55 protein-coding genes (2 of these 55 running past the window's edge) are annotated in these 56,115 nt (G+C 62.8%); 36 read left to right on the top strand and 19 right to left on the bottom strand.

Annotated elements, in window-relative coordinates; translation table 11 throughout:
• The 4 genes from SU48_RS13655 to mqnE all read right to left on the bottom strand — a co-directional run.
• A protein-coding gene (locus SU48_RS13655) for a menaquinone biosynthetic enzyme MqnA/MqnD family protein (RefSeq protein ID WP_064016070.1) crosses the window boundary here: on the bottom strand, positions 1 to 721 show its 5' portion. 152 nt of this gene lie to the left of the window's left edge; the window shows 721 of its 873 coding nt (coding positions 1-721); its start codon is at positions 719 to 721; its stop codon lies off the left edge, out of view.
• Between the two features lie 124 nt (positions 722 to 845).
• Positions 846 to 1,202: a nuclear transport factor 2 family protein gene (locus SU48_RS13650; protein WP_064015718.1), complete on the bottom strand. Its 357-nt coding sequence runs from the start codon at positions 1,200 to 1,202 to the stop codon at positions 846 to 848.
• Complete coding sequence (locus SU48_RS13645; RefSeq protein WP_157451179.1) at positions 1,189 to 1,362, bottom strand: hypothetical protein; 174 nt, start codon at positions 1,360 to 1,362, stop codon at positions 1,189 to 1,191. The genes SU48_RS13650 and SU48_RS13645 overlap by 14 nt, the downstream gene beginning before the upstream one ends.
• A 52-nt stretch (positions 1,363 to 1,414) precedes the next feature.
• Entirely contained in the window at positions 1,415 to 2,551 is a 1,137-nt protein-coding gene (gene mqnE / locus SU48_RS13640) for an aminofutalosine synthase MqnE (protein ID WP_064015716.1), read from the bottom strand.
• 196 nt (positions 2,552 to 2,747) lie between these two features.
• Between mqnE and SU48_RS13635 the strand changes: the two genes are divergently transcribed.
• Together SU48_RS13635 and SU48_RS13630 are read left to right on the top strand one after the other, a co-directional pair.
• Complete coding sequence (locus tag SU48_RS13635) at positions 2,748 to 3,122, top strand: endonuclease domain-containing protein (RefSeq protein ID WP_064015715.1); 375 nt, start codon at positions 2,748 to 2,750, stop codon at positions 3,120 to 3,122.
• A gap of 149 nt (positions 3,123 to 3,271) precedes the next feature.
• Positions 3,272 to 5,683 carry a glycoside hydrolase family 31 protein gene (locus tag SU48_RS13630; RefSeq protein WP_064015714.1) on the top strand — a complete coding sequence of 804 codons (2,412 nt, stop codon included), beginning with the start codon at positions 3,272 to 3,274 and terminating at the stop codon, positions 5,681 to 5,683.
• A 246-nt stretch (positions 5,684 to 5,929) separates the two neighbouring features.
• Here the strand turns inward: SU48_RS13630 and SU48_RS13625 are convergent, their stop codons facing one another.
• Both SU48_RS13625 and SU48_RS13620 read right to left on the bottom strand, forming a co-directional pair.
• Positions 5,930 to 6,919 carry a ParA family protein gene (locus SU48_RS13625; RefSeq protein ID WP_064015713.1) on the bottom strand — a complete coding sequence of 330 codons (990 nt, stop codon included), beginning with the start codon at positions 6,917 to 6,919 and terminating at the stop codon, positions 5,930 to 5,932.
• Between the two features lie 10 nt (positions 6,920 to 6,929).
• Positions 6,930 to 7,385 (bottom strand): redoxin domain-containing protein, encoded by a 456-nt coding sequence (locus SU48_RS13620; RefSeq protein ID WP_064015712.1) that lies wholly within the window; start codon positions 7,383 to 7,385, stop codon positions 6,930 to 6,932.
• Between the two features lie 215 nt (positions 7,386 to 7,600).
• Between SU48_RS13620 and SU48_RS13615 the strand changes: the two genes are divergently transcribed.
• A complete protein-coding gene (locus SU48_RS13615; protein ID WP_064015711.1) occupies positions 7,601 to 8,704 on the top strand; it encodes an acyl-ACP desaturase in 1,104 nt (367 codons plus the stop codon).
• Between the two features lie 124 nt (positions 8,705 to 8,828).
• Positions 8,829 to 10,025, top strand: coding sequence for a chromate efflux transporter (chrA, locus tag SU48_RS13610; RefSeq protein WP_064015710.1), 1,197 nt, complete (start codon positions 8,829 to 8,831; stop codon positions 10,023 to 10,025).
• 105 nt (positions 10,026 to 10,130) lie between these two features.
• Here chrA and SU48_RS13605 read toward each other — a convergent pair whose 3' ends face one another.
• Positions 10,131 to 11,009, bottom strand: a complete 879-nt coding sequence (locus SU48_RS13605; RefSeq protein ID WP_064016069.1) for an acyltransferase — start codon at positions 11,007 to 11,009, stop codon at positions 10,131 to 10,133.
• A 166-nt stretch (positions 11,010 to 11,175) separates the two neighbouring features.
• Between SU48_RS13605 and SU48_RS13600 the strand changes: the two genes are divergently transcribed.
• From SU48_RS13600 to SU48_RS13590, 3 genes are all read left to right on the top strand, one after another.
• Positions 11,176 to 11,772 carry a glycerol-3-phosphate acyltransferase gene (locus SU48_RS13600; protein WP_064015709.1) on the top strand — a complete coding sequence of 199 codons (597 nt, stop codon included), beginning with the start codon at positions 11,176 to 11,178 and terminating at the stop codon, positions 11,770 to 11,772.
• The gene (locus tag SU48_RS13595; protein WP_231881641.1) at positions 11,769 to 13,907 is read left to right on the top strand and encodes a tetratricopeptide repeat protein; all 2,139 of its coding nucleotides are present in this window, start codon (positions 11,769 to 11,771) and stop codon (positions 13,905 to 13,907) included. Before SU48_RS13600 ends, SU48_RS13595 begins: the two co-directional genes overlap by 4 nt.
• 187 nt (positions 13,908 to 14,094) lie before the next feature.
• Positions 14,095 to 15,879 (top strand): copper amine oxidase, encoded by a 1,785-nt coding sequence (locus tag SU48_RS13590; RefSeq protein WP_082869784.1) that lies wholly within the window; start codon positions 14,095 to 14,097, stop codon positions 15,877 to 15,879.
• 115 nt (positions 15,880 to 15,994) lie between these two features.
• Here the strand turns inward: SU48_RS13590 and SU48_RS13585 are convergent, their stop codons facing one another.
• From SU48_RS13585 to SU48_RS13575, 3 genes are all read right to left on the bottom strand, one after another.
• Positions 15,995 to 16,852, bottom strand: a complete 858-nt coding sequence (locus SU48_RS13585; RefSeq protein WP_231881640.1) for a 4-(cytidine 5'-diphospho)-2-C-methyl-D-erythritol kinase — start codon at positions 16,850 to 16,852, stop codon at positions 15,995 to 15,997.
• 464 nt (positions 16,853 to 17,316) lie between these two features.
• Positions 17,317 to 18,057, bottom strand: a complete 741-nt coding sequence (locus tag SU48_RS13580; protein WP_064015707.1) for an RNase H family protein — start codon at positions 18,055 to 18,057, stop codon at positions 17,317 to 17,319.
• 130 nt (positions 18,058 to 18,187) lie between these two features.
• Entirely contained in the window at positions 18,188 to 18,394 is a 207-nt protein-coding gene (locus SU48_RS13575) for a helix-turn-helix domain-containing protein (protein WP_064015706.1), read from the bottom strand.
• A gap of 50 nt (positions 18,395 to 18,444) precedes the next feature.
• On the opposite strand from SU48_RS13575, the gene pyrE reads away from it, so the two are divergent.
• The 6 genes from pyrE (at position 18,445) to SU48_RS13545 (ending at position 25,425) form a co-directional block, all read left to right on the top strand.
• A complete protein-coding gene (gene pyrE / locus SU48_RS13570) occupies positions 18,445 to 19,017 on the top strand; it encodes an orotate phosphoribosyltransferase (RefSeq protein ID WP_064015705.1) in 573 nt (190 codons plus the stop codon).
• Between the two features lie 629 nt (positions 19,018 to 19,646).
• Complete coding sequence (locus SU48_RS13565) at positions 19,647 to 20,693, top strand: LacI family DNA-binding transcriptional regulator (RefSeq protein WP_064015704.1); 1,047 nt, start codon at positions 19,647 to 19,649, stop codon at positions 20,691 to 20,693.
• Positions 20,694 to 20,751: 58 nt separating this feature from the next.
• Complete coding sequence (locus tag SU48_RS13560; protein ID WP_064015703.1) at positions 20,752 to 21,765, top strand: sugar ABC transporter substrate-binding protein; 1,014 nt, start codon at positions 20,752 to 20,754, stop codon at positions 21,763 to 21,765.
• 181 nt (positions 21,766 to 21,946) lie between these two features.
• On the top strand, positions 21,947 to 22,927 hold the full coding sequence (locus tag SU48_RS13555; protein WP_082869783.1) for an ABC transporter permease: 981 nt from the start codon (positions 21,947 to 21,949) through the stop codon (positions 22,925 to 22,927).
• Between the two features lie 4 nt (positions 22,928 to 22,931).
• Positions 22,932 to 23,756, top strand: coding sequence for an ATP-binding cassette domain-containing protein (locus SU48_RS13550; RefSeq protein ID WP_064015702.1), 825 nt, complete (start codon positions 22,932 to 22,934; stop codon positions 23,754 to 23,756).
• A gap of 196 nt (positions 23,757 to 23,952) precedes the next feature.
• Positions 23,953 to 25,425 carry a xylulokinase gene (locus tag SU48_RS13545; RefSeq protein ID WP_082869782.1) on the top strand — a complete coding sequence of 491 codons (1,473 nt, stop codon included), beginning with the start codon at positions 23,953 to 23,955 and terminating at the stop codon, positions 25,423 to 25,425.
• A gap of 110 nt (positions 25,426 to 25,535) precedes the next feature.
• Here the strand turns inward: SU48_RS13545 and SU48_RS13540 are convergent, their stop codons facing one another.
• Both SU48_RS13540 and SU48_RS13535 read right to left on the bottom strand, forming a co-directional pair.
• Positions 25,536 to 26,576 (bottom strand): ComEC/Rec2 family competence protein, encoded by a 1,041-nt coding sequence (locus SU48_RS13540; protein WP_064015701.1) that lies wholly within the window; start codon positions 26,574 to 26,576, stop codon positions 25,536 to 25,538.
• Between the two features lie 10 nt (positions 26,577 to 26,586).
• Complete coding sequence (locus SU48_RS13535; RefSeq protein WP_231881639.1) at positions 26,587 to 26,964, bottom strand: DUF3006 domain-containing protein; 378 nt, start codon at positions 26,962 to 26,964, stop codon at positions 26,587 to 26,589.
• A 111-nt stretch (positions 26,965 to 27,075) separates the two neighbouring features.
• On the opposite strand from SU48_RS13535, the gene SU48_RS13530 reads away from it, so the two are divergent.
• From SU48_RS13530 to SU48_RS13515, 4 genes are all read left to right on the top strand, one after another.
• On the top strand, positions 27,076 to 28,896 hold the full coding sequence (locus SU48_RS13530; RefSeq protein ID WP_231881638.1) for an ABC transporter ATP-binding protein: 1,821 nt from the start codon (positions 27,076 to 27,078) through the stop codon (positions 28,894 to 28,896).
• 103 nt (positions 28,897 to 28,999) lie between these two features.
• Positions 29,000 to 30,856: an ABC transporter ATP-binding protein gene (locus SU48_RS13525; protein WP_064015699.1), complete on the top strand. Its 1,857-nt coding sequence runs from the start codon at positions 29,000 to 29,002 to the stop codon at positions 30,854 to 30,856.
• Positions 30,857 to 30,987: 131 nt separating this feature from the next.
• Positions 30,988 to 31,701, top strand: a complete 714-nt coding sequence (locus SU48_RS14240; protein ID WP_197474654.1) for a hypothetical protein — start codon at positions 30,988 to 30,990, stop codon at positions 31,699 to 31,701.
• Entirely contained in the window at positions 31,689 to 32,420 is a 732-nt protein-coding gene (locus SU48_RS13515) for an NfeD family protein (protein WP_157451177.1), read from the top strand. The genes SU48_RS14240 and SU48_RS13515 overlap by 13 nt, the downstream gene beginning before the upstream one ends.
• 22 nt (positions 32,421 to 32,442) lie before the next feature.
• On the opposite strand, the gene SU48_RS13510 is transcribed toward SU48_RS13515, so the two are convergent.
• Complete coding sequence (locus SU48_RS13510) at positions 32,443 to 33,642, bottom strand: MFS transporter (RefSeq protein WP_231881637.1); 1,200 nt, start codon at positions 33,640 to 33,642, stop codon at positions 32,443 to 32,445.
• 351 nt (positions 33,643 to 33,993) lie between these two features.
• Positions 33,994 to 34,572, bottom strand: coding sequence for an NADPH-dependent FMN reductase (locus SU48_RS13505; RefSeq protein WP_064015695.1), 579 nt, complete (start codon positions 34,570 to 34,572; stop codon positions 33,994 to 33,996).
• A 132-nt stretch (positions 34,573 to 34,704) separates the two neighbouring features.
• On the opposite strand from SU48_RS13505, the gene SU48_RS13500 reads away from it, so the two are divergent.
• From SU48_RS13500 to SU48_RS13490, 3 genes are all read left to right on the top strand, one after another.
• Complete coding sequence (locus SU48_RS13500; protein ID WP_064015694.1) at positions 34,705 to 35,610, top strand: MBL fold metallo-hydrolase; 906 nt, start codon at positions 34,705 to 34,707, stop codon at positions 35,608 to 35,610.
• A 61-nt stretch (positions 35,611 to 35,671) separates the two neighbouring features.
• Positions 35,672 to 36,283 carry a Dps family protein gene (locus SU48_RS13495; RefSeq protein ID WP_064015693.1) on the top strand — a complete coding sequence of 204 codons (612 nt, stop codon included), beginning with the start codon at positions 35,672 to 35,674 and terminating at the stop codon, positions 36,281 to 36,283.
• Between the two features lie 138 nt (positions 36,284 to 36,421).
• Complete coding sequence (locus SU48_RS13490; RefSeq protein ID WP_064015692.1) at positions 36,422 to 36,916, top strand: DUF4385 domain-containing protein; 495 nt, start codon at positions 36,422 to 36,424, stop codon at positions 36,914 to 36,916.
• Between the two features lie 148 nt (positions 36,917 to 37,064).
• Here the strand turns inward: SU48_RS13490 and mobA are convergent, their stop codons facing one another.
• Together mobA and SU48_RS13480 are read right to left on the bottom strand one after the other, a co-directional pair.
• Complete coding sequence (mobA, locus tag SU48_RS13485) at positions 37,065 to 37,655, bottom strand: molybdenum cofactor guanylyltransferase (protein ID WP_064015691.1); 591 nt, start codon at positions 37,653 to 37,655, stop codon at positions 37,065 to 37,067.
• Positions 37,648 to 39,150 carry an aldehyde dehydrogenase family protein gene (locus SU48_RS13480; protein WP_082869781.1) on the bottom strand — a complete coding sequence of 501 codons (1,503 nt, stop codon included), beginning with the start codon at positions 39,148 to 39,150 and terminating at the stop codon, positions 37,648 to 37,650. The genes mobA and SU48_RS13480 overlap by 8 nt, the downstream gene beginning before the upstream one ends.
• Positions 39,151 to 39,310: 160 nt before the next feature.
• Here SU48_RS13480 and SU48_RS13475 point away from each other — a divergent pair, with 160 nt between their 5' ends.
• The 4 genes from SU48_RS13475 to SU48_RS13460 all read left to right on the top strand — a co-directional run bounded on the left by SU48_RS13475 (position 39,311) and on the right by SU48_RS13460 (position 42,410).
• Positions 39,311 to 39,748 carry a methylglyoxal synthase gene (locus SU48_RS13475; protein ID WP_064015690.1) on the top strand — a complete coding sequence of 146 codons (438 nt, stop codon included), beginning with the start codon at positions 39,311 to 39,313 and terminating at the stop codon, positions 39,746 to 39,748.
• Positions 39,749 to 39,837: 89 nt separating this feature from the next.
• Positions 39,838 to 40,905 (top strand): PP2C family protein-serine/threonine phosphatase, encoded by a 1,068-nt coding sequence (locus SU48_RS13470; protein ID WP_064015689.1) that lies wholly within the window; start codon positions 39,838 to 39,840, stop codon positions 40,903 to 40,905.
• A gap of 132 nt (positions 40,906 to 41,037) precedes the next feature.
• Positions 41,038 to 41,415 (top strand): RidA family protein, encoded by a 378-nt coding sequence (locus SU48_RS13465; RefSeq protein ID WP_064015688.1) that lies wholly within the window; start codon positions 41,038 to 41,040, stop codon positions 41,413 to 41,415.
• 209 nt (positions 41,416 to 41,624) lie between these two features.
• Entirely contained in the window at positions 41,625 to 42,410 is a 786-nt protein-coding gene (locus SU48_RS13460; RefSeq protein ID WP_064015687.1) for a PSP1 domain-containing protein, read from the top strand.
• Between the two features lie 13 nt (positions 42,411 to 42,423).
• Here SU48_RS13460 and SU48_RS13455 read toward each other — a convergent pair whose 3' ends face one another.
• On the bottom strand, positions 42,424 to 43,356 hold the full coding sequence (locus SU48_RS13455; RefSeq protein WP_231881636.1) for an RluA family pseudouridine synthase: 933 nt from the start codon (positions 43,354 to 43,356) through the stop codon (positions 42,424 to 42,426).
• A 45-nt stretch (positions 43,357 to 43,401) separates the two neighbouring features.
• Here SU48_RS13455 and SU48_RS13450 point away from each other — a divergent pair, with 45 nt between their 5' ends.
• Both SU48_RS13450 and trmB read left to right on the top strand, forming a co-directional pair.
• Positions 43,402 to 44,169 (top strand): FAD-dependent oxidoreductase, encoded by a 768-nt coding sequence (locus SU48_RS13450; RefSeq protein WP_064015686.1) that lies wholly within the window; start codon positions 43,402 to 43,404, stop codon positions 44,167 to 44,169.
• A complete protein-coding gene (gene trmB / locus SU48_RS13445; RefSeq protein WP_064015685.1) occupies positions 44,166 to 45,173 on the top strand; it encodes a tRNA (guanine(46)-N(7))-methyltransferase TrmB in 1,008 nt (335 codons plus the stop codon). The genes SU48_RS13450 and trmB overlap by 4 nt, the downstream gene beginning before the upstream one ends.
• A gap of 148 nt (positions 45,174 to 45,321) precedes the next feature.
• Here the strand turns inward: trmB and SU48_RS13440 are convergent, their stop codons facing one another.
• On the bottom strand, positions 45,322 to 45,804 hold the full coding sequence (locus tag SU48_RS13440; RefSeq protein WP_064015684.1) for a hypothetical protein: 483 nt from the start codon (positions 45,802 to 45,804) through the stop codon (positions 45,322 to 45,324).
• Positions 45,805 to 45,976: 172 nt separating this feature from the next.
• Between SU48_RS13440 and SU48_RS13435 the strand changes: the two genes are divergently transcribed.
• From SU48_RS13435 to SU48_RS13415, 6 genes are all read left to right on the top strand, one after another.
• Positions 45,977 to 46,621 carry a response regulator transcription factor gene (locus tag SU48_RS13435; protein WP_026298978.1) on the top strand — a complete coding sequence of 215 codons (645 nt, stop codon included), beginning with the start codon at positions 45,977 to 45,979 and terminating at the stop codon, positions 46,619 to 46,621.
• A 26-nt stretch (positions 46,622 to 46,647) separates the two neighbouring features.
• Positions 46,648 to 46,914: a hypothetical protein gene (locus SU48_RS14005; RefSeq protein WP_082869779.1), complete on the top strand. Its 267-nt coding sequence runs from the start codon at positions 46,648 to 46,650 to the stop codon at positions 46,912 to 46,914.
• A gap of 18 nt (positions 46,915 to 46,932) precedes the next feature.
• Complete coding sequence (locus SU48_RS13430; RefSeq protein WP_064015683.1) at positions 46,933 to 47,760, top strand: serine hydrolase; 828 nt, start codon at positions 46,933 to 46,935, stop codon at positions 47,758 to 47,760.
• A 295-nt stretch (positions 47,761 to 48,055) separates the two neighbouring features.
• Positions 48,056 to 48,910 (top strand): c-type cytochrome, encoded by an 855-nt coding sequence (locus SU48_RS13425; protein ID WP_064015682.1) that lies wholly within the window; start codon positions 48,056 to 48,058, stop codon positions 48,908 to 48,910.
• A 59-nt stretch (positions 48,911 to 48,969) separates the two neighbouring features.
• Positions 48,970 to 49,632, top strand: a complete 663-nt coding sequence (locus tag SU48_RS13420; RefSeq protein WP_064015681.1) for a ubiquinol-cytochrome c reductase iron-sulfur subunit — start codon at positions 48,970 to 48,972, stop codon at positions 49,630 to 49,632.
• Positions 49,633 to 49,637: 5 nt separating this feature from the next.
• The gene (locus SU48_RS13415; protein ID WP_064016061.1) at positions 49,638 to 50,951 is read left to right on the top strand and encodes a cytochrome b; all 1,314 of its coding nucleotides are present in this window, start codon (positions 49,638 to 49,640) and stop codon (positions 50,949 to 50,951) included.
• A 146-nt stretch (positions 50,952 to 51,097) separates the two neighbouring features.
• Here the strand turns inward: SU48_RS13415 and SU48_RS13410 are convergent, their stop codons facing one another.
• The gene (locus SU48_RS13410) at positions 51,098 to 51,346 is read right to left on the bottom strand and encodes a hypothetical protein (RefSeq protein WP_064015680.1); all 249 of its coding nucleotides are present in this window, start codon (positions 51,344 to 51,346) and stop codon (positions 51,098 to 51,100) included.
• Positions 51,347 to 51,519: 173 nt separating this feature from the next.
• Between SU48_RS13410 and SU48_RS13405 the strand changes: the two genes are divergently transcribed.
• The 4 genes from SU48_RS13405 to SU48_RS13390 form a co-directional block, all read left to right on the top strand.
• Positions 51,520 to 51,957: a HesB/IscA family protein gene (locus SU48_RS13405; protein WP_064015679.1), complete on the top strand. Its 438-nt coding sequence runs from the start codon at positions 51,520 to 51,522 to the stop codon at positions 51,955 to 51,957.
• Positions 51,958 to 52,271: 314 nt separating this feature from the next.
• Positions 52,272 to 54,032, top strand: coding sequence for a peptide ABC transporter substrate-binding protein (locus SU48_RS13400; RefSeq protein WP_064015678.1), 1,761 nt, complete (start codon positions 52,272 to 52,274; stop codon positions 54,030 to 54,032).
• Between the two features lie 164 nt (positions 54,033 to 54,196).
• On the top strand, positions 54,197 to 55,195 hold the full coding sequence (locus SU48_RS13395) for an ABC transporter permease (protein ID WP_064015677.1): 999 nt from the start codon (positions 54,197 to 54,199) through the stop codon (positions 55,193 to 55,195).
• A gap of 21 nt (positions 55,196 to 55,216) precedes the next feature.
• Positions 55,217 to 56,115, top strand: the 5' portion of a protein-coding gene (locus SU48_RS13390; RefSeq protein ID WP_064015676.1) for an ABC transporter permease. Its footprint extends 25 nt past the window's final position; 899 of the gene's 924 nt are visible here — the first part of the coding sequence; its start codon is at positions 55,217 to 55,219; its stop codon lies off the right edge, out of view.

Here is a 56,115-nt window from a genome sequence, read left to right as displayed (position 1 = left end):
CCCGTTCGGGCAACCCCAGTTGTTGGGCGTGTCGGCGGGCCACTTCTGCCAAGTGTCCCAGCCCCTCGCGCCGCGCCTCGCGCATGGCCTGCACCAAGTCGGGTGGGGGCGGATAGCCTTTGCGGTAGGCCCACACCGCAAACACGAACGGGTGTCCGGTGATGGCAAACCATTCTTCGGCCAAATCGGTGACGTGGACGGCTTGCCCGCCCGCCCGTCCGGTGTGCGGCAGGGCGGTCATGGTGGTTTCGGGCGTCAGGGGGCCAACCGCCGCGTACCACTCGCGCAGGGCGCTGTCGCCAATTCTCAGCACGCCGTCGAAGCCCGCCGCCAGCAGCGTTTCGGGTGTGCCCTCGGCCCCCTCCAACACAGGCTTTAGCCCACGCTCCTTCAGCACCACTTCCAGCAGGGCCACACTGGTCGCACTCTGGCTGGTCAGGGCAATTCGCTTTAGGGCATGCAGCGGCGCGGTATGAAACAAATTTACCGAATACACCGGCCCCAGCACGCTTACCGAAAAATCGGGCAGGGCTTCGAGCTTGTCGGCGTTGCGGATAAATTCCACTACGCTGATATTTGCCACGTCCACACGCCCGTCCAGCAGCGCGGCGTTCATCTCGGTGGGCACGCCCGTAATGGCGCTCACGCCGGGCGGCAACTGCAACGAATCCAGAATCGGCGCAACGTTGGTGAAGTGAATCCAGCCCGCTCGGTAGGTCATCTTGGCCCCCACGCAGGTCTAAGGGTCGAAAAGTCCAAGGGTCTAAGGTGCTGGGCCGTTGGGTTTTCTAGTCCCTCAGACCCTTTGACCCTTAGACCACGAGCGAAGCGAGTCCAGCGAGTTTTCACGGCACCACCTGCACACTCACCGCTTGCCATTCTCCACCCCTCTTGGCGTATACGCGCAGGAAACTCTGCACCCGCTCGCCGCCTGCGTACAGCGTGCCCCGCGTAATCGCCGCGTCGCCGTACACCCGCGAGGCGTGGCGCTCGAAGACCAAGGCCGCCGCCGGATTGTTTACCATCTCGCGCAACAGGTCGGCCCGGAACACCACTTGCCCATCTGGGAAAAAGGCCATCCAGTCGTCGGCCAGCACGCGCGCCATGCGCTCCGGGTCGCGGTGATGGTAGGCCGCGTTCCAGAGATCGTCCAGATGCAACACGGCGTCTAGGGCTGATGAAGGTTGTTCAAGCGGCGGCATAGGGACGGTCTCGCTTCCAAATCAAGTCGGCCAGAATCAGGCCAAGACAAGTGAGCAGCCACACCCAGCGCAGGGCCGCCAAGCCCGCCAGCCAGCTTTCAGGGAGGCCGACGGCCACGAGTTGCCCCAGCACAAAGTCCGTGAGTACAGGCAGCAGCAAGAGTCCCCAGCCCCAGTACCCCAACTGGCCCGGACGGTATAGGCGCGGTCTATTAATCGGCGGCCTCTGGGTTCTGTCCCACTTTCGGAAAGACTTCCAGCTCGTTGTAGTAGGCGTCGCGCAGTACCGGAGTGCGGCCCGCGTGCTGAATCATGCGTACCATTCCGGCCTGACTGAGCGCCATCGGGCTGGTTGCGCCCGCAGCGTGGGCAATGTGTTCTTCCTGAATCGTGCCGTCGATGTCCGACACGCCCCAGTCGAGGCTGACCTGCGTCAACTCAGACCCGATCATGACCCAGTAGCCCTTGATGTGTGGGAAATTGTCGAGGTAGATGCGGGCGACGGCCAGATTTCGCAAGTCGTCCAAGCCCGTGGTGAAGTCGGTTTTGCCCAAATTCTGCGCCAACGTGTTGCCCAACGGCTGGAAGGCCAGCGGAATGAAGGCGTGGAAGCCGCCCGTTTCTGTCTGCAATTCGCGCAGGCGGTGCATGTGATCCAGCCGTTCTTCCAGCGTCTCGATGTGGCCGTAGAGCATGGTCGCGTTGGTTCGCATGCCCAAGGTGTGGGCCTCGCGGTGAATTTGCAGCCACTTGTCGGCCTTCACCTTGTTTTTGGCGACTTGCAGGCGCACGCGGTCTGCGAAGATTTCCGCCCCGCCCCCCGGCATGGCGGCCAGTCCTGCGGCCTGCAATTCGCGCAGCACGTCCAGCGTGGGCCGCTTGCCAATTTTGCTGAGGTGCTCGATTTCTGCCGCCGTGAACGCCTTCACCTGCAACTCTGGAAACGACTCGCGCAGTTGGCGCACCATCGCCGGGTAGTATTCCCACTTGTGGTTGGGGTGGTGGCCGCTGCTCATGTGCAGTTCGGTGATGCCGGGCAGGTAACGCCGCCGCACCTGCTCCACCACCTGTTCGGGCGAGTAGTCCCACGCCCGTTCCTCGGTTTTGTGCGCGGCAAAGGCGCAAAAGGTGCAGCCCACGTAGCAGATGTTGGTAAATTCCAGCCGCATGGAATGCACGAAATAGGTTTTGTCGCCGTGCATCTGCTCACGCCGGGTGTTGGCGAGACGCATCAGGGCGTTCAGGTCGCGGGTGTGGTAAAGCCGCAGGCCTTCATCAAACGACAGCCGCTCGCCCGCGTCCACCTTTTCCACAATGGGCGCGAGGTGCTGGTCACGAAGCCACTTCATGGACTCAGGGTATCGCGGGGCGGGGTGGTGAAGTGTCCCATTGTGGAAAAGGTGGAAGGCGAACCCCCCAGTCTGCTTCGCAGCCAGCCCCCCTCAAGGGGAGCGCAACTGCTTTTAGTCCCCACCTCTAAGGGGGTGCGTTGCGTCAGCAACGGGGGGGTGCGCCTTCCACCTCCACTCCCTCTACACTTCTGCTATGCGAGTCATCTACTCCGCAGCACTTATACAGCGGGCGCGAGAAGGCCGCCAACAGCCCACGCCTGCTGAACGCCGCTTATGGCTGAATTTCTTGCGCGGGCATCCTGCACGGTTTCGGCGGCAAGTCCCGGTGATGGGTTACATCTTGGATTTCTACTCACCCTCTGCCCGGCTGTGTTTAGAGTTGGACGGCCAAACGCATGATGGTGCGGCAGCACAAGCCTATGACGCCGAGCGCACCCGGCAGCTTGAGGCGGCAGGAATCCGGGTGGTGCGGTTTACAAACGCAGACGTGCTTGGGAACTTGGAGGGGGTATGTGTGAAGATCGAGTTGGCGTTGCAAGGTGAAGTTGTTTCTCTGACCCGAATGTGAACCCCCCAGTCTGCTTCGCAGCCAGCCCCCCTTGAGGGGAGCGCAAAAGATGTTGAGTCCTCCCCTCTAAGGGGGGGCGTTGCGCCAGCAACGGGAGGGTTTGCCTTCCAACCCTGCCACCCCACCCACGCGCTACCCTACCTCCTAGCATGAGACTCGATCATTTTGCCGCCGAAGGTTCAACCGTTCGCGTCTGGGGAGACACCGATGTCGTGCTGATCAGCGTGCCTCTGCCCGGTGTGCTGCGGCTGCGCTTGGCCCCTGAAGCGCGGGCGGGCACCTACACCTTTCCCAAGCTGCCGCCCAAGCCCTCGTTTGCCCTCCGGCCCGACGCGGCAGCCCCCGAAGCCGTGCAGGTGCGGGAAGCAGGCGCGGAACTGGTCATTCAGGGCGGCGGCCTGACCTGCCTGCTGAACCGCGAAACCGGAGCGTGGATGGTGCTGGACGGCGATCCGCAGACTGGCCGCGTGCTGGCTCAGGCGGCCCTCTGGTCTGGAGAAGTGCCCAACGCCCGCGACGCCCTAGACGCTGAAGTGTTCGACTTGCAGCGCACCCGCCTGACGCTGGATGCCCCACACGGTTCGGCCTATTTGGGCTTTGGCGAGCGCGTCGGCCCCATCGACAAGCGCGGGATGCACCTCACGTTCTGGAATACCGACTGTTTTCCGCACCACACCGACACCGATCCGCTGTATGTGTCGGTGCCGTTTACCACGGTTGTAGACACGGCGGGGCTGGCGCACGGCGTCTTTGTCGACGAGCCTTGGCGCATGGAGGCCGATGTGGCCCGCAGGCGTCCCGACGCGCTCACCTTCGCTTCGGCGGGGCCGGAACTGGATGTCTACGTGCTGGCAGGCCCGCGCCCCGCCGATGTGCTGCGCCGCTACGCCGACCTGACCGGATACGCGCCTCTGCCGCCGCTGTGGGCGCTCGGAGCCGCCCAGAGTCGCTGGGGCTACAAAACCGCCGACGAACTGCGGGCCATAGTCGCAGGCTACCGCGAGCGTGATTTGCCTCTAGACGCCCTCTACGTGGACATCGATTACATGGATGCCTACAAGGTCTGGACGGTAGACCGCCACCGCTTCCCCGATATGAAGGCGCTGGTGGGCGAGATGCTGGAACAGGGCGTGCATCTGGTACCCATCGTCGATCCGGGTGTGAAGGCCGAACCCGGTTACGACGTGTACGACGAGGCGTTGGCCGGAGACCATCTGGTACGCACGGCACGCGGCGATGTCTTGGTGGGCGAAGTCTGGCCCGATCCCGCCGTGTTCCCCGATTTCACGCGGCCAGAGGTGGTGGCGTGGTGGGGCAGCCGTCACAAACTGTTTGCCGAGTTGGGCATTTCAGGGCAGTGGAACGACATGAACGAACCCGCCTGCTTTTCGCTGAAGCAGCCGCGAGTCACGGAAGGCAAAACCCTGCCCTATGACGCCCGGCACGGCAACCGCCCCCACATCGAGGTTCATAACGCCTACGCCAACGGCATGAGCGAGGCGTCCCGCGCCGGATATACCCAGTTCAGCCCGCACCTGCGCCCGTGGATTTTGACTCGCGCTGGATACGCCGGGATTCAGCGCCACGCTACCGTCTGGACAGGCGACAACACCGCCACGTGGAGCCACCTCGCGCTCAGTTTGCCCATGATTGGGGGCCTCGGCCTCAGTGGGATTCCCTACGCCGCTGCCGATGTGGCGGGCTTTGCGGGCGATACCACCGGAGAACTGATGGCCCGCTGGTATCAGGTGGCGGTGGGCTATCCCTTTTTACGCAACCACGCGGCCAGCGGCACCGCCGATCAGGAACCTTGGCGCTTTGGCGAACCCTTCCTGAACGCCATTCGCACGGCCCTGCATCTGCGGATGCAACTGCTGCCGCACCTGTACACGCTGGCGCACGAGGCCACCCGCAGCGCCTTACCAGTGATGCGCCCGCTGGTCCTGCACCACGCTGCCGACCCCGACGCCCTGCGCGAGGACACCCAGTATCTGCTGGGCGAAGGGCTGCTGGTTGCGCCTGTGTTGCGGGCCGCTCACACGCGCCGCCTCGTGTATCTGCCTGCGGGCAGCGAGTGGGCCGAAGTGTTCAATCTGGCCGAATTTGGCCCGGTTCACGCGGGCGGCACGTACACGGTGGCCGACGCCCCCCTGACCGTGTTGCCGCTGTACCTGAAGGCGGGCCATGCCGTCCCGTATACCGACGCGGCCCCACACACCACCGCCGCCCAGTGGCCGCGTCTCTCGTGGCTGGCCTTTGCGGGCGCTGACGGCTTCGTGGGCCAACTCTACGAGGACGCCGGAAGCGGCCCCGCCGACGCCCCTTCGCGCCTGACCCGCATCGTGGGCGAGCGCGAAGGCCAGAGCCTCACTATCCGGCGCGAAAGCCGGGGCGACCTGCAGGGTTTCGAGCAGCGTGAAACCCTACACCTGATCGGCCTGAAGTCGGTGCAGAGCGTGCAAGGCGCGGCCAGTCACAACTACGCAGACGGCCTCCTGCGCTTGTCGTTGCCCGCTGCGTGGACGGAAATCAGGATCGAGGAAGGGGAGAGCGGGGAATAAAAAACAGCGGAGAATAGACAATGGCCCCCAGTCGTGTACAGACTGGGGGCCATTTCGACGGGCAGCCCTCGTTCACTCGGGAACGTGTAGCCCTATGGGATTAAAAGAGTTCCGTCCATGTTGGTGTTGCCCTCTCCACCTGCGGGAGAGGAGCGCTGTGCCAGCAGCGGGGTGAGGGGCCACCGGGAAAACGTCTCCGCACACTCTCAAGGAATCATCTTAGTTTCGTCTCAGGAATGGCGCGGTTCAAGACTTGGCGATAGGAGGGGTCAGGGCCAGATCCAAGCTGTCTTGTAAGTCGTTGAACCGCAGCAGATCCTCGATTTCGTCGGCCAAGTCGGGGCCGTACTTGTAGGCCGCTTGCCCGCCCACCGGACTGGTGCCGTACTTGTCGCGGTAGTTGGCGACTTTGCGTTCATAAATCACGGCTTCAGCCAGCGCGTTGGTTTGCGGCAGGCGGGTATTGAGGATGGGCGGCGTGGGTTCCCCGTGCGGTGCGAAGGCAGTTTCTAGGTCGGCGGGCAGGCGCTCCAGGCCGCGCTTTTGCGTGCTGCTGTTGCTCTGGTACTTGGTAATAATCACGCCTAGACAGCTGATCTTCAGCCCCCGTTTGACCTTCACATCGGCCACCCGGTTCACGATTTGCGGCACGCCGTAGGTACTCATCCGGTCTGGAATGGTGGGAATCAGGTAATGGTCGCTGACTTCCAGCCCGTTCAGGGTCACGAAGCCCAGATTGGGCGGGCAGTCGATCAGCACGTAATCGTAGGCCGAAAACAGCGGCGCGACGAATTTCCTGACCACCTTCATCGGACTGACCGAGTAGTGGCTGCGGGTGCTGATGTCCTGCATCCGGTCTTGCACATCAATGAGGCGAATAGAACTGGGCAGCAGATCCACGCGCCCGTATTGCAGGCCGTCAGGCAATTGATCCATCATTTCGTGGGAGATGCGGTTCAGGTTGCTGGCCCCCCGAATCACGGCGCGGGCCGGATTGAAGACGGACGTGCCGTTCACCTGATCCAAAAACAGCTGCGCCAGCGTTTGCCCCGCGTCGTCGGCAGCCAGCCAGCGTTCTTCCCCGATCAGGGCCAGCGTCGCGTTGGTCTGCGGGTCTAGGTCAAGCACCAGCACCCGCTTTTGCCCCATGATCGCCAGCGTATCGGCCAGCATCACGGCGGTGGTGGTCTTGGCGACACCGCCCTTCAGGTTGATGAAACTTATTACTTTAGTCATTCGGGCGAAGTCAGAGCGCCTTGATCTGGTTCAGCACCACTTCGGGCCGCACCGTGTAGTCTCCGGTGGCTTTTTCGACGTGCTCAAAGCGCACCACGCCCTCTTTATCGATCAGAAACACGGCGCGGGCGCTGATGCCGCGTTCGTCTATGGCTACACCGTACAAGCGGGCCACCGTCAGCGTCATATCGGCCAACAGCGGCACCTCTATGCCGTATTCGGCGGCCCAAGCGCGGTGGGCATGCACGCTGTCGCGGTTCACACCCAGAATCACGGCCCCGGCATCGGCAAAATCGTCTTGCCGCCCGCTGTATTCCGGCAGTTGCATCGAGCAGACCGGGCTGAAATCCAGCGGATAGAACACCAGTACCACGTGCTTTTGGCCCCGGTAGCTGCTGAGGGTCACAGGGTCTCCCACCGATGACGGCAGCGTGAAGTCTGGGGCGGGTTGTCCAAGCAGGCTCATAGCTCTGAGTGTAGCGGGCATGGAGCGGCGGGTTGTGCCGGAATCTGCGTTCTGGGGGCTGCCTTCATGCCCCCTCAATAGTCGGGCCAATAGTACCCGTTCCCCCTTTGAACTGCGTCCCATTTCCCCGTTCTGTGCGTGCCTTTGGCTTAGGCTGGGCCAGTACCGTCCCCAAGATGTACCGATTTCCCGGAGACGGCGCAGGAGGATCACCGATGGCTGAAGTTATGCCCCCCAATATGCTGAATGACCGCCCGCGCACGCCTGCCGGGATGCTCAGCAATGCCGAAAAAGACCGCCTCATCGAACGTGGCTTCCTTGGCCTGTACCGCTGGTACACCGCCCGCAGCCAAGAAACCCGCAACTGGAACGCGGATCGCAGCTTCGACTGGCGCTCCATGAACCAGAATCTGCCCCCGGAACTCATCACGGTCATTCAGGGCTTTTTTGCTGTGGAGCAGTACGCCCCCGACTTCACCTCCAGCCTGATTCATCTGGTGCGCCGTTCTCATGGCCGCAGCCACTTTCAGATGCGCTGGGGCAGTGAAGAAGAGAAGCACGCCGACGCATGGGAAAATGCCGTGCTGTTCAGCGGGCAGCGTTCGCCGCAGTGGATCGAGGACTACAAGCACCGCCTGAAGTCTCAGACGTGGGAACTGCCTTTCCCCGACGCCATTCACAACCTCGTGTACACCGTGTTTCAGGAGCGGGCTACCCAACTGAACTACCTGAACATGATGAAAATTGCGCAGGGCAAGAGCGACAAGCCACACCTGAAGGGCATCGTTGACCCCGTGCTGGCAAAAGTCGCCCAGACGATTGCCGTAGACGAGGCCGCGCACTACAACTTCTTCCTAGAGGGTGCCCGGATGTACCTGTATTACTACCCGGAGCGCACGCTGGAAGCCATCCGCAACGTGATCGGCATGTTCTCCATGCCCGCTGCCACCCTGATTCCCGACTGGCGCGAGTTTTCGGAAACGGTGTACCGCGCAGGCATCTACGGCCCCCGCGATTTCAACCGCGACGTGATGCAGGTGGCCTTCCGCAACCTCGGCATCGAGAGCCGCAAGTCTCTGGAAGAGGGCATCCGCAAAACCCGTGAAGTGCCCGATTTCGAGGGCGGCAACTTCGGCACCACCGCCATCTGGGACACCTTCGATTACGGTCAGGTGGAAGGCGACGTGAAGCGCCTGCACGTGAAGATCGAGGAATATGAGAAGGGCATCGGCTTCGATCTCTATGACCCCACTACCTTTATTGCCAATCCCGCCGTGCCCAAGTCGGCATCAGGGGACGGGCAGGCCGCCGACGACTGATTGTTGAGTTGTCGGAGAAAAGAACAGAATGGATGGCCTGCGGCAGAGTTCGTAGGCCATCTTTTTTCCCTTCCCACGATCTACCCTCCACTAGCCTGACCCGCGCCCGCTACCCTAAACCCACATGCCGCCCCGCCCCCCCAACTCCCCCGCCGAAATCTTCCGCATTTTCCTGCGGCTCGGCCTGACTTCGTTTGGTGGGCCAGTGGCGCATTTGGGCTATTTCCGCATCGAATTCGTGACCCGGCGCGGCTGGTTCAGCGAGGCAGAGTACGCCGATCTGGTGGCGCTGGCACAGTTTTTGCCGGGGCCAGCCAGCAGTCAGGTGGGACTAAGCGTGGGCCTGTTGCGCGGCGGATGGTGGGGAATGCTGGCCGCGTGGCTGGCCTTCACCGGGCCAAGTGCGGCGCTGATGTTCGCTTTCGCGCTGGGTATTGCCCGTGTGGGAGACGTATCAGGCGCAGGCTGGCTGCTGGGTCTGAAAGTGGCGGCGGTGGCGGTGGTGGCGCAGGCGGTGGCCGGAATGTGGGGCAGTCTGGTGGCGGCAGACGAGCGAGCAGGGCAAATCAAAGCAGGGTTGGCGTTGGGCGCGGCGGCGTTGGTGCTGATCTGGCCGGGGGCAGTGTCGCAAGTGCTGGCGCTGGTGCTGGCCGGGGCGGTGGGCTGGCGAGTTCTGGCGGTAAGCGGGGGAAAGCAAGCGGGCCAAGCGTTGCCCCTCCCACTCACCCGGCGTGTCGGAGCCGTCCTGTTGGGCCTGTGCGCCGCGCTCTTGCTGGGGCTTCCACTGCTGGCTTCACTCGGTGCAGCGTGGGCGTTGGCCGATACGTTTTACCGCGCTGGGGCGTTGGTGTTTGGGGGCGGTCATGTGGTCTTGCCACTGCTGCAAGCCGGATTGGTTCCTGCCTTCCTACCCGCCGAAACCTTCGTGGCCGGATACGGCGCGGCCAACGCAGTGCCGGGGCCGCTGTTTACCTTTGCCAGCTATTTGGGTGCGTCCCAAACGGCCTTGCCCGCATGGGCCGGGGCCACCATTGCCACCGTCTTCATCTTCCTGCCCGGTGCGCTGCTGATGGTGGGCGCGTTGCCGTTCTGGGCCGCGTTGTCTGCCCGCCCCGCTGCCCGCGCCGCGTTGTCGGGCATCAATGCCGGGGTGGTGGGGCTGCTGCTGGCCGCCCTCTACGACCCGCTGTTCATGTCGGCCATCACTGGGCCGCGCCCGCTGGCGTTGGCGTTATTGGCCTACGCCGCGCTGACGGCTGCCCGTTTGCCCGCGTGGGCAGTGGTGGGCGGGTGTGCGGTGGTGGGAGCGGTGGCGTTGTAGGGGCTGGTCTAAAGGTCAAGGGTCTAAGGTGCTGGGGCGGTAGGGTTTGAGGTGGACAGATCAGTCGGCAAAGGCGTCTAGGATGGCTTATCTGTTCTTAGACCCTTAGACTTCCTCTTTCCCCGCCACCCGCGTCTGGTTCGGCGTCGGCTCCGGAAACTGTGGATTGGCCTTGCGTCCAGTGTCACGGGGGTAGGTGCGGGCGTCCACGCCGTACTCCTGCCCGTCTGGGCGCACCTTAAAGCGCGTGACCTTGGCGGGCACACCCATAGCGATGCCGTGCGGCGGAATGTCGGCCCGAAGCAAAGCGTGGGTGGCGAGCATGGCGTCGTCGCTGATAATGCTGCCCGCCAGCACGGTGGAATGGTAGGTGATCCGCGCCCCACGCCCGATCACGGTGCGCCGCAGGGTGACGTCAGGGCCGTCCAACACGCTGTGGGTGTGGCTGTAAATATTCACGTAGTCGCTGACCGACGCCCCATCGTGCAGTTCTATGCCTCCAATATCGTCGAGCAGCACATGGCGGTGAACCACCACATCGTTGCCCACGTCCATGTTGTAGCCCACGCTGAATTCCACATTCTGCCAGCACTTGAAATCTCGGCCCACCCGCTTAAAAATGTGGCCCGCCAGTACCCGCCGTACCGGAATGCCCAGTACCGGATTCTGGCCTATGGGCGTCAGATCGAGGTTTTTCCAGAGCCACAGCAGCGGCTTCACGGCCTCAAATTTGGCCGTGTCGGTCGCCATGTAGTACTCGGCCTCAAAGGTGATGTTGCGAGAATCCAGATTCAGAGCGGCCAGCGGCGCGTCGGCGGCCAGTTGCCCGTACTCGCGCCCGTACATGGCCTGCGCCAGCACCTCGCGCGCCAGCACCGGGCGCTCGGTGGCGGGGTCGGCCAGCCTTGCCTCCAAATCCGCAATGAAGGCGTTGAACGTGTCCTGCGCGTTCGATTCTATATTTACCGGCTTGAGCCACGTCACGCTTGCCACTGTACCGCGCAAACCAGTTTAAGAAGTAGGAGTGCTTAGACCTCCCGGACACAAAGCCGTTACCGAGTGGGGCACGCCCACAGTCCAGAGGCTGCCCGACTGGGGCACTGCTGTGGGTCGGCTCTGTGCTGCCCCCTTGCCCTAGAATGGGGCCGTTATGCCCGTTCTCGTTGCCGCCGTCGCCTATCTGCTGGGATCGCTGGTGGCAGGCATCCTGTATTCCCGCGCCCTCGGTCAGGACATCCGTGACCGCGACCTGCCGGGCGGCAGCGGCACCGTGCGGCAATACGGGCGGTTGGCGGGGCTGATGGTCACGTTGGCCGACATGCTCAAGGCGGTCTTGGCCGTGTGGCTGACCCGGCTGGTGGCCCCTGACCTGACTTGGCTGGCGGCCTTTTTCGTGGTGCTGGGGCACTGCTACCCAGTGTTCTTCCGCTTCCGGGGGGGCGTGGGCATCGCGCCGTTTATGGGGGCGCTGCTGGCGGTGGCTCCGGTCACCATTTTGGGCATTTTCGGTCTGGGGCTGGTGATCATTCCGCTGTACAAGGCCACCTTACAGGTCCGCCTGAAGCTGAATGCCGTACCGTTTGCCACTGCCATCGTGGTGCCGCTGGGCGTGCTGCTGGCGCTACGCTACGGCGGCCTGTCCGAACTGCTGGCGGGCGCGGCGGCCATGACCATCCGCACGGTTCACCTGATGATCGCGCCGCCCGTGCGCCCCGGCGTAACGAGTAGCAGCGAGACCAAAGCGTGAGCCGAAGCTGGACACGGTTCGTTTGTCTGTCTGGGCTGTTGGCCCTGCTGACCCTGCCGGGTGTGGCCGGGGCCGACGCCGTGCTGGAGGGCCGCACCCTGCGCTACGAAGACGGGCCGCGCCTGCTGTGGCAGCGTACCTATCCGGCAGGCCTGGGCGACCTGACCGGGCCGCTGAACGTGGGCAACCTGACCTACCTTGGGGTGGGGCCAACCGTATACGTGCTGAACGCCGACAGCACGGTGCAGGCCCGCGTCGATCTGCCCGGCCTGGTCACGTCGCTGGATGCCAGTAGCGGCACGGTGCGCGTGACCACGCAGGGCGACGGCTACACCGAGCGCTTTACTCTGGGCGACGCCGCGCAGGGTGCGCCCGTGCAGGAGCGGGTGGTGCCGCCGCCCAATCCCGAAATTACTGGCTGGCTGGCCCGCGCCGCCGACGCCGTGCCCCAGGCCCAACTGGCGCAGGCGGGAGCGGAGGATCCCACCAATTCCTTTATTGCGCTGCGTCAGGCCAATCTGGCCCGCAGGCAGGGCGATACCTTTTCGGCGCTGAGTGCGGTGCGGCGTGCCCTGAGTGCCGAAATGCCCTTTCCAGCGTGGGTGATGCTGGCGGCCCGGCTGGACAGTGCGGGCTTTCCGGCAGCGGCAGATCTGGCGTTAGACCGCGCCAAGCGTGACGCTGCCGAACGCGGCTTCGATCCCGAAATCAGTGTCAGCCGGGACGCCCTGAGCGCCTACGGCAATCCCAGCGGCTACGTGGGCACGCTGCTGGCCCAAAACCGCCTGACGCGGGCGGGCGCGTGGCTGGCCTACCTGCGAGAACTGCATCCCCGTTTTGGGGGCGGCCCGGCCCTCTACCTGCGCTACGCGGCCCTGCTGGACGCCCAAGGGCGCGGCGGGGAGGCTGAGGAATGGCGGCAATTTACCCGCACGCTGCGGGCAGGCACGCTGTACAACCTAGGCCCAGACGGCACGGGACAGGTGCGCGACGCGGCCCGCTTGGTCACGCTGGCGCTGCTGCTGGCGCTGGCCGCTTCTTTCGCGGCGCTGGTGGCGCGGGCGTGGCGGGTACAGGGCGAAGACACCCGCCCGCTGGGGGGCCGCTGGCGCTCCGTATTGCGTCACCCCTTATCGCGGGCGCGGCGCAATACGCTGGCCTACGCCTCGTTCGGGGAGCGGCTGGCCTTGGTCACGCTGGCGCTGGGGCTGGTGGCGGCGGTGGGCGGTTGGCAGTGGACGAACCACACCGGGCAGGGCCTTCAGGCGTCGGCGCTCACGTCGGGCACGTATGGCGGCGGCTGGGCCACGGCCCGCTTAGGCGACCTGAACCTGCGCCCCAGCCCCGACGCGGCACTCTTGGCAGGCCTGTCTGCCCAACTGGACGGAGACGACAGCGTGGCCCGCGCTCAGTACACCCGCGCTCAGGCCACTGGTGGGGGGCCAGACGCCTGCGCCCTCAACAACCTCGGCGTTATCGCGGCCCAGCGCGGCGACGTGCCCCAGTCCCGCGAAAGCTACCGCGCGGCGCTGGCGATCCGGCCCGACTTGGCCGCCGCCGCCTTCAATCTGGGCCTGAATCCCGGCACGCCCGGCACGGCGTTTCAGCAGCAGTACCGCCCCGGCCAGCCCCGGCTGTGTTACCCCGACCAGCGCAGTCTGGCCCGCGCGGTCAGCGGCGACCTCAGCGTGACCCTGCGCCGCGACCTGCAACAGCCCTTGGCCCTTTTGCAAGACGGCCCCGGCCAGAGCGCCCGCCTCGGCGCGGCCTTGCTGGGGGCGCTGGCCCTGCTGGCGGCCACTGCCTTTGCCCTTCTGATTCCCCGCGCTGCCACCGACGCCCGCCTGCGCCGTCCCGCCGTTTACCGCGTGTTGGCGCTGCTGCTACCGGGGGCGGCCCTGCTGGAGGGCGCGTGGGGCGGCGTGCTGCTGCTGGCGTGGGGGGCAACCTTGGCGGCTTTGGCTCCGCTGACCGGCCTCATTTCGTATGCGGGCCTGCTCGATCCGGCCCAAGCCACCACCCGGAATCTGCTGCTGGCTGTCCTGATCGGGGTGTACGCCCTCAATACCTTGGCCTTCGCCCTGATAGAACTGCGCCACGCCCGAACCACGCGCCGGGAACGGGTGGAGCGGTAAGAAGCAGTGGAGGAGTGAGCGTCAGAGAATGCCTTTCATAGACCCTTAGACCAGCCCCCAACTGACGCTGTACTCAACCTTTTGTCTGCCTGCACTTCCAGCCGTCCCCTTCATCGTTTCCCCAGAGAGCGGGTGAACCGGGACACCCCGGCAGATCCGAATCAGCTTGGGCGGGCATACTCGCGTGATGCCTGTGGTTACTCTGCCTTCTCTTCCCTTTCTCCTGCCACACCGCCGACGAACCCGTTCTGTGTTGGCCGCGCTGACGCTTGCGCTTGCGCCGCTGGTCCTGCCTGCCTTGGCCCCAGCGTTTGCCGCCTCGGTAGGGGCCGCGCAACTGACCCTGACCACCGACCAGACCGCCGCGTACCTGAACGGTGAAGGCACCAAGTTGGTCAATGCGCCGCGCCTGATCGGGGGCCGCACCATGTTGCCCCTGCGCGAAACGGCGGCGCTGCTGGGCCAACCGCTGACCATCGGCACCGGGCAATTGCAACTGGGCAAACTGGTGATCGACACGCGCGCCAACTCGGCTACGATGGCAGGTCAGCCTCAGCCCGAGGGCAATGTGGTCAGTGCGGCGGGCGTGCTGTACGTGACGGCCCGCCTGATCGCCGACGCCCTGAACGCCAACATGAGCGTGGACGATTCAGGCCGCACCCTGACCCTGACCGCCCTGCGTGACGGCGGCAATCCGCTGGCCCCGCAAGCCCGATTTTCTACCGACAAGAACGTGTACGCGCCTGGCGAACGGGTCATTTTCACCGATTATCCCTTCGACCCGGACGGCTCCGACATCGTTTCGCGGCGCTGGACGGGGCGGCAGGATGCGTATTTTCAGCCCGGAACCTACACGGTGGGCCTGCAGGTCGCCAATGCGCGGGGGCTGCAAAGCACGCCGTTTACCCGTACCATCCGGGTCGAAGGGTTGCCCGTAGACTCCCCCCTGACCTACGCCCTGAAATATGCCGACCCCGGCGAGGCGTTTCCTGATCCGGCGGTGCTGAATTACCCAGCCGTGACGCCGCAAGTCGTGGACGGCCCCAGCATTCCGCTCCTCTTTAGCGACAGCCCCGAAGCGCCCACCCAGAGCGGCGTGCTGTATCAGGACAGCGTGGCCGGACGCGCCCGATTGCTGGCCTATCACCTGAATGCGCTGAACAAACCCGCCCGCCTGTACGTGCTGGCCCGCAACACCGAAAACCGCCCGGTAGAGGTGCGAACCGAGCGGCTGGGCGAAACCGCGCCGACCCGGATTGAAGGCATTCTGGGACAGGTGACGCTGCTGGATTACTTTGCCTACACGGGCAGCCAGACCCTCACCTTGGCCCCCGGCCAGAGCGCCGCCGTGTATGCCAGCCCCACGTTAGGCATCGGCAGCGGCGTCAATCTGATGCAGGACGTGGTGACCACAGGCCGCGTGGAACTGACCTTCCTGATGCTGGAAGACGGCCTGCCCGTCAGCGGCCAACTCGTGCAGCAGTTGCCGTATCTGCCCACTGATGGCCGCCATGTGCGCGGCACCTTCCCCGACGCGGTGCGAACCCTGCGCGTGAACCTGACCAGTTTTCCCGCCCGAATCGTCATTGGCGACGGCATGGTCGACCCGGCCATCACCGGAACCGATATGCTGACCGGCCAATCGGTGCGCCTGATGGGCAATTACGGCGTGCTGTACGACCTAGAAGTGAACGGCGCGGCGGGCACGGCGGTGGCCCTCAGCCCACGCGGAGGCCTGTACCGGGGAGCCATGAACGTGACCGACGGCCCGCTGGTGCAGACCATCAAGATGCCGCGCACGGGAACGGCCCTGTCGCCCAACCAACCCGTGATGCTGTGGCGTGCCCAGACAGACCGCCTGAATATCGATTTCGTGCCCGCCAGCGGCAGCAATCTGCCCATCAGTCTGGTGTTTTACAAGACCAAGATGCAGAGCGGATTTGGGGGGATTTTGAAGACGTATCAGCCCTGAAAACCGTGAGTGGTGAGTGGTCAGTAGTAAGTGGGAAAAGCGGGGTCTGCCAGAAAGTTTCTAGGCAAGCCTCGCTTTTTTCTTTTTCCATCCACCACTCACCACTGACAGCGCCCTACAGCGTTCCCGTCGCCTGCACCCACCACCCCGGTTTTACCCGCGCAATCGCCCGCGCCGCGTCGTGGGCTTGGTCGTCGGTGGCGGCCAGCGCAAAACAAGTGCTGCCCGAGCCGCTCATCAGGGGTGAGCGTAGGCCCGCTTCCGAGAGCAGCGTCAGGGCTTCCCGAATGGGCGGGTGACGCAGGGCCACATGGGGTTGCAGCGCGTTCAGGTAGGGCACAGGGCGTCCGGTGGTCAGGGCGTCCAGAATGGCTTCCACATCCAGTGCGGGCGAGAATTCCTCTTCATCGTCCAGCCAGCGGTAGGCGTCGGCGGCACTGACTTCTACCCCCGGATTCACCAGTACCAGCGGCACACGCGGCACAGGCAGCGGCGTTAGGATTTCGCCCACGCCCTCGGCAAGAGCGGCCTGTCCGATCAAAAAGAACGGCACATCGGCCCCCAGTTTCAGCGCCAGTGCGGGCAAATCTACGCCCGCCGGAAACAGCCGCGCCAACGCCATGAGGGTGGTGGCCGCGTCGCTGCTGCCGCCGCCCAGCCCCGACGCGAGGGGCAGCCGTTTGGTCAGCGTGATCTGTACACCCGTGTCTATGCCCGCAGCATCCAAGTAAGCGCGGGCCGCTCGGAACACCAAGTTTTTGGCGTCGGTGGGCAAGTCCGCGCCCTCCACCGCCAGCGTCAGCGTCGGCGCGGGCCGAATCTCAAGGTCGTCGCCCACGTTCAGCGGCACCATGATGGTGTGCAGTTCGTGGTAGCCGCCCTGCCGCAGCCCGCGCACACTGAGGCCCAGATTCACCTTCGCCGGGGCGAAATAGGTGGTGGGCTGGGTGCGGGTGGGGGCGAGTTGGGTCATCCGGGTCAGCATCCCACACCGGGGCAGGAGGTGTAAGGGGCGGGTTAGGGGGGCTTGCTTCATGAGGGGTGGAGGTTGGGGTTGTTGGTCTTGTCCCACGCCTTCTTCCCCCAGCCCCCGCCCCCAAAGGGTGCAGGGGAGTGTCGCTCCGCTGAGGAGGATTGATCTTGCCGCGTTTTAAGTCGGCTTCCCCGTTCATCTGAAGCGGAATTGCCAGTCGTCTTAACGTTGGAATTGGCCCGCACGTTGCACGCACGACGGCCTTACACGCAGTTGGGCAGGGACGTGGTGGGGTTGCTTTGCCCCTCTCCCCTTGCGGGGGACTCGCAGAGCTGCGAAGCAGAGGGCGCTGCATAGCAGCGGGAGGGGGTGAAGGAGCGTTAGCGATTGCCCTTCCTTAGACCCTCAGACCCTAGACCCTTAGACCAAGCCCCCGAAAACTCAGCCCCTTCCAACCCCTACGCCTACCCCACGCCCTGAAACTGCACCAGCACGCCCTGCCCGTCTGCCGCCTGCCGCGCCTGCGTCAGTTGGGTATGTGCGCCCACCAACAAAGCCCGCTCGGGCCGTTGCCAAAGAGCTTGCGCGATTTTGCTGGCGCGGCGTACCAGCAGGGTTTCTCCGGGCAGGGCCAACGTCACGGCGGCCAACAATGCCTGTGCGCTGGGGGGGACATCCGACAACGGATCGAGGTTCACATGGGCCGTCACGCGCTCGCTGCCCCGGCGCAGGCTGACGCGGGCTTCGGGGACGCTGTGGCGCTGCTCTATCAACACATCGGCGTGCGGCGAATCCAGCCCCGGCGTGTTCAGGCCGCGCCGAGCGTCGTTGGCGAGGTGATGGGCGTCCAGCATATGCCGCCGCGTGCGGGTCACGTAGTCCACTCGCAGCGCGATGCCCCGCGCTTCGGCTTCGTCCTGCACTTCGCGGGCGGCGTCGGCCAGCAGGTGCGGCCCGCGCCCCCGCGCCACCGACGCGATCACGGCTTCGTTGTCGGTATGCACACTCAGGGGCTGGCCGTCTGGCGCGTGCCGCAGGGCTTCCAGCACAGCCCGCAGTTCGGCGGCGTTGTTGTCGGGCGCTTCCAGTTGGCCCTGAAACCGGGCGGGCAGATTGCTGGGCCTCAGCAGCACCAGACCCCAGCCGCCCACGCCGCGCCCGTCGGGTAATTCGTGCCAACTGGCATCCACGAACGCATGGTTCATCAGAGGTTGTCCTTTGGGAGTAAGACCTGTGGAAGTGAGAAAAGACTGATCAGAGCGCAGAGTCTAGGGCGTGTGGCGCGGCCAGATGGTGTGCGCGGCCCGCATCCCCGTAGGCTTAAAGGCTCAGTGCTTAAAGACTGATGTCCAATACCCGCCCAAGCACCTGCTGCGCTTGGAGATGCAGGCTGCGGGGATCGTATTCGCCGCGCTCTACTGCCGCCAACACCTCCGGCGACAGGCCCGCTTCCTGAGCCATCGTGTTTAGCGGAATGCCCAGCAGACGGCGGCGCACACCAATGGCGTGGGGGGGTGCAGCGGGGGTGCTGGGAGTGTCCATACACCATCTTGCCGTACCTGACCCGCCGGGAATGCGATACTGCTTTCATCATGGATGTTCTCGCGCTGTACAAGGAAGCGGGCGCTTACCACGAGGGGCATTTTTTGCTCGCCTCGGGTCGCCATTCACCCAAGTTTTTGCAGTCCACGACGGTCTTGCAGTATCCCCATCTGACCGAGCGAATCGGCCAAGCGATTGCCGAAAAGCTGCGGGAAGCCCACATCGGGGCGCGGCTGGTGGTCGGCCCCGCGATGGGCGGCGTGGTGCTGGCCTACGAAGTGGCCCGCCACACTGGAGGCCGCGCCATTTTCTCGGAAAAAGTGCAGATGGAAGGCGGCAGCAACGCCATGAGAATCCGCGAGGCCTTTACGCTCTCGCCGGGAGAACCGTTTGTGGCCGTAGAGGACGTGCTGACCACCGGCGGCAGCGTCTTGAAAGCCGTCCGGGCCACCGAAGCGGCAGGTGGGCGCTGCGTGGGCATTGCCTGCATCGTTGACCGCCGTAAAGAGGACGGCCCGCTGGAAGGCTATCCGCTGATTGCCCTCACGCGCCTGACTTTCGATACCTACGCCCCCGCCGATGTGCCGGACTGGTTGGCGGAGCGGCCTTTGCAGGAGATTTAGGGCTTTGTAGAAGGAGTTGTTGCCCTCGCGTCTTGCGACGGATTTGATCCAGTCTTTTTGCTTGCTCCTACGTCTTCCCCCACCCCCCAGCCCCCGCCCCCAAAGGGGTCAGGGGAGTGGTCGCTCCGCTGAGGAGGATTGATCTTGTCGCGTTTCAAGTCGGCTAGATCGTTCTTTTGAAGCGGAATTGCCAGTTCATTCCGAAATGGAATTGGCCCGCGCGTTGCACGCACGACGGCCTCACACGGATTCGGGCGGGGACGTGGTGGGGTGGCGATGTCGGGGTTTTAGTTTCCCTCACCCCCTTGCGGGAAAGAGGGTGAACGAGCCTCAGCGATTGCCCTCTCATCCCGGCCTCAACTCGGTACAAAAATTTATCCGCTCTGCCGTACCCGAAAGTCGGGTGCGGTTTTTTGCTGTTCTGGTGCGGATTTTCAGGCCTGCGCTGGCAAGTTTTATTCTCCACCTGGGTTCGTTTCACCTTAATTGGCGGCCTTCATGAAGGTTGACATGCAGCAGACAGAGGGTGCACACTCTGCTTGTCCCAATGTAATCGTTTGCAAGCACCGCTTCTCGTCTGGCAGCGGCCCGCAGTTTCAAATTCCTCCATAAAGGTGTAATCGATTGCAATGTCTAGTATTCAAGATGTCGCCACCCTTGCCAATGTCTCTGCGGCTACAGCGTCCCGTGCGCTTAGTCGCCCGGACATGGTGGCCCAGCCTACCCGCGAACGCGTGCTACACGCCGCGCAGCAACTGGGTTACCAGCCTAATATGCTGGCCCGCAGCCTCCGCCAACGCGAAACGCGCACCATCGGCGTCATCGTGACCGATATCCTGAACCACTTTCACGCCACGCTGGCCAAAGGCGTGCAGGACGCTGCAGACCGTCACGGCTACACGGCGTTTCTGTTCAATACCGACGAGGATGCAGGCAAGGAGCGCCGGGCGCTCGATACCCTGCGTGGGCATTTGCCGCAGGGCCTGATCGTAGTGCCCACCGCCCACAGCCGCGAGAACCTGAAGCTCGTTCCCAATTTGCCCATCGTGGAGCTTGACCGGGTCACGGGCAATCCGGGCGTGACCACCGTGACCGTAGACAACATCGGCGGGGCGCGGGCGGCCACCAAGCACCTGATCGGCCTCGGACACACGCGCCTCGGCATGATCGTGGGCAAGCAGGACATCAGCACTGCCGTGGAGCGCCACGCCGGGTTTCAACAGACGTTGGAGGAAGCCGGAATCGAGTACCACCCCGAACTGGTGCTGCCCGGCGAACACCGCGAGGAAGATGGACGGCACGCCGCGCTGCGCCTGTTGAGCCTGCCCGCCCACCTGCGCCCCACCGCCCTGTTCGTGGGCAACAACGAAATGACGGTGGGCGCGGTGTTGGCCGCCCGCGAACTGGGCCTCAACATTCCCGACGACCTCTCTATCGTGGGATTCGACGACTCGCGGTGGGCACAGACCATGACCCCGCCCATCACGGTGGTGGCGCAGCCTGCCTATGACCTCGGCGTGCTGGCCTGCGACCACCTGATCGCCCAACTGGGCTATTTGCAAGCGGGCCACCTGCAATCTGGCCGCGCCCGAGCTTCCCCGGCCCGCGTGCAACTGCCCACCCAACTGATTGTTCGGCAATCCACGGCTCCGCCCGTTTGCGTTTCAACTGTGTAGGTCTGTTCTGTCCAGCGGCCCACCGCCCTCTCTGGCCCCACCCCACAGGAGAACCACCATGCGTCACTCTAAGCTTGCTGTTGCCGCCGCCACCCTCGCCCTGTCCGCCACCGCCGCCGTCAGTGTGGCCCTCGCCCAAAGCAGCGCCCAGCCTATCATCGGCCTGATCACCAAAACCGAGACCAACCCGTTTTTCGTGAAGATGAAGGAAGGCGCGCAGAAGGAAGCCACCCGCCTCGGGGCCAAACTGCTGACGGGCGCGGGCAAGGCCGACGGCGACAACGCCGGGCAGGTCACGGCCATCGAGAACATGGTGGCCGCCGGAGCCAAAACCATCCTGATCACGCCCAGCGATTCCAAGGCCATCGTGCCCGCGATTGCCAAGGCCCGCGCCGCTGGCGTGATGGTCATTGCGCTGGACAGCCCCACCGAACCCACCAGCGCTGTAGACGGTCTGTTTGCCACCAACAACTATCAGGCAGGCGTCCTGATCGGGCAGTGGGCCAAGCGTGCCATGGGCACCAAGAAAGCCGTGATCGCCACGCTCGACCTGTTCCCCGGTCAGCCGGTGGGCATCGCCCGTCACAACGGCTTCCTCGCCGGATTCGGCACGGCGGGCATCAGCGCCACCACCAGAACTCAGGTGAATACGGGCGTCGCCTGCGCTCAGGACTCCTTCGGGGATCAGGCCAAGGGCCAGACCGCCATGGAAAACTGCCTGCAGCGCAACCCCAACATTAACCTCGTGTACACCATCAACGAACCCGCCGCTGCCGGGGCCTATCAGGCCCTGAAGGCTCTGGGCCGTGAAAAAGACGTGCTGATCGTGTCGGTCGACGGTGGCTGCGCGGGCGTGCGGAACGTGGTGGGCGGCGTGATTTCGGCCACCAGCCAGCAGTACCCCCTCAAGATGGCCTCGATGGGCGTGGCCGCAGGCGTGAACTACGTCAAGACCGGCAAGAAAGTCAGCGGCTACACCGATACCGGCGTGACCCTGATCACCAACAAGCCCCAAATCGGCGTCAAGAGCAGCAACACCACCTTCGGCCTCGCCAACTGCTGGGGCCAGTAAGCCCAAGTAGGGAACGCAAGTAGGCGGGTTAGTTCGCCCTGCTTAGACCCTTTGACCCTAAACCCTTAGACGCCCTCTCACCCTCCCACCCAACCCCTTCGCCACCTCCCAGAAGGAAGCCGACACAGCCGCCGCGCTGGGCTGGCTTCCCCATTCCTATTCCTTTTTAGAGGTATTTGCCATGACCCAACCTGCCACCGCTCCGCCCGCTTCCAAACGTCCGTCGCTGCCCAGCCTGTCTACGCTGGGGCCGTTGCTGGCGTTGCTGCTGGCCTGCATCTTTTTTGCCACGCAGTCTGACCGCTTTTTTACGGGCACTACGCTGTCTCTGGTCTTAAAACAGATTTCTTTTGTGGCTGTCATTGCCATCGGCCAAACGCTGATTATTTTGACGTCGGGCATCGACTTGAGCTGCGGCGTCATCATGGCGCTGGGCAGCGTGGTCATGACCAAATTTGCCGTAGAACTGGGCGTGCCGCCGATTCTGGCGATCCTGTGCGGGTTGGCAGTGACCACGGCTATCGGGGCGCTGAACGGCCTGCTGATCACCAAGCTCAGGCTGCCGCCGTTTATAGCCACGCTGGGCATGTTCGGCATCGTCTCGGCCACCACCCAGATCTATTCCGGCGCTCAGACCGTCACCAACCTGCCCCCAGCACTGAACTTCCTCGGCCAGACCTTCAACATTCTGAACACGCCCTTTACTTACGGCGCAGTGCTGATGCTGATTTTGTTCGGTGTGGCTTGGTTTTTTCTGACCCATACCGCGCCGGGCCGCCACGTGTACGCGGTGGGCAACAACCCCGAAGCCGTGCGCCTGAGCGGGATTCCCACCACGCGCCTGCTCATTAGCGTGTACGCGGTGGCGGGCCTGCTGTACGGCATTGCCGCCGTGATTCTGGTGGGCCGCGTGGGTGCGGGCGATCCCAACGCCGGACAGACCGAAAACTTGGAGAGCATCACCGCCGTCGTGCTGGGCGGCACCAGCCTGTTTGGTGGGCGCGGCAGCGTGCTGGGCACCTTTTTGGGAGCGCTGATCGTGGGCGTGTTCCGGGTGGGCCTCACCCTCAGCGGCGTCAACAGCGTGTACCAAATCCTCATTACAGGCGTGCTGATCATTCTGGCCGTCGCCACCGATCAATTCTCCAGAAGGAAGGCGTAACGTCATGACCCTTCACACCCCCTCCGATTCTGCTGCCCCACGTTCTGTGCCGCTGGTGATGGAAGCACGCGGTTTGGTCAAACGCTACGGTCAGGTCACCGCCATCAACGGGGCCGATTTCGAACTGCGTCCGGGCGAGATTCTGGCCGTCATCGGCGACAACGGCGCGGGCAAAAGCAGCATGATCAAAGCCTTGTCGGGCGCTGTCATTCCCGATGAGGGCCAGATTTTCTTGGACGGCCAGCTCGTGTCGTTCCGCAGCCCCATCGACGCCCGGCGGCAAGGCATCGAGACCGTGTATCAGGATTTGGCGGTGGCTCCGGCCATGACCATTGCCGAAAACCTCTTTCTGGGCCGCGAGATTCTGAAGGCTGGCCCGATTGCCAAACTGCTGAGAATCGTGGACAAAAAGAAGATGCACGAGGAAGCGGTGCGGCATATGCAGGGGCTGCAATTTGCCATCAAGAGCATGAGCCAGCCTGTGGAAACCCTGTCGGGCGGGCAGCGGCAGGGTGTGGCAGTGGCCCGTAGCGCGGCCTTTGCGCGGCATGTGGTCATCATGGACGAACCCACGGCGGCCCTCGGCGTGCGCGAAGGCAACATGGTGCTCGACCTGATCCGCAAGGTGCGCGACGGCGGCCTACCCGTCATCCTGATCAGCCACAATATGCCCCACGTCTTCGAAATCGCAGACCGGATTCACGTTCACCGGATGGGCGTGCGGGCCGCCCTGCTCGATCCCAAAAAGATCAGCATGGCCGATACCGTATCTGTGATGACTGGGGCGCTGAAGCCGGAGCAACTGAGCGCGGAGATGTTGGCGCACTGAGGGCGGCGGTAAGAAATGCGTGGTGGCCGATGGATCTGGCCTGCGAGTACAACTCGACCACGAGAGCTAGATTCGGGCAGGCCCGCCGCCAATGCATCGCGGCGGGCCTGCCTTCGCTCTGCCTGTTGTTGGAGCGATATAGACAGCGGCCAAGCACCATTTCTCTACAGCGCCGCGCCGCACCCAAAATAGAGCCATGACCTCCAACGATCCGGCTCACCCGTTTGACTCGGCCCAGTCTGCCCCCGAAGGCTTGGCCCTTGCCCTCGATTTGGGTACAGGCAGCGTGAAAGTCGGGTTGGTGACGGCGGGTGGCGAGTTGGTGCGGCAGGCCAGCCGTCCGTATGCGGCCACGTCGCCCTCTCCCGGCTGGGCCGAAACCGACCCGGCGGCGTGGTGGGCCGGGGTGGTCGGGGCCGTGCAGGAGGTGCTGGCAGGCCTAGACCCGGCGCGGGTGCGGGCGGTGGGCCTGAGTGGGCAGATGCACGGCGTGGTGCTGGTAGATGCGGGCGGCCACCCCCTGCGCCCCGCCGTGCTGTGGTCGGATACGCGCAGCGCGGCAGAACTGACCCTCTTTTCGGCCCTCGATCCTTCTGTGCTGGCCCGGTTGGGCAACCCGCCCGTCGCGGGTATGGCCGGGCCAACTCTGCTGTGGTTGCGCCAGCACGAGCCAGCGCAGTTGCAGGCCGCACGCTGGGCGCTGCAACCCAAAGACTGGCTGCGCTTTTATCTCACCGGAGAGGTCGCCACCGACCCCTCGGATGCGTCGGGCACGCTGCTGTACGACTTGGTGGGAGGGTGCTGGTCGGAAGAAGTGCTGGAGGTGCTGGGGATCAGTCCGGCAGTGCTGCCGCCCGTGCTTGCGCCAGACGCCGTGGCGGGCAGACTTCTTCCTGCTGCGGCCTCCGAACTGGGCTTGCCCGCAGGCATTCCCATCGTGACTGGAGCCGCCGACACCGCCGCCGCGCTGTACGGCAGTGGCCTGCTGCCCGGCGAGGCGCAACTGACGGTGGGCACGGGCGCTCAGGTGGTAGTGCGGGCCGCCGTGTTGCCCCCCCCGCATCCCAGCCTGCACGTGTTCCGCGAGGCTGAGGGCGTGGGCTGCTACACGCTGGCTGCCATTCAAAACGCGGGCTTGGTGCTGGAATGGGTACGCCGCACCCTGCGCCTGACCTGGCCTGAATGTTACGCGGCGGCGCAGGAGATAGACGCCCAAGTGGACGCTGGGCCGCTGCCCATCTTTTTGCCCTACCTGACCGGAGACCGCACGCCGCACCTCGACCCCCACGCCCGCGCCGCTTGGGTGGGCCTGAACGCCGCACACGACCACCGCCATATGGCCCGCGCCGCCTTCGAGGGTGTGGCCCTGTCTATCGCGCAGGCCGCCGAACTGCTGCCGCTGACGCCGGGGCAAGCGCTGTTTTTGGCAGGCGGCGGCACCGTAGACCCTTGGTGGCGGCAACTGCTGGCCGACTGCTTAGGCCGCGAACTGCACGCCGTCGCCACGCCCGGAGCCTCGGTGCTGGGCGCGGCGCGGCTGGCGTGGGCAGGCATTGGAGTCGAAAGGCCGCCCACACGCCCAGAAGTGACCGCCGTGATCGTGCCGCAAGTGGGGCGGATTTCGGCGGAGCGGCACTGGGCGTTTCGGGCGGCGTACAGGGCGGGCTAAGCGGCGGGAGGTCTAAGGGTCGAAGAAGGGCGAAGCTGTGCCTTGATTCCTTCCCTTGAGGGGGAGCAGCGCGGAGCGATGGGGGTTATGCCCTTACACCCCGCCCGTCCTCACCGATCCGTCGTCACCGTATACGTGCCGTCGCTGTTGCCCGTAAAGGTCACCGTGCCGTTTTGGTCGGTGCGGTAGATACGGATTCCGTTTTGCTTGTACAAATCCAGCGCCGTTTTGGTGGGATGGCCGTAATTGTTGTCGCCCACGCCGATCACCACGTTTTCGGGCCGCACCTGCGCCAGCCACGCTGGGTGGTCGCCGTTGGCCGCGCCGTGATGAATACTCTTGTACAGCTGAAACGGCCCCTTGATTTCCGGGCGGTCTTCTTCCAACCAAGCTTCGGTTTCCGGCTTCTCGCTGTCCCCCGTCATCAGGGCATGAAAATTGCCGAAATCGAGGCGAATGCCCACGCTGTTTTCGTTCTGGTCTTTGCCCATTCCAGCGGGCGGGTCAATGACGCGCACCTTCACGCTGCCCAGATTGATGACCTGATCGTTGGCCTTCTGAAACTTGGTTCCGGAGGCTTCTAGGGCGTCCACAAGGCGCTTCCATGTTTGTGTGGTGGCCGGAATGCCGTTGTTGATGAACAGCGTGGGCTTGGCTTCGGCGGCAGGAACCAGCCCGGCAATATGATCGGCGTCGCCGTGACTGGCGATCATCAGGTCAATTTTGGTGATGCCGTAGGTCTCCATATGCTCGCGCATCCGCTCGGCGCTGCGGCCCCCGTCGTACAGCAGGGTTTTGCCTTCCGGGCTGCGGATGAGGACGGCGTCGCCCTGCCCCACATCCAGAAAGCGGATCGTGACCTGTCCGGTGGGCGTTTTGGCGGTGTCAGTTGTGCCCGTATCGGTTTTGCCGCCCCCAAACAGGCCGCCGCCCGCACACGCCGCCAAGCTGGCAGTGAGGCCCAACACTAGCAGGCCCAGCAGATCAGAGGAACTGGGACGGCCCCGGCCTTTGCCCGTTTTGCCCGCCGTGCTGCGCATCTTTTTCCCCGCCGAAGCCGCTTTGGAGGCAGCAGCTTTAGGAGCCGCCTTCTTAGGGGTAGGCGTTTTTTTGGCCGCTGGCTTCTTCCCAGATTCTTTGGGGGCACTCACAGTGTCATCCTCATAGGGTCATTTCTCCGTCTGCATTGACCGGGAGGGCCGCGCCGCGTGCGTTCCGGGCGTCCAGTTCGGCCCCAGCTTCAGCCCGCCGCGCCTGCGTTTCTTCCCTCAAAATATGGGCCACCGCACCGTCCGGGCCGTCCTGTATACCCAGAATATCCCCCTCCTGCACGCCGCTGGGCAGGGCTGAGAGCAGGATGTCCACTGTGCGGCCACTGGGCAGTTCTACGCGGGCCATGCGGCCAGTCGGCGTATCTTCTATGCCGTCTACCGTCCAGCGTTCGCCTGTCCAGACGGTTGCGCTTGCGGCGGCAGGGGCGGCGGCACTGGCAGTGGGGGCCGGATTCTGTTCCTGCTGGGCTTGCGGCTCATCCTTCACGCTCACAGCGTAGCGCGTGGAGCAACGATTAAGGCCGTTGTGCCCCCTCTTGGCCCCCACTGCGCCACTCGGCGGATGCATCTGCCCCCGCTCCCGCCCTACCCTGACCCTATGACCGCCGCCGCGCCCCCTTCCGACACGCCATCTGCTTCCCCGCCGCCCAAATCGGGGCGGCCTAAATTAGGAGCGTTGGCCGTCCTGCGAACCTACTTGGGGCCGCTGTGGTGGCGCGTGTTGCTGCTGGCCGTGCTGCTATTTACGGCCACGGGCCTGAACCTGATCTTGCCCCAGTTGCTGCGCCAATTCGTAGACGGAGCCAAGCTGGGCGCGGCGGCTCCGGTGGCGCAGTTGGCCGGGTTGGCGGGCGTGTATATCGGCGTGGCGGTGGGCGTGCAACTGCTGACCGCCAGCGCCACATATGTAGGCGCTCGCGTGGGCTGGCGGGCCACCAACCGCCTGCGGGCCGATCTGATGACGCACATGCTCTCGCTGGACATGCACGAACACAAGGAACGTACCCCCGGCGAAATGATCGAGCGCATCGACGGCGACGTGACGGCACTCAGCAACTTTTTCTCTCAGTTCGCGGTGCGTGTGTTCGGGGCCGCCCTGCTCCTCATCGGCGCAATCGTGATGTTTTACCGCGAGAACGTGTGGATCGGGCTGGGCATCACCAGTTTTGTGATCATCACGCTGATCGCCATGAACCGGGTGCGCAAGGCGGGCGTGGAACCCACCCGGCTGGAGCGCGAAAGCAGCGCCAAACTATTCGGCTTCATAGAAGAACGGTTGGCGGGGCTGGACGATGTGCGCTCACTCGGGGCGGGACAGCATCACCTGAACAGGTATCTGAAGGTGCAGCGCGAGTATTTTGGCCGCAGCACTTTTTCTTGGCGGCGACGCAGCGTGGTCTGGCAACTCAGCATGGCGCTGTTTGCTGCCGGATACGTGGCAATTCTGGTGTCGGCGGTGGGCCTGTACGCGGCGGGTGCGATCTCGCTGGGCACGGCTTTTTTGCTGTACCAGTACATGAATATGATCGAGGAACCGATAGACCAGCTGACGCAGCAGCTTCAGGATTTGCAGAAGGCGGGGGCCAGTCTGTTCCGGGTAGGCGAACTCTTGGCCCTGCGCTCCAGCCTGCCCGAAGGCGTGCAGCAGCTTCCGGCGGGTGCTCTGCCACTGGCCTTTAAAGAAGTGGATTTCAGCTACGATCCCACTGACGCTACGGTGCGCGGCGTGCTGCACGGCGTTTCCTTCACGCTGCCCGCTGGACAAACCCTCGGCCTGCTGGGGCGCACGGGCAGCGGCAAAACCACCCTCACGCGGCTGGTGTCGCGCCTGTACGATCCGACCAGTGGCAGCGTGCAACTTGGCGGCCTCGATACCCGCGACCTGAAACTGAGTAGCCTGCGTTCCCGCGTGGCGGTGGTGACGCAGGATGTGCAGTTGTTTCAGGCCAGCGTGCGCGACAACCTCACCTTTTTTGACGACACCCTGCCCGACGAGCGCGTAGAAGCCGCCCTGCACGAAGTCGGCCTGAGCGCTTGGCTGGCCCGACTGGAACAGGGAGTGCAGACGCCCCTGCCCGCCGGGAGCCTCTCGGCAGGTGAGGCGCAACTCTTGGCCTTTGCCCGCGTGATGCTGCAAGACCCGGCCCTGATCATTTTGGACGAACCCAGCAGCCGCTTAGACCCCGCCACAGAAGGCCTGCTGACCGCTGCCATGACCCGCCTGCTGAGTGGCCGCACCGCCATCGTGATTGCCCACCGATTGGATACCGTGGCCCGCGCCGACCGGATTTTAGTCTTGGGTGACGGACAGGTCTTGGAAGACGGCCCCCGCGACGTGCTGGCCGCCAACCCACGCAGCCATTACGCCGGGTTGCTGCGAGCAGGAGTGGGCGCAGAAGGGGAAGGGGTGCTGGCGTAAGGGGCACGGATCGTAGGTTGCCTGCCCTCACCCCCAAAGTTCCAACTTTTGCCCTGTCCATGTTCCACAGTCCACGATCCACACTCTCCCGGAGTTGCCACCCATGACCACCGCCCCCCAGCCCGCCATCCAGCCCATTCCCCAGTCCATCTCCGACAAAACTTTCGCCCTCTCCAAGCGCCTGTTCGTGTACAAACCCGGCCTGTTCGCCTTCAATCTGCTGATGTGGACGATGGTTCACGCCTCGCCCGCGCTGCTGACGTTGGCGATCAGTGGAGTGTTCCGGGAGCTGGAAGCCGCCGATAAACTGCGGTTGGCAGGCACTTCTACCAGCGGAAACATTGAACCCCTGATCGCGGCGGCGTGGGTGGCGGTGGGCTGGTTCGCCTTCGTGCGGGTCAGCCGATTCGGAATTTTTTACGGGGCCTTCCGGGCGTGGATAGAACTGTGGTACACGCTGGACGCCCTGGTGCGGCGCAACATGCTGGGCTACCTGCTCACCGCCCGCCGCGCCCGCCGCCTGCCCGACACCCCTGCCGAGTCCGTGACCCGCTTCCGCGACGATGTGGACGATGTGGCCGGATATACCGAGGTCTGGGTGGACGGCTGGGGTATTTTGGCCTTCTCCATCATCGCCATTGCCCTGATGGCCCAGATAGACCCGCTGATCACGGCGCTGGTGTGCGCCCCGCTGCTGCTGATGGTGCTGTTCGTGCAGCGGCTCTCACCCATTATTCGCAGTTACCGCCGCCGCATGCGCGAGGCGACGGGCCGCGTCACCGACTTTATCGGGGAAACGTTCGGGGCCGTGAGCGCCGTGAAACTGGCCGCCCGTGAAGGCCAGATGGTGTCTCACCTGGTCAAATTGGGCGAGGTTCGCCGCTCTGCCGCCCTGCGCGACGTGCTGCTGACCGAACTGATCCGGGGCGTGAACACCAATATGGTGAATATCGCTGTTGGCTTGGTGCTGCTGCTGGGGGCCAACAAAATTCGCGGCGGGGCGCTGGATGTGGCCGACTTCGTGCTGTTTATCGGGCTGCTGCCGCGCCTGACCGGAAGCATGGGCTTTTTTGGCGACGCGATTGCCCGCCACCGCCGCACCGGGGTCAGCTATGACCGCATGAACCGCCTGCTGCAAGACGCCCCGCGTGACCAGACCGTGCAGCATCATCCGGTGTACCTGCACGCCGATCCGCCGGAAGTGGCCCCCCTGCCCGCCGCCGGGACTGCCGAGGCTCAGCCGCTAGAAGAACTGCGCGTGGATGGCCTGACTGCCCTGCACCCCAGCGGCATGGGCCTGCGCGACGCCAGCTTCAGTGTGCGCCGGGGAGAATTCGTGGTGGTCACGGGGCGCATCGGTAGCGGCAAAACGACGCTGTTGCGGGCGCTGCTGGGCCTGATTCCCACAGATTCGGGTACGGTGTCTTGGAACGGACAACCTGTAGAAGACCCCGCGTCGTTCCTCGTGCCGCCCCGCAGCGCCTACACCGCACAGATTCCCAACCTGTTCAGCGACAGCCTGCGCGAAAACGTGCTGAGCGGCAGCGCGCCGGATCGCTTGAGCCGCGCCGTGCGCTTGGCTGTGCTGGAACCCGATGTGCAGCAGTTGGGCAGCGGGCTGGAGACTCCGGTGGGCGCACGCGGCGTGAAACTCAGTGGCGGGCAGGTGCAGCGGGCGGCGGTGGCCCGGATGCTGGCCCGCGACGCCGATCTGTTGGTTTTCGACGACGTGAGCAGCGCCCTCGACGCCCGCACCGAAGCCGTGTTGTGGGACGGTCTGTTTGCCGAAACCGACGCGACTTGTCTGGTGGTGTCTCACCGCCGCGCCGCCCTGACCCGCGCCGACCGAATCCTGCTGCTGGAAGGCGGGCGCATCACCGATGAAGGCACGCTGGCAGAGTTGCTGGAACGCAGCGCAGAAATGCGGGCGCTGTGGGCGGAAGATGGGGGAGAGGGGTAACTCAGATTCTCCTGAATAGACCGATATGACGGGCTAGTCGTATAAGTGATTATCTTGTTGGGATGACTTACGGAATCTCCACACAGTTCGTACTTATTACGGGGATAGCTCTAACGCTTTCCTCATGCAGCGTGACGCAGACTTCTCGACTGGGAACAGTATTCGATAGAAAGAATGAGACATTAATTTTTACGGGCAAGCCTTTTGCACCTGATGCAGGCAAGTTAGATACGTTTATCGCTGATCAAACGTTTTCCCTGGCGTCATTGCGGGGAAATTTAGGTGGCTACAATCATCTCTATCTACCTATGGGCCAACACCTCAGGAAGATGAACCTGCGAGTAAGTGTAGACGGTCTCTGTACTCAGGGTTGTGCCAACTATCTTTTTTTATCGGGCAAAGCGAAGGAACGAACGCCGGGGGGAGTTTTGGGATTCACCTATGGCTTCTCCAGCTTTGATGATACCGAATTGCTCAAAGAGATTGAAGAATCTGGTTTCAGCCCCAAATGGGGAGCAGTCTATCTAGAGAATTTCCGCAAAAGCAGAGTGCAGGAACTGGCTTTCCTCTACGATGTGGGGGTCAAGCGTGAACTGCTGGACGACGCCCGCCGAATGGTACTTGCCTATGAAAAACAGCAAAGTATTTTGGACATCCCCAGCGTCGACAGAATTTTCTGGGTTCCCACTAGCCCGGAACTCGGCTGCTACGGCGTCACTGATTTGACAGACGACTTCTCGCTGAAACCAGAAGAGCAGAAAAATCTTTTGGATTCAGGAATCTATGTTTTCGCCACCAAAGATGTGAAAATCAAACCAGAGGCAGTAACGTCATGCGTCAAGTAATTTTAGCTTGTGCTGGATTGTTTGCCTTGTCTTCTTGCAGCCTTATACCGCGCCATTTTCAGAATGACGTCAGTGTCAGAGTCGTAGACGAAAAGGTTTATTTTGACGGCTACATCACGGATGCTTCTCTTAAAAAACTTGAGCAGGCGATCACGCCGGAGACCCGTTCGCTTTACATCTCATCTAGCGGTGGGGATATTGAACCTGCTTATAAAATGATGGATTTAGTCATGGGTAACAAAATGGCGCTAGTTGCTACCGGCCCATGCCTCTCTGCTTGTTCCATCATCGCTTCAGGGGCTGCAAAGGTTGTGGTACAACCGGGCGCTTATTTAGGCTTTCATTGGAACGCTGAATCTAATCCTGCCCAGTTGCTTGGGCTCGCCAACTGGAATCAAATTCCAAAAATTGAGGCGTTCATCAAAAAGGAAAGGCAGATCAACGAATCTCTTGGAGTTTCGCAAAAGCTCTACGAAGATGCTTGGCGACTGGTCAACCTCAGGCAGGATGAACATACAGCCTTGCTCGGCGGCCCTGTCTGGCTGCCTACGCTTAAAGAGTTGAAGTGTTATGGCTACCGTGTGGATGAATTCTGGTTTCCTCAAAATGGCGATATGAATCAAATTTCATTCATCAACCGGATAGGGTTAGACGTCTTTACAACAGATATGATTCGTACCAAGACACCGGGATTATCGGAGTGTGTGGGTCAGCAGTAGGCCGTCCTTCCCACCATCTGGCTTACTTCTCTTCCCCCATCCCCCGCAAAGCCCACCGCAGCCCCGCCGCTGTGACCAAGCCCACCGCCATCAGCGTCAGCCAGGGCAGCGTGGGCAGGTTCAGCCTTGCTCCCGTATCTACCAGCAGGCCGCCCAAAAAGTTGCCCAGTGCGCCACCCACGCCGAGGCTGATGGCGCTGAAGCCGAAATAGCTTCCTACCCGGCCTTCTGGAGCAAGGCGGGCAGTGAGAGTTTGCTGGGTGGGATACACCAACATCGTGCCCAACGAATACAGCACCACGCAGGCCAGCAGTTGCGGGAAGGTGACGGCGAATCCCATCAGGCCCAGCGCGGCGGCCACCACCAGCACGGCGGTCACGAGGGCGGGGCGTGTGGGAATGTGGCGCTCCACCAGCCTCAGCAGCGGGTATTGCAGCAGCACGGCAAGGCCCGCGCTCAGGCCGTACAGCGGGCCAGTGGCGGCGGGGCCAGCCAGCGCCACCGCTTTCAGGGTCACGGCCACATTCAGTTGGGTACTCAGCAAAAAGTAGCCGCACAGCACCAGCGTAAAGCGCCGGAATACGCGGTCTTGCAGGGCAATTCGCAGGCCGTCCAAGCTGCTTGCGCCCGCCGCACGCGCTGGCGGAGTCATGCGGGGCAGCGTGAGGGCCAGTACCGCGAAGGCCAGCAGATACACGCTGCCCGCCCACAGCGCCGCCGTGCGGAAGCCCACGCCTGCCAGCCACGCGCCCAGCAACGGCCCCGTCACCATGCCCAAATTGCCCGCCATGCTGATCAGGCTGAACATGCGGCCCCGGTGTTCGTCCCGCGTGACAGCGGTAATAGCCGCACTCTTGGGCGCATCGAACAGGCCCCCGCCGATGCCCGCCAGCACCGACGCGGCCAGCAGCACAGGCAGCGTCTCGGCAAAGCCCATCCAGCCGAAGCCGAGGGTGCGAATCAGGCAGCCCGCTAGAATCAGCGGCTTTGGCCCGATCCGGTCTGCCCACGCCCCGCCAAACACCGTCAGGCCCTGCTGGGTCAGTTGCCGCACGCCCAGCACGAGGCCCACGCTGGCCGCTGCCCAGCCCAACCCATCCACAAAATGCACCGTGATGAGGGGAATGACCAGAAAAAACCCGCCCCACATCAGGAACGTGACGCCGATCAGTCCGAGTTGCGCGGCAGAGGGGCGGAAAGCGGGAGCGGGGGCAGAGGTCACGGGGGAGAGGGTACACCCGCATGGCAAAGGGGACGGGTCAGGCGTTCCGGGTGAAGGGACGACGGTGCATACAACAGTGCATAAAACAGTGCATGCAACAGCAGAGGAAGCACGGGGCCGCCTCTGCGTTCTGTTGGAAAGAGCTGGAGCTTGGCAACTGGAGTTGACGATTCCGGGCGAACCCCCCAGTCTGCTTCGCAGCCAGCCCCCCTCAAGGGGAGCGCAACAGCTTTTGTCCCCACTTCTAAGGGGGGGCGTTGAGAAGCAACGGGGGGGTTAGTTGAAAAGCGAGCGCCAGAGCTTGGGCCGTTGCCTTTCCTTAGACCCTTAGACTGCCCCAGTTGCCGCCGCTTACGCTTCCCGCGCCGCGTTCAGAGCGTTGGCCCACCAGACCACTTCATCCAGCAATGAATTTACGCTGGGGAGCAGATGGGTCAGTTCGGCAATGTCTTTGCCTTGCTGCCACACGGCAAAAAAGTCTCCGCCCTGAATGTTCACGCTGGTGCGGGTGGGGGCCATCTGGAGTTCCACAGCGATCATCCGAAGCTGCTCTATGGCCCGTGCTGCGCCCACCGAGCCGTAGCCCACGAAGGCGGCGGGCTTTTTGTTCCATTCGGTATAAGCGTAGTCCAGCGCGTTTTTCAGGACGGCGGTGGGCGCGTGGTTGTACTCGGCGGTCACAAAAATGTAGCCGTCAAATTCCTTTAGCTTTTGCTGCCAACGCTGCGCCACTTCATTCTGAGAAGGTGCGTAGGCGTTCGAGGCCACTTCATCGAAGAAGGGCATGGGGAAATCACGCAGGTCGACAACTTCAAATTCGGCGTCGGTGCGCTGCGAGGCGAGGCCGGAAAACCAAGCGGTGGGTTTATCGGCAAAGCGGGTGGCGCGGGTGCTTCCGACGATGATCGCAAGTTTGGGCAGACGGGGCATAGTTCTCCTTGGGGCACACTGAGAATGGGGCCGAGGCGTTCGGCCTGTTAGAAATCACTCTACATCAAACGATCAAGCGATTGATTAAGCAAAGTTAATCTTTCACCCGGTGTGGCCTGTACTCTGCTGGCTATGGCCTCTGCTCTGCTGCCCCTTGCCCCCGGTGTGCACTACTTTCCCGCCGCCGTCAACAGTGTGCTGATAGAGGACGGGCGCGGCGGCGCACTGGTCATAGACACCGGGCTGGACGAATCGCACGCCCGAAAACTGCTGCGGGCCATGACCGACGCGGGGTTGCAGCCCACCGGCATCCTGAACACGCACAGCCACGCCGATCATCACGGCGGCAACAGCTTTGTGCTGAAGCGCTACCCAGAACTCAAAATTTTTGCGCCGCCGCTGGAAGACGCCGTGATCACGCACCCGATCTTGGAACCCATCACGCTCTTCGGGGCGCGGCCCCCCGCCGACTTGCAGAACAAATTCCTGCTGGCCCCGCCTAGTCCCGCCCGCCTTGCCCCCGAACCCGGCCTGACCCGCATCGGCGGCGCAGATGTGGAGTTGCTGGAGGTGGCCGGACACGCCTCCATGATGTACGCAGTGCGTGTCGGAGACGTGCTGTACGCTGCCGACGCGCTATTTGGGGCAGAAGCCCTGCACAAGCACCCGCTGACCTTTTGCGCCGATTCAGGTCTGCAAAAGGAGGCGGCGGCAAGATTGGGGGAGTTGGAAGGCGTGCGCGTGGTGTTGCCCGGCCACGGCGACCCGACCCCCGATCTGGCCGGGCTGGTGGCTGCCAACCTCGCCGCCTACGCCCGCACCACCGACGCTGTGCTGCACGCGGTTCAGGCCGGAGCCGCCACCACCGATGAACTGCTGGCCCGCGTGTGCGCCGCCCTGAATATCACCATGACCAATCCTTCGGCGGTGGTGCTGAACCGCGCTGTGGTGGCCGCCCACCTGACCGAATTGCAGGAATTGGGAAAAGTTGAAATGAGCGTGCAGGACAACCGCTTGCTGTACCGGACGACCGAATAGTGGGTCAAGCCTAAAGAATCCACGTATGGGCGCGGCAAGGGCGGGAGGGTAGGTTAAAGCCATGACGCAGAAAGCTGGCAAGAAGGGGAAAGGCAAAGACGCCGACCAGAATGTGGGCACTCAGGGCGTGGTGGCAGGCGGCGATTCCAAGGCCGACGCCGCGCACCTGAACACGGTGCATAACCGCCTCGTGGATCACGGCTACCTCAGCGAGGAAGAATTCGCCGTGGTGGCCGAAACGTTGCAGCGTAACCTCGCCACGTCCATCAGCCTGTACCTGAAATTCAAGAAGTATCACTGGGATATTCGGGGTCGCTTCTTCCGAGATTTGCACCTTGCCTACGATGAATTCATCGAAGAAATCTTTCCCAGCATCGACGAGCAGGCCGAACGCTTAGTGGCCCTCGGCGGCAGCCCGATTGCCGCGCCCGCCGACGTAGACCGCTTCAGCGTGGTGCGCGTGCCTACCGATACCGTGCGCGATGCCCGCGCCCAAGTGTCCGACCTTGTAGACGACCTGACCCGCGTGGGCCGGGGCTACCGCGACGATTCTCAGGCCGTAGACGACGCCAACGATCCCGCCACCGCAGACTTGTACAACGGGTACGCCGCGACGGTAGACAAAATCCGCTGGATGCTCAGCGCGATGATGGACGATGACCGGATGACGTAAAAACTCCGTTTGAATTGAAGATTCGAACCGAGCAAAGCGAGTAGGAGCAATGCAGATTCCAGAACGCAGTTGTTCTAAGGGCGCTGTTCCGTTAGAGCAATGGAGTGGCCGGAATCTGCTCCCGGAGCCGTCTAGGTCATGCCCCCTAAATTCGACTACAGCCTGCATTACGCCGAACTTGATCTCCGCGCCCATCCTGAGTTGTACCGGGTGGGCGTGGGAGAACAGGGCGTCCTGTTGGTGCAGCCCTATAAATCCGAGATTTTACCCCACTGGCGCTTTGCCACACCCGATGTGGCCCGCGAGAGCAGCGAAACCATTTATGCCCTCTTTCTGGATTACCTAAAGGCGGGCGATTTTGTGGGCGCGGACATGGCCCGCAAGTTTTTGCAGATGGGCTTTACGCGCTCACGGCGCTATGCCAATCACAAGGGTGGCAAGAAGTACGACGGCCCTGTACCCGACGACAAAAAGGGGCAAAGTGGAGCGCATGGCCGCGACGAATTGCGCCGCACGCCCGAAGACCCGGTGAAAGCTGAATCTGCCCGGATTTTCAAGGCCAAATGGGAAGAGGCCGAAGCCAACGCCGACTATGCACGGATGAAAAAGGCGCACAAGGCAGCGTATGGCTAGCAGAGGAGTTCTTGCCGCTCTAGTCGCGGTTGATGTCCTGCACTGAACGGCATCAAATGGGCCGAGCGCATAGTTTGACTTGCCCTGCATACCGCGCTATACTCTGTTCAATCAAGTTAACACAACCGCCGCCGAGAGGCGGATTTTTTTATTGCTGTTTGGTTTGCAGGTTCAACAGGTCAGCGGGCGTGTTCACATTCCGCAACACTCCCGGCGCAATGCCCAAAACCGTCACGACACGTTCAGCCAGAGCAGCGGCCCGGAGTCTGCGTTCTCCGGCATCCAACAGGGCGGTGATGTGGGGCAGCACCGCCGTGTGGTACAGCGCGGCCAGCGGTTGGGGGCGGCCTTCGGCGTCCAGCGGTTGCACACTCAGCGCGTGCGGCGTGCGGGCAGCGGCCAGCGTGAGCCAGAAGTCGGGGGTCAGGCGGGGCAGGTCTACGCCCGTAAAAGCCACCCATCCCGCTCCCCGGAGGTGAAGGCTCACGCCCAGCGCCGCTTCCAACCCGGCCAGCGGGCCTTCGCCGGGGCGGGTGTCGGGGACGGGTTGCCAACCCCCCAACGCATATTTGCCGGGCGGGGCCACCAGCAAGCGCAGGCCGCAGCCGTCCAAACTGTGCGCGACGTGGTGCAGGAGGGGGCGGCCTTCCAATAGGGCCAACGCCTTATCACTTCCAAATCGGCTGGATTTTCCGCCCCCCGTGATGACCCCGGTTATCCCGTTCAGACCGTCATTCACGCGGCCCAGTCTGCCTCTCCAGTTGGCGCAGGAGCCAAGTCACGAAGCGCGGCGCAGCGCGGCCATACGGCGGAAACGCGAATCGGGTGGCGCTTTGCTTCGGTTCGGTCAGGATGGCCCGCTGGTGACTGAAGGTGCGGAAGCCGTGTACACCGTGATAATTGCCCATGCCACTGGCCCCCACGCCGCCGAACGGCAGATGCGGATTGGTCAGGTGAATGATGGTGCCGTTGACCACCATGCCGCCGCTCTGGGTGCCACGTTTGATGCGTTCCAGCGCTGTCTTGTCTTCCCCGAAGGCGTAGAGGGCCAGCGGAGGATCAAGTCGGTTGATCAGCGCCAAGGCCTCATCCAGCGTGCGGTAAGTCAGCACGGGCAGCACCGGGCCAAACAATTCTTCCCCCATCAGCGGCATGTCGGGCGTCACGTCTATCACTACCGTGGGCGAAATGAACTTGGCTCCGGTATCGAACTCGCCCCCCACAGCGATGTTCGCGCCCTGTGCCACGCTGTCTGCGGTCAGGCGAGAGAGGCGCTCTACGCTGCGGCTGTCTATCATTCGCCCATAATCCGGCCCCACCCGCAACCACGCCCGGTCTCCGTAGCGGCGGGCAATCACGGCGTCGAGGTGCTGCACAAATGCATCCCGCAAGTGTTCGGGAATCAGGACGTAATCGGGGGCCACGCAGGTTTGGCCCGCATTCAGCAATTTGCCCCACGCGATCCGCTCGGCGCTGAGGGTCAGGTCTGCGCTCGCGTCTATCAAGGCCGGACTTTTGCCGCCCAGTTCCAGCGTCACGCCCGTCAGGTTCTCGGCGGCGGCCCGCAACACTTGCCGCCCCACCGCGCCGCTGCCCGTAAAAAAGATGTGATCGAAGGGCAGAGTCGTCAGGGTCTGCGCGACGTCCGGGCCACCGAGGGCGACGGCCACCAACTGCGGCTGAAAGGTGCGTTCCAGAAGGTGATGGAGGGCGCGGGCGGTGGCTGGAGCTTTCTCACTGGGCTTCAGGATCACCGTATTGCCCGCCGCCAGACTTGCGACCAACGGGGCCAACGCCAGATTCACCGGGTAATTCCAAGGACTCAGAATCAGGGTGGTGCCGCGTGCTTCGGCGCGAATTTCGCTGTGTGCCCCCAGCATCATGGCGGTGGTCGGCACACGTTTGGGAGCGGCCCAGCGCGGCAGGGCGCGGATCACATGCTGAATTTCTTCCAGTACCGGATGAATTTCGGTCAGTTCGGCTTCGGCGCGGCTCTTGCCCAAATCGGCAGCCAACGCGCCTGCCAGGGCCACCCGCCCCGCTTTGATGGCGTCGTGCAACCGCCGGAGGAGCGCTTGACGCTCCGCAACACTGGCCCCTGCCGCCCTGGGCCGGTGCGCCTGCTGAAGCGCGAACAGGCCGTGCAGATCGGTGGGAGCGGCCCCGGCTGTATTGGCCCGGGAAGAAGGAGAGGGGCGGGCGGGTTCGGACTGCGGGCGGGGTGCGGTGGTCATGGGCGAAACCTCGCGGGAACGTCGGAGAGGGCCAGCGGACGATGAGGGAGGAACGTAAACGCCAGGATTCTGAACGCCAGTATTTTGAACCCAGTATAAGTGGCGCAGACATTCAGAAGGGGCATTCATCACCAGAGCGGCGCGTGAAACAATGGCCCGCATGACGGTTCAAGGCGGCAGTGTTCAAGGTGCAGACGGGAGCGCAATCACTGGGCGGCGACAAGTGGCCCTCATCGCCCACGACAAGAAAAAGCTGGAGCTGGCCCTGTTTGCCCTCGCCCACCGGGAGATTCTGGCCCGCTTTCATCTGGTGGCCACCGGCACTACAGGCAGCATTCTCGCCAAGCAAACCGGGCTGAATGTAGAGCGGGTGCTGTCGGGGCCACTGGGCGGCGACCAACAGATCGGGGCAAGACTGGCCGAGGAGCGCGTGCTGGCGGTCTTTTTCTTCCGTGACCCACTGACCGCGCAGCCGCATGAACCCGACGTATCGGCCCTCGTGCGCCTGTGTGATGTTCATGATGTGCCGTTGGCGACCAACCCGGCCAGCGCCGAGGCCCTGATGATGTGGCTGCGTGAGCAGGGGCAGGAATCATGAGAGTGGCGGAAACCGGACTTCTGCTGGTCTCTGAGAGTCAGACAGGTTTAGCACACCCTTTCTCCTAACGCTTGCCTTATATTGACCTCATGCGCTTCCCAGCGACGCCTTCCATGTCCTCTGGGCTGCTCACGGACGTGGGGCGTCAACGTCAGGGCGGTGTCAATCAGGACGCTGCCCTGGCGCTCGACTTACCGCAAGGTGGCCTCTATGCCGTTGCCGACGGAATGGGGGGCCATGCCGCTGGCGAACTGGCGGCCAATCTGGCACTCGACACGCTCAGTCAGGCCTACCTAGATGGGCGCGGCATGCCCCCCGAACGCCTTGCTGAAGCGGTGCAGGCCGCCAATCTGTCGGTGCTGCGGCATGCGGTGGGCGAATACGTGGGCATGGGCACCACGCTGCTGGCCATCCTGATAGACCGGGGAGCGGCGATTGTGGCGCATGTGGGCGATTCGCGGGCTTACATGCTGCGTGCCGGAGAACTGCACCGCCTGACCGACGATCATTCTTGGGTGGCCGAACAGGTGCGGCTGGGCAACCTGACCGAAGCCGAGGCCCGCGATCACCAGTGGCGCAGCGTGGTCAGCAACGCGCTAGGCGGAGAAGAACGGGTGCGGCTGGAACTGTTTGGCTTCCCGCTCAAATCCGGTGACCGCCTGCTGCTGTGCAGTGACGGCCTTTCGGGCGTGGTGGAAGAACCGCATCTGCTGGAACTGCTGGCCCGCCAGAACACGCCCGATCAGGTGGCCCGCACCCTCGTGAACGCGGCCAACGATGCAGGTGGCCCTGACAACATCACCGCCGTGATCGTCGATATTGGCCGCAGCCTGCGCCTCCCGAACTACGCTCTGCCCATCCGCCAACCCGACGGCCCCACCTACGCCGATGTGCTGCTGAGTGCCCGGCGCGGCAACAGCCTGCTCACCTATCTGCTGCTCACGGTGGTGTATTTCACGCTGCTAGGCGTCATTCTGGTGCCTGAACACCGCGTGTTGCTGGGGGTTTTGGGCATTGCGGTGCTGCTGGGCATCCTGATTTCCCGCCGCATGCTGCACAGCCGTCAGGTGGCCCACGCCGCCACCCGGCCCGCGCTCAGCGCCCCTGTTTCGGTGGCATCGGCCAAGACCCAGCCTATGCAAGACCCTCATCACTGACCCGGATTCCTCATTGCCGGGTTCCTGATTCTCCTTCAGCAGGCGCAGCGTTCGGGGGGTGGCTGTTGGAACAGAGCAGTCGAAACAGAGTTGCTCAAACAGAGTCGGGCTTCAACGGGTACAGTAGGCGGCATGAAAGATATCGTGCAAACGCCCGACGCCCCCGCCGCCATCGGCCCCTACAGCCAGGCCGTTACCTTCGGCAATCTGGTGGTCACCAGCGGCCAGATTCCCCTGAAGCCCGACGGCAGCATGGTGGAAGGCGGCATCACCGAGCAGACCGAACAGGTGATCGCCAACCTGAAGGCTCTGCTGGCCGCCGCCGGAACCGATCTGGAGCGTGTGGTCAAAACCACCGTGTTTCTGGCCGACATGAACGAATTTTCTGCCATGAACGCCGTGTATGAGGCGCATTTTTCGGCCCCCTACCCGGCCCGCAGCACCGTACAGGTGGCCCGCCTGCCGCGTGACGTGCGGGTAGAGATCGAAGTTCTGGCCGAAAGACACTGATTGGGGTGTAGGACGTGGATTGTGGGCGGTAGGAAGGACAGTGCGTTGGCGTCAGATCGCACCGCTTTTTCCCACACCCTACGGCCCACAGCCCACAACCTGCTTGCCCAATGTGCATCACCTCTCGACGCCCGCCCCCTGCGCGTGACATTGTGCAAGGCGTGGTTGTCCTTCCCATCCGATTCGAGCGGAGTCCCCGGCTTCACGCCATGCTCAGCGAGCAGCCCTACCCGGTGGGCACGCGGGTGGTGGTGCAGGGCAAACGCGGCCCCGAAGTTGCCAAAGTGCGCGGCGAGGCCACTGTCCCCGAACCACAGGCCCGCTACGGCGCGGTGCTGCGTGCGGCCACGCCGGAAGACCTGACCCGCTGGGAAGACCTGCACCGTCAGGGCGAAGACCTGAAATGGCTGCTGCGTGCCCGCGCCCGTGAGCGGCAGTTGCCCGTGAAACTGGTCGCTGTGGAATTTACGCTGGACGAGAGCCTCGTCACCGTCAGCTACAGCGCCGAAGACCGCATAGAACTCAGCAGCCTGATCGGAGAACTGCGGAAGCACACCCGCGCCCGCGTTAATTTTGCTGCCATCGGCCCGCGTGAACAGGCGCAGATGATCGGCACGTTGGGCGCGTGTGGCCGTGAAAACTGTTCCAGCACGCACCTGCAAGACTTCGCGCCCGTCAGTATTCGCATGGCCCGCGATCAGCAGTTGCCCCTGAACCCCGAAAAACTGAGTGGCCCCTGCGGACGCCTGCTGTGCTGCCTGCAATTCGAGCACACCCAGTACGTAGACCTGCTGAAAGACTTGCCCCGCAAGAACGCCAAAGTGTGCCATGAGGGCAGCGGCGCGTGCGGCAAAGTAACCAAGCTGCACCCCCTGTCCGGCACCGTAGACGTGCACACCGATCAGGGCATGTTGCTGGGCATTCCCGCCAGCGAACTGAAGCGCCTGCCCGACGCCCCCGCTCCCAAGCCCAAGCGCGATCAGCCGGAAGCGTAGGTCAACCGAAACTTCAAGATGACTCGCGCCTGCTCTGGAGCAAGACTGGAGCGGGCGCACTCAGTTCCAACCACGCCCCAGTGACCGGATGGGCCAACCCCAGCCGCGCCGAATGCAGCCAGTAGCCCAAGTCTCCCGGCAGTCCGGGCAGATAGGGGAGCGGCAAGCCATCCGGCCCATACAGCGGATCGCCCACCAGCGGAAGCCCAATGCTAGCGAGGTGAATGCGAATCTGATGCGGGCGGCCCGTGTGAATATCCACTTCGAATAGGGTGGAATCCTCGCGCCGTTCCAGTACCCGCGCCACGCTCAGCGAGGGTTTTCCGGTGGCGCTCGCGGCGTACACGCTGCCCAACACCGGATGCGGCACCGGGCCAATCGGCGTGCTGATGCGGTAAGAATCCTCTGGACTCCGGCCCGAGGCCAGCGCCCGGTAGGTCTTTTGTACTTCATGCTCGCGCCAGCCGCGCAGCACGCCCGACGCTGCCTCCCGCGTGCGCGAACACAGCACCAGCCCCGATGTCCCGCGCCCCAAGCGGTGCAGCGGTGTGGCTTCCGGGTACCGCTTCCGCACTTGCGTCAGCAACGTATGTTCTAGGAATCCGCCCCCCGGCAAAGTCGGCAGACCCGAGGGTTTGGACACGGCCAGCAGTGATTCGTCCTCGTACAGCACGTCAAAGCCCAGTGGCGCGGGTTCCTCTTGCCAAGGTGGGCGCTGCCAGATCAGCGTCTGCCCCTGCCGCAGCCGTTCTGTTCCGTCGGAGATCTGTCCGTCCAGCGTCACTTCGCCCGCTGCCAGTCGCGCCGCCCACGTTTCGGCGTCCGAGTGGCGGTAGCGCCCGGTCAGGAAGGCCAGCACCGTCTGGCCCTGTCCCGCCGCGCCGATGCTGTCCCGGTAGGCATAACCGGAATTGAGAATGCTGGGGGCGAAGGTGGGCAGGGGCACAGGCTTAGGGTAAAGCAGGCCGCCGCTTGCTAGACTGCGCGACTGATGTTCGGTTCCTTTTCTCAACACGGCACTCCGCCCCGCAGCCAGCCGCAGCCGGGGCACGTTTACGATGTGGCCGTGATCGGCGCGGGCTTGGCGGGCACCGAACTGGCGTGGCGCTTGGCGCGGGCGGGGAAAGACGTGCTGCTGGTCTCACAGGCGCTCGATCATCTGGGCAACCTGTACGCGCCCACCATCGCTGGGGCCGATTTTCCGCCGGGGAGTGTGTTTGGAGAGGTTGCCGCCCGCATCGCGCCGGAGCAAGACGGCTGGGCTTTTCACCGCCACCTGAAAGCTGAAATCGAAGGCACGGCGGGGATTCATCTGCTGCAAAGCACCGTGACCGCGCTGGATGAAGAAGCATCGGAAGTCGTCATTTCCACTTGGGAAGGCCCGCAACTGCACGCCCGCGACGTGGTGCTGGCGGTGGGCGCGTTCCTGAAAGCCCGTCTGCTGATTGGCGACACGATGGAAGAGGCGGGGCGGCTGTCGGAAGTGGCCTACGACTTTTTGGCCGACGATTTGGCCCGCGCGGGCATTTTCCTGATCGGCAGCGAGGCCACCGCCGCTGCCGTAGACGGTGCGCCGCCCTACGACGTGCGCTTTTTTACCCCGGCCCCCAGTGAACTGGACGGCTTCCGCATTCGCCGCCTAGACCGCGTGTGGGCGCTGGGCCGCTGTACTCCGGGTGAGCATACCTACGCTTCTGTGTTGCAGGACGCGGCCCGCCTCGCCGCCGAATTTTTAGCTCCTGCGGAAGTACAGCCATGATTTTCCAACTCTCCGACTTCCTGTTTCCCGAAACGCCTGCCCGCCTGTTCCCCGATACCGCCGAGCGGCCTTGGGTGCTGGAAGTCGGCTTCGGCGACGGGCGATTCTGGCCGCCATTTGCCCACACCTTCCCGGAAGCTCCGAACTATTTGGGTGTAGAACTGTCGGGCGTGTCGCTGCTGAAGGCCGAGCGGCGCTTGCGTGCGGCGGGCCTACCCAACGCCGTGCTGACCAAATTGCCCGCCAGCGTCGTGGTGCGCGAAGTCATTCCAGCGGGATCACTGGACGCCATCATCGTCAATTTTCCCGATCCCTGGCCTAAAGCTGGACACACCGAACAGCGGCTCTTGCGCGTGCCGTTTTTCCAGTTGGCCGCCCACCGCCTGAAACCGGGCGGCGCGGTGCTGCTGACCACCGATCACGACGAGTATTTTGAGTTTGCCTGTGCCGAAGCCGAAGCCAGCGGCGTGATGCGTGTGGAGTTGGCCGAGCCGCCCGCCGCCGCCTTGGAAACCAAATACGCGCTGAAATGGCGGGATTTGGGACTCGGCGTACATCACGCCCGCTTTATTCCCACCGCCCACCCCACCGACTCCGCCGCCGTAAGCTTCGCTCCCTATCCAAAGGAAGAATCTGCTGTGCCACACGCCATCCTGCGCCTGCCCGACGCCCTGCATCCCCAGAACCTCAGCCAAACACACTTTGACAAATACACGGCACGCGGGGGCCAACATGCCGCCGATCCGGTGGGCTGGACGGTAGTGCTGCTGGACGCTTACCGCAGCCTCGCCAAAGACGGCTTGGTCTTTTTGGCCCATGTGGTAGAGGGCGAACTGACGCAGGAAGTATTGGTGAACGTGAATCCGCGCCCAGACGGACAATTCTTGGTGCGGCTGGCCCGCTTTGGTGGCCCCATTATTACGCCGGGCGTAAAGGCGGCAGTGGCGACGGTAACGGCGTGGCTGGAAGAACGCGGCGCAGAGACGACGAACCGGGGGTATTAGAGCGGGGGTAATAGGGACTGATGCGGCGTGTGGAAGGCGTCTAAGGGTCTAGTCTAAGGGACTAAGAACCCCGGCCTACCGCCGTTGCCCCACTACCTTAGACCTTCGACCTTTAGACCAGTAACCACCTAAACGCCGCCCACACCCCTCACCGTACACGCGTCTGATCCGGCACCAGCAGCGTTTTCAGCGCGGGATTGGCTCCCCAGATGCCCATGACCTGCCCCTTGATGGCCGAGTTGTTCACGGCGTCGTACAGCACGGGCGACAGGTTGCTAGACGGGTAGATTCCGGTGCGGCCTTGCGGCCCGACGCGCATTTCTATGGGGAACCCGAGGGCCAGCGTCGTGATGAGGACGCTGCCCAGCGTAAAGCCGCCCACCGCCCCTGCGGCCAACTGCCACGGACGCTCCAGCGGGTTGGGAATCAGGCGCTGGGCCGCGTAAGCCACGCCCGCGCCCAGCGCCAACGCGATAATGGCGGCAGCCACCGCGCCTGTACCCAAAAAGTTAGCCAGAAAGCAGGCCGCGACGCCGCCCACTCCCCACGCCACGCCTGCCAACCCCCGCCGGGCACCCAGCGCCGTGACCACAGCCAGCAGCGTGACCAGCAGAGCATCAAACCAAGTCATAGGGGCCAGTGTAAGGGCAGGTGCTTACAGATTCCTATCGCCGTGCATAGATTGAGTGCGCGGTAGCCAGAAGGGCTGCGGGTCTTGACCTATCCGTCATCTTGGGCACTCTGGCCCCACTCTGCCACTTCGCTTCCGTTTTTGCCCGCCGCCTGCGCCGTACACTGCACCCATGATCCGGGTACTGCTCGTCGATGACCATGCGCTGTTCCGTCAGGGACTCCGTAGCCTGCTGGAATCCGAGGGAATGCGCGTGATTGGTGAGGCGGCCAATGGGCGCGAGGCCATCCGTTACGCCGCCGACACGCACCCAGACGTGATCCTGATGGATATTCAGATGCCGGAACTCGACGGCGTGAAGGCCACCCAGAGCATTCTGGAAATCGACCCCAACTCCAAGGTCATCATGATCACCATGTACCGCCAAGACCGTTACGTGTTCGAGGCCGTGAAGGCTGGGGCACGCGGCTACATCCTGAAGGACGCCGACGCCAACACCCTGATTGACGCGATTCGGCGGGTGGCGGGCGGGGAAGCCCTGCTGGACGCCGACATGGCCCAGAACGTGCTGGACGACTTCCGTGACAAGCGTGAGGAACTGCCCAGCGAGAAGCACGCCGACCTGAACGAGCGCGAAACCATGATTCTGAAGCTGCTGGCCCAGGGCTTTTCCAACCAAGACATCGCCCTGCGCCTCGACATCAGCGAAAAAACCGTTCGCAACCGCTTATCGGAAATCTTTACCAAGTTGCAACTGAACAACCGCACGCAGGCTGCCCTGTACGCCATCCGCGAGGGCATCGCCAATCTTGACTAATTGCGGCTGCACGCTTAAACGACACTGTGGCTAAATCCAAGATTCCCAGCACACTCCAACCCGCCCCGTCTGCCCGCTCCGTGTTGTTCCGGGCCGGATGTGGGCGGGAGTGGTCTGTAAATTCTGCCGACCCTGACTTGGCCTACACCGATCAGGCGTTTCCCGAATGCCCGACCTGCCCGCACCGCGTAGAGCCGGAGGGCGGGCCACCGTTTTGCACCCTGCGTCCGGTGGGCACGGCGCACCCGTTCGCGGCGTTGGCGAGCTTGGACCTGTCCGGCCTGCCCGACTGATCCGTTTATTCTGCCCCCATGAGGTTTGACTTTTCGGGCCAACTGCGCGGGCGTGGTTTTGCAGGCGTGGTGGGCGTGCGGGTGTGCGACGAGGCGGGGCAAGAGTTGTTTTCTCTGAATGCAGACCGCGTGTTCCCGGCGGCCAGTACCATCAAGATTCCGCTGCTGATTATGGCGTTGCAAGCGGCCCAGCGCGGCGAATGGGCTTTGAGTGAGCGCGTGACGATGGAGGCCGCAGACCGCGTGCCGGGTGCAGGTATCTTGCACGAACTGGGCGCGGGTCTCCGCCTGACTTGGCAGGACATTCTGACCCTGATGATCGTGGTCAGCGACAATACCGCCACCAACCTAGTCATAGAGCGGCTGGGGGTGGACGCCGTGAACGCTTGGCTGAATACGGCTGGCTTTCCCCTGACCCGTTTGGTGGGCAAGCTGCAACTGCCACCTGACCAGCGCAACGAGGCCCAGCGCCGGGGCGAGCGCAACCGCACCACCGCTCAGGATCAGACCGAACTGTTGGGACGACTGCTGCGGGGCGACTATCTGAACAGCACACACACCGACTTGGCCCTCTCTATCCTCTCGCGCCAGCAGTACCGCGACCTGATCGGGCGGCGCGTGCCGTGTGGCCCAGACGGAGAACCCCTGTACCGCACCGCCAGCAAAAGTGGGGAACTGGGCGGCGTTCACCATGATGTGGGGGTGCTGTGGACGCCGCGCCCGCTGGTACTGGCCCTGCTGTCCGAGGGCGGCCTAGACCCCCGCGAGCATCCCGAGAACCGCGACGTGATCCTGCTGGCCGATGTGCTGTGGCCTCTGCTGATGGCACTGGGACACACCGTCTGAAGCGGCTTGCAGAGAACCGAGGGACTGTCCTTAGAGACTGTGAAGTCCGTCCTTAGAGACTGTGAAGTCGGGGGACATTTAACCGCTCGGTAAGGCGCATGATGACCGTGCCGAAGTCTGGTTCCTGCGCTGTGAAACACCGTTGGGAACGCCATCGGTGCGTGCTATGCTGACGCTGATCAGGCTGCTAGACGGGAACCCCAAGACACCGGAAAACCAAGACCGGAGCGTGGAGGGAACCCCTAGGCCATTTCACGCGCGAGGGAGAGGGAACGTGGAGAGAAACGACGCTGTCATGCCCTGGGTCGCCATCGTGTGCGCGGCCATCATGTGGATTATTCTGCTGTTCCTGTTCAACAAGGAAACGGCCCCCGAGCCTGTGGTCATAGACCCGGCTGTCACCGCCAGCATCAGCAAAGAATGGCCGACGCTGGGCAAGCAGATCTATGAGCAGGGAGTCGTGGCTTCCGGCGCAACGGCCTGTGCGGGCTGTCACGGCCTGCAAGGTCAGGGCGGCGCAGGCCCCGCACTGGCCGGAGACGAAAAGATTCTGAAAGACCCGGTGTACGTGCATACCATCTTGAAGAACGGCAAAGGCTCTATGCCCTCGTATGCCAATCTGAAGGAAAACGAGATTTACGCCGTCGCCAACTACGTGCTGAATTCGTGGGGCAACAAGATCGAGGAGCCGCTGACGCCCGCGCTAGTGGCCGAAGGGCAAACCAAGATCGATCCTGCCGTCCTGAAGAACCGCAGCCGCTTTGTTCCCGAAGACATCAATTTGCCTGAAATCTTCCTCGCCACTTTCATCATGGTGCTGCTCACTTACGGACTCATCGGGTTGTACAGCGTGTGGGCCGAAGGTCTGGAACTTCACCCCGGTATTCATAAAGTCCGGGCTACACCTGTAGCGATGCTCAGCATGATCGTGACTTTGATCTTGTCGTTGGTCTTCAGTGTCCTGTTTATTCGGCAGATGAGTGCAGACTATGCGGCTTGGCAAAACCAAGAGATGCCGAACGTAGCGATGGAAGGGTTTTATGCCGCCATGATCCTGTTTACTATTGCCATCGCCATCGGCCTGTACAAGAAATACTTCATGGACGGCGAGGTCTTGGTCGAAGATACGAGCGGCGAGTTTCCTTGGTAATACGGCCCTTGGTCAGGTCTGCGCTGCGCGTGCAACTTGCCCGTCAGGAGGTTTAAAAGATGACCCGTTATAAACGCAAAGACCCCGAAATCACGCGCCGCAAGTTCATCAATGCGGCGATGGGCGGCACCGTCGCCGTAGGCGGCATCAGCCTGCTCAGTACGCTGGGCACGGCCAACCCGGTGTTCCGCCTTACCCGCGACAAGATGCCCCCCCTAAAAGGCGACGTTCTGGTTCATGCCGAAGAGAGCAAGGAAGGCCAGATCATCAAGGTCAGCGAACTGAGCGACCAACTGGTGCGGGCGTGGCCGATGGGCAAGGGCGAGGACGGCTCGAACGTGATCCGCAAGGGCGACCCGAACAACATTCTGGCGCTGTTCCGGTTTCCTAAAGGCCAACTGGTGGCTCCTACCAACCTGGAAGCCACTGTAGACGGCGAGATCGTGGCCTATAGCGACGTGTGTACGCACGCGGGTTGCTCGGTGGCCGACAGCGATCAGGGCGACGGCATGAAGTGTCCCTGCCACTCCGGCCAGTTTGACCCCAAACGCGGCTGCATCGTTACGGGCGGGCCGCCTCCACGTGCCTTGGCCCAGTTGCCCGTTCAACTCGATGGCGAGCAACTTGTCGTCTCAGACTTCTTCCTTGCTATGCCGTACCCGTACATCGCTGAGTCGGAGTGGGAATCGTTCAAGAAAGAAGTAGAGGAGCAACTTGCATGAACGCAGTGAATCAGTGGCTTGATGAGCGTCTGCACATTTCCCGCCTGAACGACAAGTTCCTGCGGAAGGCCTTCCCCGTTCACCACTCGTTTTTCCTCGGTGAAATTACGCTGTTCAGCCTGATCATCCTGATTCTCACGGGCATTTTGCTGGCGCTGGCCTACGAACCCAGCAACAGCCTCGTGACCAACTCCTTTGATCCGGGCACCAGCGACAAGCCCAACCTGATCCCCGCCGCGTACCACTCGGCCCTCAAGATCAATGCCATGCCGTTTGGTGACATGCTGCGCCGAATCCATCACTGGACGGCCAACATCATGGTGGCTGCCGCTGTCATTCACATGATGCGGATCTACTTCACGGGCGCGTTCAAAAAGCCCCGCGAAATCAACTGGTGGATCGGCATGTTGCTGCTGATCTTCACGGCCCTGACCGCCGTCACCGGCTACGTGTTGCCCTACGACAACTACGCCTACCAGACCCTCAAAGTGATCTACGGCATCGCGGCTTCTGTGCCTTGGGTCGGCGAATGGGTGGCGCAGGCTGCCTTTGCAGGCAAGTTCCCCGGCGCGGGCGTCATTCCCCGTATCTACGGCTATCACATCATGTTGCTGCCCGGTATCTTGCTGGCCCTCACCGGCGCACACATGCTGCTGATGATCAAGCAGAAGCACACGCAGCCGCAGTACGCCAAGCGCATCGCCTACAAGAAGATCGTCGGCGTGCCCCTCAGCACCCAGCAGACGCCCATCATGTTGCTGCTGGCGATCATGTTCGCGGCCATCATCGTGCTGTTCAGCGCCTTTATTCCGGTGCATCCCATCGAGCACTACGGGCCGCCCAGCACCACGCCCATCAACAACATCAAGCCCGACTGGTACTTGCTGTGGGTCTTCGGCGCACTGGCCATCATTCCTAGCTTCGAAGTTCACCTGTTCGGTGGCTTGATCGGTGCAGAATTCGTGGGGGCAATCGTTGTTCCTACCCTGTTCCTGTTGGCTATGTTTGCGGTGCCGATGCTAGACCGCAGCAAAGACAACATGTACTACGCCGAAAACCCCACCAACCATCCGGTGCGGCTGGCGGCAGGTGTAGCATTCATGGCCGCCATGATCGTGATGTCGGTAGCAGGCTATAAGCCAGAGTTGATCAGTGCTGGCATCCTGAATACGGCCAACGCCAACACCATCCTCTGGATCTTGTTGTTCCTGATTCCCGCCGTGTGCTACTTCGGCGTGCTGGGTATCGTGCGTGGTATCCGTACCCTGCGTGAAGCCGATCAGCGCGAGCGCGGCGCATTCAGCCCCGCCGACGACTAAAACTTCCCGCCTTCACTCTCCGCTCTAGCTTAGGCTGGGGCGGTTTTTTGTGGTCATCCAGTGCAGATTGTCGAAACGGAAAAACCGCCAACCTGATGGGGCGGGCGGTCAAGAGTTGAAGTTGGTAGGGTTGAGGTTGGTAGGATTCAGGCTTGAACAGTATTTGGGCGCAATACGCTGACGCCGCTGTTTTCCTGACGTGCGCCCGCAGCGTACCCGACCTGTGCGCCGAACTGCCACGCCAGCTTAATCATGAAGGTGATAGCGGCTTCGTCGCCCGTTTGAATCAGCAGGCGCAGATGCTCAGGCAAGCCGTCTGGCAAGGGCATCGAGCCGAGCTGCTCTCCATACTCTGCGCGGAGCTGCTCGAACCACTCGGCGTAAGGATTGGTCATGCCCACTATGTTAACAGCACCACGCTCAAGGAATGTATGCCGATGCCATGATCGGCAAGCGCCGGACAGCTGGGTTCTCAGCCAGAGCAGAAGCGTCACTGTCTCAGAAACGCCTGACCCGCTTTAGCTTGTAGCGCACTTTTCTGTTGCGCCAATGGTGTTACGCTTCACGCATGACGGCTTCCGTGAATCAGGATCAAAGCGTGCTGGATCAGGGCGGGAACGGCGCAGCCCCCGAAATCACCATCAGCGAATTCGGTGCGCTGCGGGCCACCGGCATTCTGGCAAACAGCGGCAAAGAAAATGCAGGCGTGCGCGTGTTTATTAAAAGTGGCGGGTGCAGCGGCTACCAGTACGGCATGGCTATCGATGACCGCGAACTCGAAGGCGACACCATCGTCGTAGACCGGGGCATCAAGTTGCTCGTCGACCGCATGAGCATCGCCCTGCTGCGCGGCAGCGAAGTGGACTTTGTAGAAAATATGATGGGCGGCGGCTTCACGGTCAACAACCCCAACGCCACCAGCAGTTGCGGATGCGGCCACTCCTTCCGCACCGACAGCGCCCAGTCGCCCGCCGGAGAGGGCAGCGGCGGGTGCAGCAGCCACTGAGCTTTTTCAACCAAATAAATCAAGCTTAAGCAGGCGGCCCAGTGCCGTCTGTTTTGCTGTCGCCTGTTCTGCAGATGCTCAGGCCGGAGACGAGGCGATGCTGTGCTGAACGCGGGGCAGACTGTTTGGGGTTTAAAGAGTTTTCATAATTCCGAAGACTATTTCGATGCCGAAGCGTTTGAACCCAAATGTAAAAATATAGATAAAGTCCCTCTGAGACGTGGAGTTCATGAACTTGACAAGGCGTCAAGCTGCCTTATACTGACCCTCATCATCCACGCATCAGTAGCTTTACCCAGCTCCCGGAGGTTCATATGAAGAAGACCCTGGCACTCACCGCATTTTTGCTCGGCGCGGCCCTCGCTGGCCCCGCCAACAACAGCTTGGTTATCGGCACTTCTCAAGAGCCGCCCAACATCTACGATCCCTGGAACACCAATAACCTCGCCATCACCAGCGAGATCAACGGCTACATGGGATCGGCCCTAATCGGCTTGGACGACAACGGCGATCCCTACGCCGACATCGCTACCCGCGTGCCCTCTTTGGCCAACGGCGACTATAAGGTCGTCAAGAACGCGGCGGGCGACGTCGTTCGCAACAGCGTCACCTACACCATCCGCAAGGAAGCCAAGTGGAGCGACGGAACGCCCATCAAGATTTCGGACTTCCAGTTCTGGCTGAGACTGGTCAACGATGACCGCGTGCCTGTGCCTGACCGCACGCCTTGGGATCGGGCCAAAATCACCACCGCCGACGCCGATACCTTCACCATCACCTACGAGCCTCCCTACCTGTTTGCCGACCAGACCAGCCCCGGCTTTGCGCCCCAGCACGTCATGGGCGCGGCTTGGAACGCCTTCGACGCCAAGACCAAAAACGAGAAAGACGCCAAAGTTACGAACGAGGAGTGGAAGAAGTTCATTTCCAGCTACACCACCTCGCGCAACCTGCCCAAAGTGGTGGCAGGCCCCTTCCGGCCCACCGCGTGGCGCAGCGGCAACAGCCTCACGCTGACCCGCAACACCAACTACTGGAACAAGCCCAAGGGCGGCGAAGATAAGTACATCCAGACCGTGGTGTACCGCTTTATTCCCAACACCAACACCCTGAAGGTCAACATCCTGTCGGGCCAACTCGACGCCCTCAGCGCCGTCGGGCCAACCTTCGATCAGGGCGTAGATTTGCAGCGCAACGAGCGCGGCAAGTTCAAGACCTATTTCGTGCCCGGCGCGATCTGGGAGCATATCGACATCAACACGCGCGGCCAGAAAGCCAAAGATCTGGATATGGACGATCCCCGGATGCGTCAGGCCCTGCTGCTCAGCATTGACCGCGACGCCCTCGTCAAGGCCCTGTTCCAGAGCAAACAGGCCGTGTCCAACAGCTTCGTGAACCCCATCAGCAAGCTGTACAAGAAAGACCTGCGCGACTACAACCTGAACGTGGCTCAGGCGAGGACGCTGTTTACCCAGCTCGGCTGGACGGCGGGCAGCGACGGCATTCTGCAAAAAGGCGGCAAGAAGCTCAGCCTGAACTTCGGCACCACCGCAGGCAACAGCACCCGCGAGCGCGTTCAGCAGATTTTGCAGGCGCAGTGGAAGGCTGTGGGCGTGCAGGTCAACATCCAGAACTACCCCTCCAGCGTGTTCTTCGGCCCCGACTTCCTTAGCAAGGGCGCAGACGGCAAGTGGGACTTGGCCATGTACGCCTGGACGGGCAACCCCATTTTCGAAGAAGGCAACCTCTTCAAGGGTTCGGGTGTGCCCACCGCCGCCAACGGCTACTCCGGCCAGAACAACTCCGGCTGGGTCAACGCCGAGTATGACCGCCTGCACAAACAGGCCGAAACGGAATTCAACCTCGCCGAGCGCATCAAGCTCTTTGACCGGATGCAGACCATCTGGAACGCTGAAGTGCCCGCGCTGCCGCTGTACTACCGCGTTAACGTGTATACCAAGGTTCCCGGCCTCGTGAACTACACCTTCAGCGCCTACACCCTGTACCCCAGCTGGAACGCCGCCAACATCGGTTGGGCTTCTCGCGGCGCAGTCGAGGAATTCAAGCAGAAATAAGGCTGTCTGGGAGGGTGTGGGACGGCTGAACCGAACAAGATCAGTGACGAACCATATCATCCAGAACGTCAGGGGGAAAAGCGCAGCACTGCTTTTCCCCCGTCTGCTTTGCTTCTTGTTGGTGTTCTCCCCGCCCTTCCTGCATTCATAGCGAGGCCGAACCTATGGCAACCTACGCATTTCGCCGCCTACTCCAGATGATTCCGTTGCTGCTGGTCATCAGCGTGATCGTGTACTCTCTGACCGCGCTGCAACCCGGCAGCCCCATTGATCAGCTGACTTTCGGCAACAGCAACATCACCGCCGAAGATATTGCCCGCCTGAAGGTGGCCTATGGCCTTGATCAGCCGTGGTACACCCGCTACTTTTTCTGGCTCGGTCAGGCCATCAGGGGCGACTTCGGCTATTCGCAGGATTACAGCATTCCCGCCGCGCAATTCGTCTTTCAGCAGCGGATGCCTAATACGCTCTTGCTAACGGTTCCAGCACTGATCCTCAGCACGCTGATCGCCGTCCCGTTGGGCATTTTCAGCGCAATTCGCCAGTACTCTATTCCCGATTACATCCTGACCTTTTTTAGCTTCGTGGTCTTCAGCGCCCCTGTGTTCTGGGTGGGCGCGATGGCGCTGTATTTCGTGGCCGTGTACCTGCCCACAGCCACAGGCGGCGCATTATCCTTGCCCCCCGGCGGCCTCGGCAGCCCCGATTTGCCCTTAGATGCAGGCTTCTGGGCCACCACGCTGGACAAACTCCACTACCTGATCTTGCCCCTCAGCATTCTGATGCTGCGTGAAATCGCTGTGACCCTGCGCTTCATGCGCGCCAGCATGCTAGAAGTCATGAATCAGGATTTTATTCGTACTGCACGCGCCAAAGGACTGCCTAGCCGCATCGTGCTGTTTAAACATGCTCTCCGGAATGCCATTGTGCCCATCATTACGTTGCTGGGCCTCAGCATTCCCGGTCTCTTTGGCGGGGTTGTCATCACCGAGACCGTGTTCTCTTGGCCGGGCATGGGCAAGGCAATTCTGGATGCGTTGGTCAGCAAAGACTTTAACGTGGTGATGGTCTCGCTGATGCTGCTCGCCATGCTGACGGTGGTATTTCAACTGGTCGCTGATCTCGTCTATGCGGTGGTCGATCCCCGCATCCGGTACTCGTGAGGCTGTTGCCGTGAGGTTCCTATGACTGTCGCTCTTGCCAAGCCCCCCCGCGCCCGCAGCAATTCCACCCTTCAAATTGCCCTGCGCCGCCTGCTGAAACACAAGGTGGCCATGATCAGCCTCGGCATTATCTTGCTGCTGATTTTGGTGGCTATTTTTGCGCCCCTGATCGCGCCCTACGATCCCAATACGCAGGATTTGGAAGGTATTTATGGGCAGCCCGGCCCCGGTCACCCGCTGGGTCAGGACAGCTTGGGCCGCGATATGCTCTCACGCATTATTTACGGCAGCCGCATCAGCCTCTTGGTCGGCTTCACAGTGGCTATTTTCAGCGTGGTATTAGGCACCCTCATGGGCGTGCTGGCCGGATACTTCGGCGGGCGCACCGATAACGTCATCAGCCGCTTTATCGAAATCATGCTGTCTATTCCCGAGCTGCCTCTACAACTAACCCTCAGCGGCCTGTTCGCCGTTAGCGACGTGCCAGCCATCGTCGCCTTGCGCGACAATCCGCTGTCCAGCGTGTTCATCATCGTGGGCATCTTTACCTTCTTCGGGTGGATGGGGACGGCCCGGCTGGTGCGCGGCGAAGTCCTGCGCCTCAAGAATCTGGAGTATGTAGACGCGGCGCGGGCGCTGGGAGCCAAAAATGGCCGGATCATGCTTCAGCATCTGGTGCCCAACCTGATCGCCATCATCATCGTCAACGGCACGCTGGCGGTGGGCGGCGCGATCTTGGGTGAGGCCGCCCTGTCGTTCCTCGGCTTCGGCATTCAGCCTCCCGTGTCTACGTGGGGCAACATGCTCAGCAACGCCAACGAAGTGGTGCTGGAGCATCCGTTCGTGGCCTTCTATCCCGGCCTAGCCATCTTGCTCACGGTGCTGTCGTTCAACTTTTTGGGCGACGGCCTGCGCGATGC

Source organism: Deinococcus puniceus (genome assembly GCF_001644565.1).
Lineage (GTDB): Bacteria > Deinococcota > Deinococci > Deinococcales > Deinococcaceae > Deinococcus > Deinococcus puniceus.
The sequence above is the reverse complement of the archived record's forward strand: the minus strand, read 5'-3'. Positions and strand labels throughout refer to the sequence as shown.

Excerpts from the sequence above, each read along its gene's own strand:
- SU48_RS13650 (WP_064015718.1), bottom strand. The coding sequence starts at position 1,202 with ATGCCGCCGCTTGAACAACCTTCATCAGCCCTAGACGCCGTGTTGCAT.
- mqnE (WP_064015716.1), bottom strand. The coding sequence starts at position 2,551 with ATGAAGTGGCTTCGTGACCAGCACCTCGCGCCCATTGTGGAAAAGGTG.
- SU48_RS13635 (WP_064015715.1), top strand. The coding sequence starts at position 2,748 with ATGCGAGTCATCTACTCCGCAGCACTTATACAGCGGGCGCGAGAAGGC.
- SU48_RS13630 (WP_064015714.1), top strand. The coding sequence starts at position 3,272 with ATGAGACTCGATCATTTTGCCGCCGAAGGTTCAACCGTTCGCGTCTGG.
- SU48_RS13625 (WP_064015713.1), bottom strand. The coding sequence starts at position 6,919 with ATGACTAAAGTAATAAGTTTCATCAACCTGAAGGGCGGTGTCGCCAAG.
- SU48_RS13620 (WP_064015712.1), bottom strand. The coding sequence starts at position 7,385 with ATGAGCCTGCTTGGACAACCCGCCCCAGACTTCACGCTGCCGTCATCG.
- SU48_RS13615 (WP_064015711.1), top strand. The coding sequence starts at position 7,601 with ATGGCTGAAGTTATGCCCCCCAATATGCTGAATGACCGCCCGCGCACG.
- chrA (WP_064015710.1), top strand. The coding sequence starts at position 8,829 with ATGCCGCCCCGCCCCCCCAACTCCCCCGCCGAAATCTTCCGCATTTTC.
- SU48_RS13600 (WP_064015709.1), top strand. The coding sequence starts at position 11,176 with ATGCCCGTTCTCGTTGCCGCCGTCGCCTATCTGCTGGGATCGCTGGTG.
- SU48_RS13590 (WP_082869784.1), top strand. The coding sequence starts at position 14,095 with ATGCCTGTGGTTACTCTGCCTTCTCTTCCCTTTCTCCTGCCACACCGC.
- SU48_RS13585 (WP_231881640.1), bottom strand. The coding sequence starts at position 16,852 with ATGACCCAACTCGCCCCCACCCGCACCCAGCCCACCACCTATTTCGCC.
- SU48_RS13580 (WP_064015707.1), bottom strand. The coding sequence starts at position 18,057 with ATGAACCATGCGTTCGTGGATGCCAGTTGGCACGAATTACCCGACGGG.
- SU48_RS13575 (WP_064015706.1), bottom strand. The coding sequence starts at position 18,394 with ATGGACACTCCCAGCACCCCCGCTGCACCCCCCCACGCCATTGGTGTG.
- pyrE (WP_064015705.1), top strand. The coding sequence starts at position 18,445 with ATGGATGTTCTCGCGCTGTACAAGGAAGCGGGCGCTTACCACGAGGGG.
- SU48_RS13565 (WP_064015704.1), top strand. The coding sequence starts at position 19,647 with ATGTCTAGTATTCAAGATGTCGCCACCCTTGCCAATGTCTCTGCGGCT.
- SU48_RS13560 (WP_064015703.1), top strand. The coding sequence starts at position 20,752 with ATGCGTCACTCTAAGCTTGCTGTTGCCGCCGCCACCCTCGCCCTGTCC.
- SU48_RS13555 (WP_082869783.1), top strand. The coding sequence starts at position 21,947 with ATGACCCAACCTGCCACCGCTCCGCCCGCTTCCAAACGTCCGTCGCTG.
- SU48_RS13550 (WP_064015702.1), top strand. The coding sequence starts at position 22,932 with ATGACCCTTCACACCCCCTCCGATTCTGCTGCCCCACGTTCTGTGCCG.
- SU48_RS13545 (WP_082869782.1), top strand. The coding sequence starts at position 23,953 with ATGACCTCCAACGATCCGGCTCACCCGTTTGACTCGGCCCAGTCTGCC.
- SU48_RS13530 (WP_231881638.1), top strand. The coding sequence starts at position 27,076 with ATGACCGCCGCCGCGCCCCCTTCCGACACGCCATCTGCTTCCCCGCCG.
- SU48_RS13525 (WP_064015699.1), top strand. The coding sequence starts at position 29,000 with ATGACCACCGCCCCCCAGCCCGCCATCCAGCCCATTCCCCAGTCCATC.
- SU48_RS13515 (WP_157451177.1), top strand. The coding sequence starts at position 31,689 with ATGCGTCAAGTAATTTTAGCTTGTGCTGGATTGTTTGCCTTGTCTTCT.
- SU48_RS13505 (WP_064015695.1), bottom strand. The coding sequence starts at position 34,572 with ATGCCCCGTCTGCCCAAACTTGCGATCATCGTCGGAAGCACCCGCGCC.
- SU48_RS13500 (WP_064015694.1), top strand. The coding sequence starts at position 34,705 with ATGGCCTCTGCTCTGCTGCCCCTTGCCCCCGGTGTGCACTACTTTCCC.
- SU48_RS13495 (WP_064015693.1), top strand. The coding sequence starts at position 35,672 with ATGACGCAGAAAGCTGGCAAGAAGGGGAAAGGCAAAGACGCCGACCAG.
- SU48_RS13490 (WP_064015692.1), top strand. The coding sequence starts at position 36,422 with ATGCCCCCTAAATTCGACTACAGCCTGCATTACGCCGAACTTGATCTC.
- SU48_RS13480 (WP_082869781.1), bottom strand. The coding sequence starts at position 39,150 with ATGACCACCGCACCCCGCCCGCAGTCCGAACCCGCCCGCCCCTCTCCT.
- SU48_RS13475 (WP_064015690.1), top strand. The coding sequence starts at position 39,311 with ATGACGGTTCAAGGCGGCAGTGTTCAAGGTGCAGACGGGAGCGCAATC.
- SU48_RS13470 (WP_064015689.1), top strand. The coding sequence starts at position 39,838 with ATGCGCTTCCCAGCGACGCCTTCCATGTCCTCTGGGCTGCTCACGGAC.
- SU48_RS13465 (WP_064015688.1), top strand. The coding sequence starts at position 41,038 with ATGAAAGATATCGTGCAAACGCCCGACGCCCCCGCCGCCATCGGCCCC.
- SU48_RS13460 (WP_064015687.1), top strand. The coding sequence starts at position 41,625 with ATGCTCAGCGAGCAGCCCTACCCGGTGGGCACGCGGGTGGTGGTGCAG.
- SU48_RS13450 (WP_064015686.1), top strand. The coding sequence starts at position 43,402 with ATGTTCGGTTCCTTTTCTCAACACGGCACTCCGCCCCGCAGCCAGCCG.
- trmB (WP_064015685.1), top strand. The coding sequence starts at position 44,166 with ATGATTTTCCAACTCTCCGACTTCCTGTTTCCCGAAACGCCTGCCCGC.
- SU48_RS13440 (WP_064015684.1), bottom strand. The coding sequence starts at position 45,804 with ATGACTTGGTTTGATGCTCTGCTGGTCACGCTGCTGGCTGTGGTCACG.
- SU48_RS13435 (WP_026298978.1), top strand. The coding sequence starts at position 45,977 with ATGATCCGGGTACTGCTCGTCGATGACCATGCGCTGTTCCGTCAGGGA.
- SU48_RS13430 (WP_064015683.1), top strand. The coding sequence starts at position 46,933 with ATGAGGTTTGACTTTTCGGGCCAACTGCGCGGGCGTGGTTTTGCAGGC.
- SU48_RS13425 (WP_064015682.1), top strand. The coding sequence starts at position 48,056 with ATGCCCTGGGTCGCCATCGTGTGCGCGGCCATCATGTGGATTATTCTG.
- SU48_RS13420 (WP_064015681.1), top strand. The coding sequence starts at position 48,970 with ATGACCCGTTATAAACGCAAAGACCCCGAAATCACGCGCCGCAAGTTC.
- SU48_RS13410 (WP_064015680.1), bottom strand. The coding sequence starts at position 51,346 with ATGACCAATCCTTACGCCGAGTGGTTCGAGCAGCTCCGCGCAGAGTAT.
- SU48_RS13405 (WP_064015679.1), top strand. The coding sequence starts at position 51,520 with ATGACGGCTTCCGTGAATCAGGATCAAAGCGTGCTGGATCAGGGCGGG.
- SU48_RS13400 (WP_064015678.1), top strand. The coding sequence starts at position 52,272 with ATGAAGAAGACCCTGGCACTCACCGCATTTTTGCTCGGCGCGGCCCTC.
- SU48_RS13395 (WP_064015677.1), top strand. The coding sequence starts at position 54,197 with ATGGCAACCTACGCATTTCGCCGCCTACTCCAGATGATTCCGTTGCTG.